The sequence below is a fragment of the Pseudomonas sp. DCA-1 genome (genome assembly GCF_046523955.1).
GTDB classification, from domain to species: domain Bacteria; phylum Pseudomonadota; class Gammaproteobacteria; order Pseudomonadales; family Pseudomonadaceae; genus Aquipseudomonas; species Aquipseudomonas putida_Y.
The window spans coordinates 1,183,109-1,239,861 of sequence record NZ_CP169881.1 but is presented as its reverse complement, the minus strand read 5'-3'; the positions used below and the strand labels follow the sequence as shown (position 1 = coordinate 1,239,861).

Below are 56,753 nucleotides of genomic sequence, written 5' to 3'. Positions count from 1 at the left end.
GAGATCGAAACGCTCGCCGGCCAGGCTGTCGAACCAGTGGCTTAGCCGTACCCGAGCGTTGGCCAGACCCAACCGCTGACGGTTGCGCTCGGCGAGGGCAGCAGCCTCCTCCACACGGTCAACCGCTGTCACCTGCCAGGCCGGGCGCTCGCTGGCCAGCGCCAGGGCGATGGCACCCGTTCCCGTACCCAGGTCAAGAACCTTGGCTGGCGAAGCGGGTTGCAGCTCAAGGGCCGTCTCGACCAGTAGCTCGGTATCCGGCCGCGGGATCAGGGTATGCGGCGCAACCTCCAGGTCGATCTTCCAGAAGCCCTGCAGCCCAAGGATATAGGCCACTGGCTCGCCGCCACGGCGGCGCTGCAGGTAGCTGGCATAGGTCTCGGCATCTTCGCTGCTGACGATACGCTCAGGCCAGGTGTGCAGGTAGCTGCGCGACTTACCGATGGCCGCAGCCAGCAGCAACTCGGCATCCAGGCGCTCAGTGGGCGATTCGGGCAACTGCGCGTTGCGCAACAGGCTGGCGATGACAGTCATCAGTCCCCCAAGGCGGCCAGTTGATCGGCCTGGTATTCGGCCAGCAGCGGTTCGATCACCGCGTCTACGCCACCGCTGAGGATGTCGTCCAGCGAATACAAGGTCAGGTTGATGCGGTGATCGGTCACCCGGCCCTGTGGGTAATTGTAGGTGCGGATGCGCTCGGAGCGGTCACCGGAGCCCACCAGCAACTTGCGCTCACTGGCAATGGCGTTCTGCGCGGCGCTGGTCTGCATGTCGTTCAGCTTGGCCGACAGCCAGGACATGGCACGGGCGCGGTTCTTGTGCTGCGAGCGCTCCTCCTGGCATTCGACCACGATACCGGTGGGCAAGTGGGTGATGCGGATCGCCGAGTCGGTCTTGTTGACGTGCTGGCCGCCGGCACCGGAGGCACGGTAGGTATCCACGCGCAGGTCGGCCGGGTTGATTTCGATGGCAGCCTGCTCGTCCGGCTCGGGTAGCACCGCCACCGTGCACGCGGAAGTGTGGACACGGCCTTGGGACTCGGTCTCGGGCACACGCTGAACCCGATGTGCACCGGACTCGAACTTGAGCTTGCCGTAGACGTTCTCGCCCTCGACGCGGGCAATGATTTCCTTGTAGCCGCCGTGCTCGCCTTCGTTCTCGGACAAGATCTCCAGGCGCCAGCCGCGCTTTTCGGCGTAGCGCGAGTACATGCGGAACAGGTCACCAGAGAAAATGGCTGCCTCGTCGCCCCCCGTACCGGCGCGGATTTCGAGAAACACGTTGCGGCCGTCGTTGGGGTCTTTGGGCAGCAGCATGCGCTGCAGCTGCGCCTCCAGCGTCAGCAGTTGCTCCTTGGCTTCACGCACCTCTTCCACGGCCATTTCACGCAGGTCCGGGTCACTGTCCTTGAGCAGCGCCTGGGCGCCTTCGAGGTCGTCCTGGACTTTACGCCACTCTTTATAGGCAGCGTAAACCGGCTCGACCTCGGCATACTCACGGGAGTAGGCGCGAAAACGCGTCTGGTCGGAAATAACCTCGGCGTCACCGAGCAGGGCGGTGAGTTCTTCAAAACGGTCCTGGAGGATTTCCAGTTTGTTCAGCAGCGACGCTTTCATTGCGGGGATTTGTCCGTGGAGCCCTCGTTGAGGGCAAAGAGTTCCTGGGCCATGGCCAGCGCATCGAGGCGGCCCTCGGCCGAGAGCTTTTTCAACTGCACGCTGGGCGCATGCAGGAGTTTGTTGGTCAGGCCCCGGGCCAGTTGGGCCAGCACGTCTTCGGGGTTGCCGCCATTGGCCAGCAGGCGCAAGGCCTTTTGCAGTTCTTCGTCGCGAAGGCGCTCACTTTGCTGGCGATAGGCCCTGAGCACGTCCACCGCAGCCAGTTCGCGCAGGCGCAGCATGAAGTCTTCGGCGCCCACGGATACCAGCTCTTCGGCCGCCTGGGCCGCGCCCTGGCGGCTCTTGAGGTTTTCCGCCACTACATCGTGCAGGTCGTCGACGGTGTACAGGTAGACGTCGTCCAGCTCGCCGACTTCGGTTTCGATATCGCGAGGGACAGCGATGTCGACCATGAAGATCGGCTTGTGTCGGCGCTGTTTCAGTGCGCTCTCGACCGCGCCCTTGCCCAGGATCGGCAACTGACTGGCGGTGGAGCTGATCACGATGTCGCTGTTGGCCAGTTCCTGTGGGATGTCTGCCAGCAGCACGGCATGCGCACCGAACTGCTCAGCCAGGATGCTGGCGCGTTCCAGAGTACGGTTGGCCACCACGATACGGCGTACGCCCTGCTCGTGCAGGTGGCGGGCGACCAGCGTGATGGTTTCGCCGGCACCGATCAGCAGGGCCTGGCTACGGCCCAGGTCGGCAAAAATCTGCTTGGCCAGGCTGACTGCGGCGAACGCAACCGAAACCGGGTTTTCACCGATGGCGGTGTCGGTACGCACCTGCTTGGCGGCGCTGAAGGTGGCCTGGAACAGGCGCCCGAGCAACGGCCCGACGGTACCGGCTTCGCGGGCCACGGCGTAGGCGGACTTCATCTGGCCCAGGATCTGAGGCTCGCCGAGAACCAGCGAGTCCAGGCCCGAGGCCACGCGCATCATATGCTTCACGGCCTCGTGCTCTTCATGCACGTAGGCGCTGGCGCGCAGCTCGTCGAGGCTGAGGCGGTGATAGTCGGCCAGCCACTGCAGCACGGCGTCGGCGGACAGGTGGTCCTGCTCTATATAGAGCTCACTGCGGTTGCAGGTCGACAGGATCGCCGCCTCGCGGCTGGACGTCAGTCGGCAGAGCTGCTGCAGGGCGTCTACCAGCTGCTCTGGGGTAAACGCCACGCGCTCGCGTACGTCTACCGAGGCAGTCTTATGGTTGATACCAAGTGCAAGAAAGGCCATGCAAGGTCGCTGGTTGTGACGGGAAGCCGATAATTGTCCTCTTTCGCAGGTTTTAGAACAACCACCGTTCGCTATTGTGCTGATAGCGCTGCGGCTATCGCCGCTCGCGGGCCAGCATCAGCGTTGATTTCAGGTTTCACTCCCGCTTTTGATCTTCGCGACTTCAGGAGGCCGGAGAGAGGGGCCCCCGGAGCGCAGCGCAGGGGGCGGATGATGGGAGCGCAGCGTTTTTTGGTGGGCTTGCCCCGGAGGGTGTCAGAAATTTTGTGTTCGGGCATAACATGAGTCAGCGTCGCCATCGCAAATGACGGTTCGCCGAGTCAAAACAGACCACTTCGCTTCTTGCTTCTTGCTTCTTGCTTCTTGGATGTGAGCATCCACATCAAGTAGGTATTCATTCGCGAAGGTGGCGCGTAGTCACCTTTCCGCCCTTCCGGCGGGTTACTTTGGTCGTGGCCAAAGTAACCAAAACCGTCGGCTCCCATCATCCGGCCCCTACGCTGCGCTCCGGGGTCCCCTCGCTCCGGACTTGCTCCCGGGAGGACCGCGCTGCAGGCCCCATCCTGGGGCCCAGCGCTTGACGGGCATCCATGCCCGTCACCTCCCTCCGCAAGCCCTGCGCTCGGCCTCCTGAAGTCGCAATCTGCGTCGCCTGAACTGCCGCGCGCTCAGAAGCAAAAGCCAAGAGCAAGAGCAACGGCGTTCTTCCAGGTATACCAGGCCGAGGGCAGCCTTGCCGGCGATATCCTTATCCAGATGACCGGGCAGAATCTCACCGAATGCATCGGCGGTGCCGGCCGATCACAGAGCTCGCTTTTCGCTTTTGATCTGGCTTCTAAGCGCGCGGTAGTCCAAGCGACGCAGATTGCGACTTCAGGAGGCCGAGTGCAGGGCTTGCGGAGGGAGATGACGGGCATGGATGCCCGTCAAGCGCTGAGGCCCCATGGATGGGGCCTGCAGCGCGTGCTCCCGGGAGCAAGGCCGGAGCGAGGGGACCCCGGAGCGCAGCGTAGGGGCCGGATGATGGGAGCCAACGGTTTTTGGTTCCTTTTTGCCACGACAAAAAGGGACCCGCCGTAAGGGCGGAAAGGTGAATTGGCGTCGCCATCGCAAACGGACTGTACGCCTGATCAAAACCGCCGCTTAAGCTTTTGGGCTTTTGGGTTGTGCTTTCACATCGAGTAGACATTCATTCACGATATAGGCACCAAGTCACCTTTCCGCCCTTCCGGCGGGTTACTTTGGTCGTGGCCAAAGTAACCAAAACCGTCGGCTCCCATCATCCGGCCCCTACGCTGCGCTCCGGGGTCCCCTCGCTCCAGGCTTGCTCCCGGGAGGACCGCGCTGCAGGCCCCATCCTGGGGCCCAGCGCTTGACGGGCATCCATGCCCGTCACCTCCCTCCGCAATCCCTGCGCTCGGCCTCCTGAAGTCGCAATCTGCGTCGCCTGAACTATCGCGCGCTTAGAAGCAAAAGCAAGAGCAAAGTGGAAAAACCGTAATGCATGGTTCATTCAAGAAAGGCACGCTCGATAGCCTGCTGGTCGCGAAATTGGCCGGCCAGTTTGAATATCGCCCAGGCCAACTAAGCCGACCAAAGCGAGAAAACTCCTAAATATTTCCAGAGGACTTATCCACAAGCTTGTAGCCCATTTCCCAAATATATGCCCAGCTGTTGCCCTCCCCCCTTTCCGCGCCTAGCCTTGCCAATCACTGACGGGGCAAGTCCCGTCGTCACATCAATATTCCGTACCCACATCCTTGCCAAGGAGCGGTAAACATGGCTTTTGACGCGTATTTGCAAATCAGCGATATCCCAGGCGAAGCCTTGGACGAAAAGTACAGCAAGTGGATTGAAGTGACCGGTTATGACTTCGGTGTAAGCCAAAGCACCTCCGCCACCGCAAGCTCCGCCGGCGGCGCCAGCTCTGGCCGCACCGCAGCCAGCAACTTCACCTTCACCAAGTTTCTCGACAGCGCCAGTTGCAAACTGATGGAGGCCAGTTGTGCAGGCCAGCATTTCAAGGAAGTGAAACTCGCGCTGTGCCGCGCGGGCGGTGACAAGCTCAAGTATTACGAAATCATTCTCGAAGAAGTGATCATCGCCGACTACACCCAGAGCGCCGCCGATGGCGTGCCGATCGAGGTGGTTCAGCTCGACTACGGCCGAATCAAGACCACCTATACCCAGCAAAAACGCACCGACGGCTCCGGCGGCGGCAACATTGCTGGCGGGTGGGACCGGATCGGTAACAAGAAGTACGCATGAGGGGTCGCCATGTCTGAAGCCCGTGCGTTCATCAACCCCAGGATGCAAAACTACCACACGCTCAAGGCCAGTCTCGCGCTGACCCGGCACTCGGCCAGCAAGTTTGACATCCTCAATTCGCACATTTTCAACAGCGTGGTCAGAGGCGGCGAACTGGTGATCGTCGGTGACTGGTCCACGCCTTCCTGCACCAGTCAGGAGGCGTATCTGATGTCGAAAGCTGCCGTGACCCATATGGGGCTGATGCGCAGCGGGCAAGGTGCCGATGAGTTTTTTCTGGAGAATTTCGAACTGTTGAAGAGCTTGCTCGCCCACGCGTCAATGGGTGCAGGCGTGGTTAGCGATGGCTTGAGCAAGCATCTGAAAGCAATTGAGGGCACATTGCTGGAAATCGAGAAATTGCACAGGGAGCATCTGGGCTCAGGGACGCTCAATGCCCGCGACCAGTTTTATGCCAAGCGTGCGGCACTGTTCTCGAAACTTGACGAACAGTTGGGCCAGCTGGCGGGGTTCGGCGCTGGATTGCGCAACAAGGGATCGATCAAGAGGACACTGGCCATTTCTACGAAAAGCTATTTGCACACGGGTGAAATTGCGGGGTATGCGGATAAGGTTGCCGGGGTGGGCAAGGCTGCCAACCTGATCAAAAAAGGAACCTATATTGGCATAGCGCTTGACGTAGCAGCGACGGGGCTAGAGATTCGCCAGGCTTGTATTCTGGGCAGAGAAAGCGAATGCCAGCGAGCTGCATATGTAAACTCTGCATCATTAGCTGGAGGTCTGGCTGGTAGCGCTGTAGGCGGTTACCTAGGAGGGAGTATTGTTGCACCCGCAGTATGTGCGGCACTAGGAGTAGGGACTGCCGGACTAGGGGCACTCACCTGCGCGGTCATCGGTGGCGCTGCCGGGGCGAAGTTAGCCGGTGATTTCGCAGGAGAAAAAGGCGAGGTATTAGGTGACTTCTTGTATCACGAGCTCTCAAAATGACTAACATAGAGCCAGGACTGATCGCACTGATCCTGATTACAGCAATGCTAATTGCCGCTAGCGCGCAAATTATTATTTCACACAAATACACCGAGCATTTTGAATCTTTCCTGCCCACCTCTCGCCTCGTATCTGACAACATCAAAAATTACCAGCACGCCGGACTCTTGGGCAAAACAATAAGAACCGGTCAGATTGCAACACTGTTGGCCCTACCCAAAATCTTTATTTACAGGGGTTACGCTGATATTGAGGAAATAAAAAATTTCCCCCTCCGCGAAAAGCGCATTTTGTTAACCCTATGGGTTATTCACATCACCTTGTTCATTGCACTGATGCTGTCGCATTATCTATGACTTCATGCCGATACGACTTGCCCCGAATCGAAACCTGACAGTCTCTAGGAGTGGTGTTCGCCATTCTTATCACCGCGATCTTCATATCCATGTCGATAACCCTATATTTACCCCATCGCCTGACTGAACACATTGAGTCAATGCTACCCAATTGCAAGTTAATCAGTGAGAGCAGAAAAACATATGCCGGACTTGGCTTTACCGGGAAAGTTTTTTGATTCGGAACAATATCTTTAATGCTAACCTTCCCGAAAGCCTATGCTCGCAAAGGCTTAATAGATACCAAAGAAGCAAACCAATTACCAAGCCACACGAAGAAATTACTCAGCAGACTCGTCATTGTGTGCCTAGCGCTTTTTCTCGCACTGTTACTCTTTAGGGAATCTCCGAACAAGCCTTCAGTTATGCGAGAATCCCCGCAACACCTGATCCGAGCCGCCCATGAGCCAGATGAGCTTTTCCGACTTTGAGTACGCCGGCAAGCGCAAGCAAACCCGCCGAGAGCGCTTCCTCGCCGAAATGGATCAGGTGGTGCCCTGGGCAGGCCTGCTGGAGCTGATCGAACCGTTCTACCCCAAGGCCGGCGGCGGTAGAAAACCCTATCCTCTGGAAACCATGCTGCGCATCCATCTGTTGCAGAACTGGTTCTCCCTGAGCGACCCGGCCATGGAGGAAGCGCTCTACGAAATCACGCCCATGCGCCAGTTCGCACGCCTGACGCTGAGCGCGCCAATCCCCGAAGACACCACGATCATGAACTTCCGGCACTTGCTGGAGAAGCATCAGCTCGCACCGGCAATCCTTGCGGTCATCAATGGTTATCTGCAGGAAAAAGGCCTGTCGCTGCGCCAAGGCACCATCGTCGATGCCACCATTATTCATGCCCCCAGCTCGACCAAAAATAAAGAAGGCAAGCGTGATCCCGAGATGCACCAGACCAAGAAAGGCGGTCAGTATTTCTTCGGGATGAAGGCGCACATCGGTGCCGATGTCGAGTCCGGCCTGGTGCATCACGTCCATGGCACCGCTGCCAATGTGGCCGATGTCACGCAGGTGGCTGAACTGCTGCATGGCGAAGAAAACGCCGTGTATGCAGATGCCGGTTACACCGGTGTCGAAAGGCGCGAAGAGCATGAAAATCGGGGGGTGATCTGGCAGATTGCAGCGCGTCGCAGCACCTATTCCAAGCTGAACCAGCGCAGCGTACTGTACAAAGCCAAGCGCAAGATCGAGTTCTGCAAGGCTCAGACACGGGCCAAGGTCGAGCATCCGTTTCGCGTGATCAAGCGGCAGTTTGGTTACGTGAAAATACGTTTTCGTGGGCTGATGAAAAACACGGCTCAGTTGACCACGCTGTTCGCCCTGGCAAACCTGTGGAGGGTTCGAAAACAGCTCATGGGTATGGGTGAGGTTCGCGTTTAACACGGAGAACCGGTCGAAAAAGCTCTCCGTACATGATTTTTCGGTCACTTTTCGTCCAATGACGCTGTAGGTGCCTGGAAAATTGCAACTTGCCGCGGCTGCACGACAAGTTGATCGGAGCATCCTTAGGGCATTCCTATATGTTGCCGATCATTACCAAACCCTTTGAAAGCAGCGCCAAACCTCAAGCACAAGCCCCAGCGAACCTCTCCCCCACCCCGCTGTCCCACTCTGCACCACCCAGCCTGTAAACCACGACCTTCGCAGGTGGGTTTGCCTCCGCGCTTGTGTCATCATGCTCCGACCGCCGGTGAGTCCTCCTATAAGCCTTTCTATGAACAAACCATACGCATTGCTGCTTGCCTTCGCCCTGCTACAGGGCTGCCAAAGCCTGGCCCCGCAAAAGGCCGAGCCTCCCGTCGCCGAAGCTGGCAAGGGCGAGGCGGAAAAGCCCGTGGTGTATGGTTCGTTCAAGCAGGACACACTCTATAGCCTGTTGGTGGCAGAGCTGGCCGGCCAGCGCAACCGTTTCGACATCGCCCTGGCCAACTACACCGATCAGGCGGCAAAAACCCAGGATCCTGGGGTTTCCGAGCGTGCCTACCGCATTGCCGAGTACCTCGGCGCCGACGAGCCGTCACTGGAGAACGCGCTGGTCTGGGCGCGCAACGACCCGCAGAACCTCGACGCACAGCGCGCCGCCGCCATCCAGCTGGCCCGCGCCGGTCGCTATGACGAGTCCATGACCTACATGGAAAAGGTACTGCAGGGCAAGGGCGACACCCACTTCGACTTCCTCGCCCTGTCTGCAGCCGAAACCGACCAGAGCACCCGCGACGGCCTGCTACATAGTTTCGAACGCTTGCTGGTGAAATACCCCGACAACGGCCAGCTGATATTCGGCAAGGCCTTGTTGCTGAACCAGGACGGCAAGACAGAAGAAGCCCTGAAACTGCTCGAGTCGCACCCAGCACAAAACGGCGAGGTCGCTCCGATCCTGCTGCGTGCCCGGCTGCTGCAGGCCCTGGACCGTGGTCCGGAAGCCCTGCCACTGCTGCGTGGGGCAATTCGCGACAACCCGGACGACAAACGCCTGCGCCTGACCTACGCTCGCACCCTGGTCGAACAGGACCGTATCGCCGAAGCCAAAGGCGAATTCATCAGCCTGGTCCAGCAATACCCCGATGATGACGAACTGCGCTACTCGCTGGCGCTGGTGTGCCTTGAGAACAAAGACTGGGATGAAGCCGAAGGCTACTTGCAGGAGTTGGTCGAGCGAGACAGCAACGTCGACGCTGCGCACCTGAACCTGGGCCGCATCCAAGAGGAGCGCCACGACCCTGCTGGCGCTCTGCGTGAATACGCCCTGGTCGGCCCAGGCCCAGACTACCTGCCGGCACAGCTGCGCCAGGCCGACATCCTGATCGCCAACGGCCGCAGCAGTGATGCCTCGCGCCTGCTCGCCGAAGCACGCGAAGCCCAGCCAGACTACGCCATCCAGCTATTCCTGATCGAATCGGAAAGCTATAGCAACAACAACAAGGACGCCCAGGCCAACCAGGTGCTGCAGCAAGCCATCCAGCGCTACCCGGACGACCTCAACCTGCTTTACACCCGCGCCATGCTGGCCGAGAAGCGCAACGATCTGACGCAGATGGAAAAAGACCTGCGCGCCATCATCGCCCGCGAGCCAGAAAACGCCATGGCCCTAAACGCCCTGGGCTACACCCTGGCCGACCGTACCACCCGCTATGCCGAAGCCAAGGCGCTGATCGACAAGGCCCACCAACTGACCCCCGATGACCCGGCAGTGCTCGACAGCCTGGGTTGGGTCAACTATCGCCTGGGCAACCTCGACGTAGCTGAAACCTACCTGCGCCAGGCCTTTGCCAACTTCCCCGACCACGAAGTGGCCGCCCACCTGGGCGAAGTGCTGTGGGCCAACGGCAAGCGCCGCGAAGCTCGTCATGTATGGGCCAAGGGCTTCGAAGCCCAGGCCGACAGCCCTATCCTGCGCAAGACCCTTTTACGCCTGACCGGATCCGAGACTCTTTAACGCCATGTTCCTGCGCCATTGCATCACCTTTACCTTGATCGCCCTGCTGGCCGGCTGTGCCGGCTTCGGTAGCCGAGAGGCCCTGCAGGGCCACGGCGACCCGCAACAGTGGCGCGTCCATAAAGAGCAACTGAGCAACCTTGATGGCTGGCAGATCAGCGGCAAGGTCGGCATCCGTGCCCCGCGCGACTCTGGCAGCGGCACGCTGTTCTGGCTGCAACGCCAGGACTACTATGATATTCGCCTGGCCGGCCCACTGGGCCGTGGCGCCGCACGCCTGACCGGCCGCCCGGGTGGCGTCGTGCTGGAGGTGGCCAACCAGGGCCGCTACGAAGCTGCCAGCCCTGAAGCGCTGCTGGAAGAGCAACTGGGCTGGCAACTGCCGGTGTCGCACCTTGTCTGGTGGGTTCGCGGCCTGCCCGCTCCCGACAGCAAGAGCAAGCTGACCCTGGACGGCGACAGCCGCCTGGCCAGCCTGGACCAGGATGGCTGGCAGGTGCAGTACCTGAGCTACACCGAACAGAACGGCTACTGGTTGCCCGAGCGCCTGAAGCTGCACGGCAAGGACCTGGACGTAACCCTGGTGGTCAAGGACTGGCAGCCACGCCAGCTGGGGCACTGATCCCATGCACAAGCTCACCCTGCCCGCCCCGGCCAAGCTCAACCTGTGGCTGCACATCATCGGCCGCCGCGCGGACGGTTACCACGAGCTGGAAACGGTGTTCCAGTTTCTCGACCACGGCGACGAACTGAGCTTCGCCCTGCGTGACGATGGCGTGATCCACTTGCACACCGAGATCGAGGCAGTCCCCCACGACAGCAACCTGATCGTGCGGGCCGCGCGTATGTTGCAGGCACAATCGGGCACCCCCCTCGGCGCCGACATCTGGCTGACCAAGGTGCTGCCCATGGGTGGTGGCATCGGCGGCGGCAGCTCGGACGCCGCGACCACCCTGCTGGCGCTCGCCCACCTGTGGCAACTGGACTGGGACGAAGACCGCCTGGCCGCACTGGGTCTGCGCCTGGGCGCCGATGTGCCGGTGTTCGTACGCGGCCATGCGGCGTTCGCGCAAGGTGTAGGGGAGCAACTGACTCCGGTCGACCCGATCGAACCTTGGTATGTCGTGCTGGTGCCGCAAGTGTCTGTCAGCACAGTAGAAATTTTTTCACATCCGCAGTTGACACGTGATTCACTCCCCCTTAAGATGCGCCCCGTTCCCGAGGGAAACAGTCGAAATGACTGCCAACCGGTGGTAGAGCAGAATTACCCTGAAGTTCGCAATGCGTTGAATTTACTGGGAAAGTTCACTGAGGCTCGACTAACCGGCACTGGAAGTTGTGTGTTTGGGGCCTTCCCAAGCAAAGCCGAAGCTGATAAAGTTCTGGCCCTTCTTTCAGCGACCCAAACAGGGTTTGTGGCGAAAGGAAGCAATATTTCGATGTTGCATCGCAAGCTGCAAAGTCTGGTCAAGAAGTCGAGCGCATGAGCGTTCGCAGCAACAGATACAGGGGCGTCGCCAAGCGGTAAGGCAGCAGGTTTTGATCCTGCCATGCGTTGGTTCGAATCCAGCCGCCCCTGCCATTTTCCTTATACTCATCCAGGTATACCCTCAGCCTTCAGGTACTGCGCGTGTCCAAGATGATGGTCTTTACGGGGAACGCTAACCCCGATCTGGCTCGGCGTGTCGTACGTCAGCTGCATATCCCTCTCGGTGACGTCTCTGTCGGTAAATTCTCCGACGGCGAGATCAGTACTGAGATCAATGAAAATGTTCGCGGTAAAGACGTTTTCATTATTCAGCCGACCTGCGCTCCGACCAACGATAACCTGATGGAACTGGTAGTGATGGCCGACGCCTTCCGCCGCTCCTCAGCATCCCGAATCACCGCCGTGATTCCTTACTTCGGATATGCCCGCCAGGACCGCCGTCCGCGTTCGGCACGTGTAGCCATCAGCGCCAAAGTTGTTGCTGACATGCTCACTGTCGTAGGTATCGACCGTGTACTCACCGTCGACCTGCACGCTGACCAGATCCAAGGCTTCTTCGATATCCCCGTCGACAACATCTACGGCTCGCCCGTACTGGTTGACGACATCGAAGACCAGCGTTTCGAGAACCTGATGATCGTCTCCCCGGACATCGGTGGTGTCGTGCGCGCACGCGCTGTCGCCAAGTCCCTGGGCGTCGATCTGGGTATCATCGACAAACGCCGCGAAAAGGCTAACCACTCCGAGGTTATGCACATCATCGGCGACGTCGAAGGGCGCACCTGCATCCTGGTAGACGACATGGTCGACACCGCCGGCACCCTGTGCCACGCGGCCAAAGCCCTGAAAGAGCACGGCGCTGCCAAGGTTTACGCCTACTGCACGCACCCTGTTTTGTCGGGCCGCGCGATCGAGAACATCGAGAAGTCGGTACTGGACGAGCTGGTGGTGACCAACACCGTTCCGCTGTCCGCCGCTGCTCAAGCCTGTGACCGTATCCGTCAGCTGGATATCGCACCGGTTGTCGCTGAAGCGGTACGCCGCATCAGCAACGAAGAATCGATCAGCGCGATGTTCCGCTAAGCGGGACACGTGTTGATATGAAGCGCCCCGCCCCAACCTGTGTTGGGGCGGGGCTTTTTTGCCATCCCCGTTGGCGCTGGTCGCAAACGCCCTCGGGGGGCTATTTTGGAGAAACAAAATGACTGATTTTATTCTGAACGCCCAAGCGCGTACTGACCTGGGGAAAGGTGCGAGCCGCCGCCTGCGTCACTCGCTGAGCATCCCAGCCGTTGTTTACGGTGGTGGTAAAGAAGCTCAATCCCTGACCATCCTGGCCAAGGAAATCACCAAGCTGTTCGAAAACGAAGCTGCCTTCAGCCACGTTATCGAGCTGAACGTTGACGGTGTTAAGCAGAACGTCATCATCAAGGCCATGCAGCGCCACCCAGCCAAGCAGTTCATCATGCACGCTGACTTCGTCCGCGTCGTTGCTGGCCAGAAACTGACCGCCAAGGTTCCGGTTCACTTCATCAACGAAGAAGCCCCGGCCAAGAAAGGCGGCGAGATCTCCCACGTTGAGTCCGAGATCGAAGTTTCCTGCGAAGCCAAAGACCTGCCTGAGTTCATCGAAGTTGACCTGGCCAACGCCGAAATCGGCACCATCATCCACCTGTCGGACCTGAAAGCTCCGAAAGGCGTAGAGTTCGTCGCTCTGGCCCACGGTGATGACAAAGCTGTTGCCAACGTTCACGCTCCACGCGTTGCTCCAGAAGCAGAAGGCGCTGCCGAGTAATCCACTCGCACGCCGGCGTTGATCGGGTTACAGTGCCGCGCGCACTGTAACCCACCAACTCCAAGGAAGAGCCCCTGACGTGACCGCCATCCAGTTGATCGTCGGCCTGGGTAACCCCGGCCCCGAATACGAACAGACCCGGCATAACGCAGGGGCTCTTTTCGTTGAACGCCTTGCCAGCGCCCAGCGTGTTTCGCTGACCGCTGACAAAAAGTATTTCGGCCTGACGGCTAAATTCAGCCATCAGGGCAACGACGTTCGTTTGTTGATCCCCACCACCTACATGAACCGCAGCGGCCAGTCCGTAGCGGCCTTGGCCAATTTCTTCCGCATCAAGCCGGAAGCGATACTGGTGGCACACGACGAACTCGATCTGCCCCCGGGCGTTGCCAAGCTCAAGCGCGGCGGCGGCCATGGTGGGCACAACGGCCTGCGCGACATCATCGCGCAGCTCGGCAACCAGAACGACTTCCACCGCCTGCGGCTTGGCATCGGCCACCCGGGTGACGCCAAACTGGTATCCAACTTCGTCCTGGGCCGCGCGCCGCGCGCCGAGCAGGAGAAGCTCGACGCCAGCATCGATTTTGCCCTCGGCGTGCTGCCGGACGTGCTTGCCGGCGATTTCGCCAAGGCGATGCGTGAGCTGCACAGCCAGAAGGCCTGATTTCCTTTAGAGAGGGGAATACCCATGGGTTTCAATTGCGGCATCGTCGGCCTGCCCAACGTCGGCAAGTCCACCCTGTTCAACGCCCTGACCAAGTCTGGCATCGCGGCGGAGAATTTCCCTTTCTGCACCATCGAGCCGAACAGCGGCATCGTGCCTATGCCCGACGCTCGCCTGGCTGCGCTGGCTGAAATCGTCAAGCCAAACCGCATCCTGCCGACCACCATGGAATTCGTCGACATCGCCGGCCTGGTTGCCGGTGCCTCGAAAGGCGAAGGCCTGGGCAACAAGTTCCTCGCCAACATCCGCGAGACCGATGCCATTGCCCACGTGGTGCGCTGCTTCGAAGACGAGAACGTGATCCACGTTTCCAACAGCGTCGACCCCAAGCGTGACATCGAGATCATCGACCTCGAACTGATCTTCGCCGACCTCGACAGCTGCGAAAAGCAACTGCAGAAGGTAGCCCGCAACGCCAAGGGCGGCGACAAGGATGCCTTGGCGCAAAAGGCCATTCTGGAAAAGCTGATCCCGCACTTTACCGAAGGCAAGCCTGCACGCAGCCTGATGAAGCACATGGCTGACGACGAAAAGGCCGTCATCCGTGGCTTCCACTTGCTGACCAGCAAACCGGTGATGTACATCGCCAACGTGGCCGAAGACGGCTTCGACAACAACCCGCACCTGGACGTGGTCAAGGCCATTGCCGAGGAAGAAGGCGCGGTAGTGGTGCCGGTGTGCAACAAGATCGAAGCAGAAATCGCCGAGCTGGAAGACGGTGAAGAGAAGGACATGTTCCTCGAGGCCCTGGGCCTGGAAGAGCCTGGCCTGAACCGCGTGATCCGCGCCGGTTACGAACTGCTGAACCTGCAGACCTACTTCACTGCCGGCGTGCAGGAAGTACGTGCCTGGACCGTACGCGTCGGTGCCACTGCCCCGCAGGCAGCCGGCGTCATCCACACCGACTTCGAAAAAGGCTTCATCCGCGCTGAAGTGGTGGCCTATGACGACTTCATCCAGTTCAAGGGTGAAGCCGGTGCCAAGGAAGCCGGTAAGTGGCGTCTGGAAGGCAAGGATTACATCGTCAAAGACGGCGACGTGATGCACTTCCGCTTCAACGTCTAAACAGCAATTTGTATTTCACCGGACCTTACCGGACACAGAACCCCTTGAGAAATGAAGCCTCAAGGGGTTTTTCTTTTCCGAAAAGGTCCGACAAGAATCTATACGATCCGCATATTTACCGGGTACGCTACCGGGTATCGAAAAATTCACCTACCCATATAACCGGGTATAACAGGATTGAGCAGCCATGCCGCTTACCGATACCGAGTGCCGTACCGCCAAGCCCAAGGAAAAGCCCTACAAGCTCACAGATGGCAATGGCCTTTACCTTGAGGTGAAGCCTAACGGGGTTAAGGCATGGCGCTATCGGTTCGAGCTGAACGACGGAACCGGCAGGAAGGAAAGCGTGTTCGCGATTGGGGACTATGTAATCGCGCCCAAAGGGGAATCACCCGAGCACGCCGAAGAGCGCCGCAAAGGGCGCCGCTTCACTCTTGCGGAGGCACGCGATGAGCGCGTGAAAGCCCGCGCCCTAGTCATACAGGGCATCAATCCCGCGCACCACCGGCAACAGGAGCGGGTGAAGCGCGACCACGAGAAGGCCATTACGTTTGAAGCCGTCGCCAAAGAGTGGCTTTCACTGAAGGACTGGGAGGAGATCACCAAGTCCAGACGACTCAACATGCTTGAACGCGTCGTTTTTCCCAAAATAGGCGATCTGCCGATTAAGGCCATCACCCCCGTGCACATTCTGGAAGTGCTCAGAGCAGCTACTCAAGACAATGGCCCATCTGTTGCCCAGGAAGCCAAGCGGAGCATGTCCGGAGTTTTCGAGCTGGCAATTTCCACGCTGCGAGCCAGCACCGACCCGGTACACCCCGTTCGAAAAGCCCTGCCAGCTAACAAGACTCAGCACAAACGCCCTCTCTCCACCGAAGAAATTGGCCAACTGTTACGCGATGTCGAATCTCACGGCGGGCGCCATGAGACCCTCTGCGCTTTCCAGCTCATGTGGCTGACTCTTTGCCGCCCCAATGAAGCTGTAGAGGCTCAATGGGCAGAGTTTGACCTGGAGAAGGCGCTTTGGCGCATTCCCGCCGAACGGATGAAAAAGCGCAAAGATCACACAGTGCCACTGCCGCGACAGGCAGTCGAAATACTGCGAGGCCTGCATTCCATAACAGGAAAATACACCCACGTATTTCCTCACCGCGACGTACGCACCCGCCCAATGGTTGCGGCCTCATTCCGCCAGATGCTCAACACACTTGGCTGGGGAGGTAAATACAGCCCGCATGCCACGAGGACAACGGGCAGCACCAGACTCAATGAGATGGGCTATTCAGCAGACTGGATCGAAAGACAGCTCGCCCATACCGAGCAAAACGCTGTCCGCCGCACCTACAACCATGCCGAGTATTTGAGTGATCGAGCCATGATGATGCAGAGATGGGCGGACATGCTGGACAGCTGGAAAAAGGAAAAGCCCTTAGGCTGACTTGAAAGACACGTCCCTGACCACTTTTACACCTTTGGGCTTTTTAACCATATCAGAATCATTAACATCGCCCCCCTCATTGCCTAGGGTAAAGGACACTACCCAAACAAACTGACCGAACTCCGACTCAGCTGTGAAGGTTACTGACCACTCCTCCGAGTCATCTTTATTTTTCAGACCTGATTGCTTTTCCAGATCCCCTTGGGACAGCTGGCTGGCAGAAACTTGATGTTCAACGCCGTTCATCTCGAAAACGAGTTGACCTACTGGCTTAACTTGCATAGCTCCTCCCATGTCAAAGCAGAGGACTATAAACGAGCCGCTTAGCTGGCACTACTGAGTTAAGCGCAGACGTCCGATGATGGCTTGGTGGAGCGAACACATCCAGCAAGCAGCTACCGGCAACCTTTCAATGTCGGCCATCAAGGAAAATCGGGACAGAAAGGTCGTATCGATACGCTAACCCCTGTCGAACAAACAGAGTGGAGGACTTGGCCAAGGTGATACACACCCGTCGCATGAATGGACGCATGGTCCCGCAACACCCGATATGAACAGGCCACCCGTAGAGGTGGCCTATTCACTTTTAACTCTCGAAGGGCTTTGGATCCCGAACAACGTGCTTTTCCAATCGCCCGTTGATCAAGGCAAACAGCGCCTCGAATTGCCCAAGGCTTTGCTCTGGCAGCACATTTTCCGGTTCCGTCGCCATTTTCTTGAGAAACAGTCGTGTTGGTCGAGTCTTATGGAAAGGGATTTCAAGATCTGCAAGGCCCGCTTCAATGCGCTTGGCGATGCGCGGGATATTGGCATTTAACTTCAACTCCTTCCCGTTCAGCTCTTTGTTATAGCTCTCTCGCACAAGAGCCTCGTAGACCGCCGGATCGAGCAAGTCCTCGATATCTGCTTCGTTCGGTTGGGGCGAGAACGCTTCCGATACGAATACGACGTTCTGGTCACGGATAAGCTTCGCCTTGAGGAGCTCGTCCTTGGTCACCTTAGAGTCACGCTCGGTGTCGAGAAGAACCAAAACGTTGAGTGCTTCCGAAGTCAGCAACGCAACCATGTAAGAGACCTTCTGCGCGCCTCCTGCTGGAGTCATTGTGAGAGCGGTACTCAGTGCAGTTCTTCCCTTCTCGGACGCATAGCCGCTGACGGCGCTCAGGATCCAGAAGTCTGTAACTCCCTCGACAACAAGATTGTTGGGGCCGACAAAGAGGCTCTGAGCTAGGTCATAGCCTAGCGCCGCCTGGAGCGGAAACAACGTCCTAGCATCTCCCGTAGGGTCGTTCGTGACTGTGGTGCCGACTTCCTCCGCAATGTTAACGGTACGGACTGAGTCCAGCGCATGCGTCGGCACCATGAAGGGCGAATGCGTGGAGTAAAGAATCTGATTGGTGAAATCCACTTCCAGATGATGGAGGAGATCTGATTGGGACTTGGCATGCAGGTACAGGCCGGGCTCATCTAGCAGGAGTACCGCGTTCTCCGCATGGCCTCCGTCTGTATCAGCCGAAAACGTGATGTAGAAAGCGAAGAACCATTGAAAGCCTCGGCTCCTGTCGTTGAGATTTACTTCAACGTCGTATGTGCTCGTTGGATCAGAGATGATTGTGTCGATGTGTTGGCCATCAAGGTTGAAACGAATCTTAAGCGCGCGATCTTTCCACAGTCGTTTAATCTCGCCGGTGACAACAGCACTAGCACGGTTCGCGAGTTGATTCCGGGTTTCGTGATCGTTTTGCCCATGAAGCTTCTGAAGCTCTTCGGGATTGAGACCTGCAACCTTGCACAGTTTCTCAAAGTTCTGGTCCGAGTCCTCAAGCCGCCCCTGAGACTTCCGCTGGATGTAGGCGGAGATGTCTTGATGGCCATCAAGTTCTGGGTACTCATCGACATAGATGAATTTTGGAATTGCGCCAACAGCCCAGTCACGAGCCTTCTGCTGGGCAGCCTTATCGCCCACGATGCTCTCAGCCAGCTCCTCAAGCTCGGAGAGCACCTCCTCCTGCTTGTCAGTCAAATCAGCATCAGCACCAGCCAACGCAGTCCGTAAAGCCTTCGCCGCCGCCACAGTCTGGCTGGCCCATATATCACGCTGCCTCGTGGCAGATGCAGCAGTCTCGAAGGCATCGGCTGCCGCATCCAATGCACCAGGCGTTTCCTGCTTCTGCGCCGCAGCGCGCACTGCCGCAGCTACCTTTCTGACCTTGCCTTTGATGTCCGTTTCGTCGAAGGGAATCGCCTTGAGCTCGGGAAATCTCACCGTCCTAGACTTGCCATAGCTGCGCCCGATGACGACCTGGGACACCTCCGTGGCTCGCGGAAGAAGCTCAAGCAGAGCCTCTTTGTCCTCATCGTCTAACATCCATGTCGTTGACAGAACGGGCGTATCGTCTGTGCACTCCTCTAGGCGCCTGTGCCGGGGAAAATCCTTGATGGGTCTCAAAGCTTCAAACCCTGCAATCGGGTTTAGACTGTGCAACGCACGAAGCAGATTCGACTTGCCGCTCTCGTTCCGCCCCAGAAGGGCTGTAATCCGAGAGACGGCGATCTCACCACTGTCATTGATAGAGCGATAGTTACGAACTCGGAATGACTCTAGCCTCATGGCTGCCCCCAGTCTTGTTGGCCCAACTCTGTATAGGTGCGGACATTCTAGACAGAAAGCAAGTGGAATAAGGATGGCCGGACGCCGCTATCGCGAAGAGTGGGTGCATCGGGTCGCTTTCGGCCCACTCCGACAGTTAAGTACCCAGCCAAACGACAATCCGATTCCAAAAAATCTCAGTCACACATTACCGCAATGACATCAGCACCAAGGAGGTTCGTCCCATGTCATTGCAGTGCCCCCGCTGTCACTCCCCAAAAGTCGCTTCTTTCCATCACGCCATGAAAGCTGGCGCGGCCATCGGCGCAGTCGGTGGCCTCGCACGTGGCGTCAGCGCTGCCTTGGCTGGCGGCAAGGCCGGCGCAGCGCTCGGCGTAATCGCCGGCCCGGTCGGCATCACCCTCGGCTCGGTATCGGGTGCCATTCTCGGCGGCCTGGCCGGCAGCGTCGGTGGCTGTGCGATCGGTGCCCAGCTCGGTGAATCGCTCGACCGTCATGTCCTGGCTCACAACCTCTGCCTGCTCTGCGGTCACCGTTTCAATCTGCCGGCCTGATCCGGTCACAGCTCTCCTCTTCCTTATCTCTCATTGATTGCCGGTGCTGCGCTCTGCGCGGCGCTTTGTGCCGGCCTGCACCCAAAGGAAATTCGTCATGGCTCATCAAATCGAACAAATGGCCTACGTTGGCGCTACTCCGTGGCACGGCTTGGGCAACAACCTGCCGCAGAAACAGCCCATCGAAGTCTGGCAACGCGAAGCCGGTATGGACTGGCAGATCATGGAAAGCCCAGTGCACTTCAAGTCGGACGCCATCGGCCATCTGGGCGCGATCCACTCCTTCCCCGAGCAGAAGGTGCTCTACCGTTCGGACACCAAGGCACCGCTGTCAGTGGTCTCGCAGCGCTATCACACCGTGCAGCCTCGGGAAGTGCTCGAATTTTATCGTGACCTGACCGAGGTCTCCGGCTACGAGCTGGAAACCGCTGGCGTGCTCAAGGGCGGTCGCAAGTTCTGGGCGCTGGCGCGTACTGGGCAGGGCGCTGCACTCAAGGGCAACGATCAGGTAAATGGCTATTTGCTGCTAGCGACCTCCTGCGACGGCACCCTGGCTACCACTGCAACGCCCACCACCATCCGCGTAGTCTGCAACAACACCCTGACCATCGCCCTGGACGGCACCAGTCGTGCGATCAAGGTTCCGCACAGCACCCGCTTCGACGGCGACCTGGTGAAGAAACAGCTCGGAATCGCCGTCTCGCAATGGGACGACTTTATGTACCGCATGCGCCACTTGGCTGAGCGCAAGGTGCAATGGCACGAGGCGCTAGGCTTTTTCATGAACGTGATGTGCGAGACCAGCCCGACCGGCGCCCTGCCGGAGCAACTACCCAACGAGCGCGCTCTGCGCAAAGTGCAGGAGCTGTACGAAGGTCGAGGTCGCGGCAGCCAGCTGGACTCAGCACGCGGCACTGCCTGGGGCCTGCTCAATGCCGTCACCGAGTACGTCGATCACGAGCGCCGGGCACGCAGCACGGAGTATCGCCTCGACTCCGCCTGGTTCGGCCAGGGTGCCCAGATCAAGCAACGCGCCTTGGATACAGCCCTGCAATTGGTCGCCTGACCTTTTACCAACCCCAACCCATAACGCCCGACCCGCTTAGTTGCAGGTCGGGCGTTTCTATTTCTGCAAGGTGAACGCTATGAAAGCCACTTCATTGAATCGCAGCACCAGCAAATCCCGTCCGGCTCTGCGCCTGGTTAGCACCAAGGAACTGCCACGCGAGGACTGGCTGCAGATCCGCAAGCAAGGCATCGGCAGTTCGGACGCTGCGGCTGCTGTAGGCCTCAACCCCTATAAATCGCAGTTGGAGCTGTGGATGGAAAAGACCAGTCGTGATGCTGGCATGCCCAAGGCCGATCCTCAGGATGAGGAAAGCCCTATGTACTGGGGCAACGTGCTGGAGCCCATCGTGGCCTGGCACTACAGCAAGCGGACTAAGAACAAGGTTCGACGTATCAACGCCGTTCTGCAGCACCCGGATCCAGAGCTGCCCTGGATGCTGGCCAATATCGACCGCGAGGTGATCGGGGCTGACGATGTGCAGATCCTGGAATGCAAGACAGCCGGCATAAACGGGGCACGCCTCTGGAAAGAGGGCGTGCCGGAGTATGTGCAGCTGCAGGTGATGCACCAGCTCGCCGTCACCGGCAAGCAGGCGGCGGATGTAGCAGTACTGCTGGGTGGTCAGACGCTGGAGATCCACCGCATCGAGCGGGATGAGCAGATGATCGCTCGCCTGATCGAGTTGGAGCGCCAGTTCTGGCACTACGTGGAAACCGACACCCCACCGCCGGCCGATGGCACCGCCTCCGCTGAGTCGGCCCTGCGCTGCCTCTACCCGGAGGACAACGGCCAGGTCGTCGACTTCAGCCAGCATGCTGGTCTGTCAGCGGCTTACATCGAGCTGAAGGCTGTTCGTCAGTCGATTGCTGAGCGGGAAAAACGAGAGGCTGAACTGAAGCAGATGCTGCAGCAGGCCATGGGCGATGCCAGCCGTGCGGAGTTCTCCAGCGGCTACGTCAGCTGGCGCAAGGCCAAGGACAGTATCGGTCTCGATGTCGCTCAGTTGCTCAAGGACAAGCCCTACCTGCAGGCCAAGTACCCACTGCTGAAACCGGGTGCACGACGCTTCCTGGTCGGCTGAAACCCAGCTGTTCCAACCCTTCCCTCCCCCTTGGCCAGCTGATGCAGTTCGCGCTGCGTGGCTGGCCTTTTTTCATTTCCAGGAGACTCACCATGCTCAAAGGTCTGGCTATCACTCCGCCGGTACTCGGGCGGATTTCCATCGGTAAGGTCATCGAGAAGAATGGCAAGCGACTGCCGGAGAAGGATGACCAATTCACCATCACGTCCCAGGTGCAGGGCAAGGACGGCTGGCTTCTGCACCCGCTCAATGACGAGCTGCGTCAGGGCAAGGACGACAAGCTGCGCAGCATTCCGGTACGCCTGCTGTTCAACGAACCGGAGCTGAATTTCCGGGCTGACTACACGCTGTTCGACCGGCAATCGGGGCGCCCGGTTTGCGTCGGCAATGGCGAAACCTGCAAGCGGGTCACGCAGGACGGCATGCAGTCGATGCCATGCCCGTCACCGGATGCCTGTCCGCTCGCCAAGGGCGGTGCCTGCAAGCCCTATGGCCGACTGAATGTGGTCATTGGTGATGAGGATCCGCTAGGCAGCTTCGTGTTCCGCACCACGGGCTTCAACAGCATCCGCACCCTGGCAGCTCGCCTGCATTACTTCCAGGCCATCTCGGGCAACCGCCTGGCCTGCCTACCGCTGGAGCTGCGTTTACGCGGGAAATCCACCCGACAAAGCCATGGCACGCCGATCTTCTACGCCGACCTCACGGTGCGCAGCGGCATGGATATGGCCGAAGCGCTGGTGACCGCCAATGAGCTCGATTCACGGCGACAGGCAGCAGGATTCAATCAGGATGCCTTGGATGAGGCGGCACGGCGTGGCTTTGGCAACGGCGCATTCGAGGACAGCGAGGAGGATGCCAGCGCCATCGTTGAAGAGTTCTACCCAGAAGGTGAAGTGCCCGCCTCAACAATCAGACCACAAGCCACCTCCAGCAAGCCCAGCCTGGCTGAGAAGCTGGAAGCGCAAGCCCAGCGCCATACCCCACCGACCGATAACCCTCAAGGAGCCCACCATGCGCTTGCACAAGCTGAAGGCCAGTGAATCGACCGGCACCTACCTGGTCGAGTCGCCGGTCACCGAAACCGAAATCCTGCTGATGGCCCGACAGTTGGCGAATCTGCGTCTGCGCCGGGGGCGAGCACTGACTTCACCAAAGGAAGTGTTCGGCCACCTGCAGGCGCTGCTGGGCGACTACGAGCATGAGGTATTCGCCCTGCTTCTGCTCGACAGCCGGCACCGGGTGATCGTCTTTCACGAACTGTTCCGGGGCACTCTGGACAGTGCCAGCGTCTATCCCCGGGAAGTCGTCAAGACTGCTCTGGAGCACAACGCCGCGGCAACCGTGCTGGTTCACAACCACCCTTCCGGTGAGGCACTGGGTCTCAGGCAGATCCTTCTGCTACAAAGCGAAGTCCGCGTGGTAACGCTTGGCTGCATCAGTCGATGCGCTGCCAATGAAGCTTCTGCTGCTTCATTAGCAACCATCGAAACAGCGTTGTATAGATTATCCACAACCGAAAGTAGACGACCGGTCTATTTTTTTGATACGGTAAACCTATGACTCCCGATGCCCTATCATCAGTGCCTAGCAACAACCCTCGACATCGCGCGGAGCTTACGCTGCTTGGCGGCAACGCCTTTGGCTCGGGACCAGGAATGCAGACGAATGCCACACCAACTTGGTTGCCTTTAGAAGCAAGCTTCTAACCAATCTTCAGCTATTTGGTGCGCAATGCGCGCCGACGAGCTTCTGCAATAAAAATTTCACCAAAAAAATATACGACTGGTCTACTTTTAAGGAATAGAGAAATCTATGCTCAATTTTGACTTCCACAACCCCACGCGAATTATCTTCGGTAACCAAACCATTGCCCGGCTGGATGAGCTGATTCCGACTGAAGCCCGCATTCTGCTGCTCTATGGTGGCCAAAGCGCTCGTGCGAGCGGGACGCTCCACGAAGTCCGAGAGGCATTAGGTTTCCGGGAGGTGCAGGAGTTCGGGGGTATAGAGCCGAACCCCAGCTACGAAACGCTAATCAGGGCCGTTGATACGGTTCGCATCCATCGCTTGGACTTTCTACTAGCCGTTGGTGGAGGCTCGGTCATTGATGGCACTAAGTTCGTTTCCGCCGCTGTTGGCTACGACGGTGATGCTTGGGACATCCTTGAAACGCGGGGCGCAAGTATTCGGCAAGCCTTGCCATTCGGTACCGTACTAACTCTGCCCGCAACTGGCTCAGAAATGAACAACGGCGGTGTGGTAACTCGCCGAGCGACACAAGACAAGTTGCCGTTTCGCAGCCCTCACGTGTTCCCGCAATTCTCGATTCTTGATCCTACTAAGACCCAGACCCTCCCTACCCGCCAACTCGCAAACGGCGTAGTAGATGCGTTCGTGCATGTCATGGAGCAGTACCTTACCTACCCAATCGATGCCCGCGTGCAAGACCGCTTCGCCGAAGGGCTGCTGCAAACACTGATCGAAATCGGTCCGCTGATGCTGGAGGAGTCTGCGGACTACAGCACCCGCGCCAACCTCATGTGGACGGCCACTCTGGCGCTTAATGGCTTGATCGGTGCGGGTGTGCCACAGGACTGGTCTACGCACATGATTGGTCATGAGCTGACCGCACAGCACGGCATCGATCACGCACGGACGCTGGCTATCGTGTTACCCGCAAATCTCGAAGTTCGCCGTGAAGCCAAGCGCGCCAAGTTGCTGCAATACGCCGAGCGGGTTTGGCATATAAGCCAAGGGGACGAAGAACAGCGCATTGATGCCGCCATACAACAGACCCGGACACTCTTCGAGAGTCTGGGCCTACCGACGCGCCTATCGGCCTACCAGCTTGGCGCTGACGTCATCGATGCGCTGATCAACCAGCTCGCCGCTCACCGCCTAACCGCACTCGGCGAACATGCCGACGTCAGCTTAGACGTCAGCCGCAGGGTGCTTGAAGCCAGCCTCTAAGCCGTGCCGCTAGCGTCGCACACCCACGCTAGCGGCGCATAACCAAACAGCCATAACTACTTTTATCCGCAAGGTAAATCACATGAAGATCCTCCTCGTTCTGACTTCCCACGAGCAACTTGGCAACACTGGTGAAAAGACCGGTTTCTGGCTCGAAGAGCTGGCCGCGCCCTACTACGCCTTTATCGACGCAGGCGCGCAACTGACCCTGGCATCGCCCAATGGCGGCCAGCCACCGCTCGACCCAAAGAGCAATGAGCCTGACTTCCAGACCGACGCCACCCGCCGCTTCGAGATTGATTCAGTCGCCACGCACGCGCTGGCCAACACGCTAAAACTCAGCGACTTAAACGGCGCCGAATTTGATGCTGTGTTCTACCCCGGCGGCCATGGCCCGCTGTGGGACTTGGCCGAAGATGCCGCGTCCATCGCCTTGATTGAGCGCGCCATCGCCGCCGGCAAGCCTGTTGCGGCGGTTTGCCATGCGCCCGCGGTGCTGCGTCACGTCAAGGGCAGCGACGGCCAGCCATTGGTCGCCGGCAAGGCGGTCACCGGCTTCAGCAACAGCGAAGAGGAGGCTGTAGGCCTGACCCAGGTGGTGCCGTTCCTGGTCGAGGACATGCTCAAGGCTCAGGGCGGCCACTACAGCAAGACCGCCGACTGGCAGGTACATGTCATCACCGACGGGCTGCTGATCACGGGCCAGAACCCGGCCTCCTCCGAAGCCACCGCCCACGCGCTGCTCAACGTGCTGAGCTAAGGAGGCCCGATGTCCGCCTACGTGGTTTTCACCCGCGAGCACACCACCGACGCTGCTGAACTGCAACGTTACGCGCAGGAGGCGCCTGCCGCACGAGAAGGGCACGACGTCACACGTCTGGCTTTCTACGGTCAACTGGAGGTGTTGGAAGGTCCATCGATCGAGGGAGCGGTCATTCTACGTTTCGAAGATATGACAGCCGCTCGAGCCTGGTATGCCAGCCCGGCTTACCAGGCGGCGCTAAAGCATCGTCTCTCCGGTGCGGAGTACCGAGTTTTTCTAATCGAAGGCACCGACACATCACCTAACTGACACGCGTGCACAAGTCGTTATGAGCGTATATCTCGGCTTGTGCATGTCATTGCACTGGAACAATCCATCATGAGCCTTCAAGACGAAGCACTCAAAGCCTGGCAAGCCCGTTATGGCGAGCCAGCTAACTTACCTGCTGCCGACACCGTGATCGCGCAGATGTTGCAGCATCGATCAGTACGTGCCTACAGCGATCTTCCTGTGGATGAGCAGATGCTGAGCTGGGCGATCGCGGCGGCCCAGTCAGCCTCGACTTCCTCGAACCTGCAAGCTTGGAGCGTGCTCGCCGTGCGGGATCGCGAGCGTCTCGCGAGGCTTGCCCGACTGTCCGGTAACCAGCGCCATGTCGAGCAGGCACCGCTGTTCCTGGTCTGGCTCGTGGACTGGTCACGCCTACGCCGACTAGCCAGAACCCTTCAGGCACCGACTGCAGGTATCGACTATTTAGAAAGCTACACCGTCGGTGTTGTAGATGCAGCTCTGGCCGCTCAGAACGCCGCACTAGCTTTCGAGGCCCAAGGACTGGGAATCGTTTACATCGGCGGAATGCGCAACCACCCGGAAGCGGTGTCCGAGGAGCTTGGCCTGCCAAACGACACTTTCGCTGTATTTGGCATGTGCGTCGGTCATCCCGATCCGGCACAGCCCGCCGAGATCAAGCCACGCCTGGCGCAATCAGTGGTGCTTCACCGTGAGCGCTATGAGGCCACCGAGGCAGAGGCGGTTTCAGTTGCTGCCTATGACCGAAGGATGAGCGACTTCCAACATCGTCAACAACGCGAAAACCGTTCCTGGTCCAGCCAGGCCGTGGAACGTGTAAAAGGAGCGGATTCACTGAGCGGAAGACACCGCTTGCGAGATGCATTAAACACCCTAGGTTTCGGCCTGCGCTGAGATAGTGAGATATCCCATGCCTATTCCCGCCGCCCTGAACCGGAGCACTAATACCTGGCAACTTTGCTTTGCTGCGCTCTCGCCGTTCCTTGTTGAAACGGTAGTGATCCATTGGTCGACATTCACCCGACACTCAAGGTTCCAGTGGCCGGATAGCCGCGCACTGCAAGACTTCGGGCTTTATTCACAACCAACCAACTACACCGACAGACACCTTTCCAGAACGGCAAGGTCAAGCGAGTTAAACCGTAAATGATCTAAGGACTTTAGTTGGACGAGCCTACCTCTTGGTTTCCGGAGCCTCATTGCACGGTTCTATCCGAGCGATGTGGGTGAGTTCCTCCATAATTCAATCGGAGAACCATCGTGTCAGCGCTATTCGAACCGTTCGAACTAAAAAGTCATTGCTTACGTAACCGCATTGCCGTGCCGCCTATGTGCCAGTACATGGCCAACGAGGGGCTGGTCAACGAGTGGCACCACATCCATTACGCGAGTATCGCGCGTGGCGGAGCAGGACTAGTGATAGTTGAAGCGACCGCAGTCTCACCTGAGGGGCGAATCACACCCAGTTGTGCTGGGTTATGGAGCGACAAGCAAGGCGAAGCCTTCATCCCCATTGCCCAGGCAATTAAGGCAGCTGGTTCCGTAGCGGGTATTCAGCTCGCTCATGCAGGTCGCAAAGCAAGCGCGAATCGGCCTTGGGAGGGCAATGGTCATATAGCCGAAGACGACCACCGTGGCTGGCAAACAATCGCACCGTCTGCCATCGCTTTCGGAGCCCATTTATCAAAGGTCCCCAGGGCAATGTCCTTGAGCGATATCGCGCAGGTGCGTGAAGAATTCGTCATGGCTGCACGACGAGCCTTGTCAGCCGGTTTCGAATGGCTGGAACTACACTTCGCGCACGGCTATCTAGGCCAGAGTTTTCTCTCTGCGCATTCCAACCGACGCAGCGATGGCTACGGTGGCAACGTGGAAAACCGCAGGCGTTTTCTCATCGAAACCATGTCTGCAGTGCGCGAAGTATGGCCTGAGCACCTTCCGCTGACTGTACGCCTCGGCGTAATCGAGTACGACAACCAGGATGAGCAGACACTGCTCGAAGCCATTGCGCTGATACGGCAACTCAAGAACGCAGGTGCCGACCTAGTCAACGTTAGCACGGGCTTCAACATCCCGAACACTGACACTCCCTGGGCACCGGCATTCCTTGCACCAATCGCCGAACGCATACGCCATGAGGCGGGCATTCCCGTTGCTGCGGCCTGGGGTATCGAGTCGCCAGCCCTGGCCGACCGCTTGGTGCGCGATGGCCAGGCTGATCTGGTAATGGTCGGCCGGGCCCACCTCGCTGATCCACATTGGCCATACGCGGCAGCTCGCACCCTTGGCGTCGAGCGCCCCGCATGGGTACTGCCCCCCCCTTACGCCCACTGGCTCGAACGGTATACGCCGGTGGAGTAATCCGAGTTTCAGCCCCTGTCACCACGTACGGAAAGACCGGAGCTTTTCATGCCACCATGCCACCATGCCACGAGTAGGAGAATCACATGGCTTACGCCACTATCAACCCCTATAACGGGGAATTGCTCAAGACCTTCCCAGAAACCACCGACGACCAGGTCAATCAGGCGCTGGACGACGCACATAGCGCGTTCCTCGACTGGAAAGAACGCAGCTTTACCGAACGCAGTGCCATTCTCCAGCGGGCAGCTGAGCTGCTACGCGCCCAGGCCAGCGACTATGCCCACCTGCTAACCTTAGAGATGGGCAAGATCACCGCTGAAGCTTTGGGCGAAGTCGAGATTTCAGCGCGAATTTTAGAGTATTACGCTAAGCATGCGGAGGGGCTGCTAGCTCCAGAGAAACTCCCTGTTGCAGAACCGTCCGAGGGAGAGGCAACTTTAACTCACGAGCCGCTGGGAATCATTCTAGCCATCGAACCATGGAACTTCCCCTACTACCAAGTAGCACGCATCCTCGCTCCGCAATTAGCAGCCGGCAACACCCTACTGCTCAAACATGCGTCAAACGTACCGCAGTGTGCTGCAGCCTTCGAACAGTTGATGCTAGATGCGGGCTTACCCTCGGGAGCTTTCCGCAATCTCTACGCAACGCGTCAACAGATCGAAAGCATTATCAGCGATGATCGTGTTCATGGTGTCGCTCTGACTGGCTCTGAAGGAGCAGGCGCCATCATTGCTGCGCAGGCCGGCAAGGCGTTGAAGAAGTCGACCCTGGAACTAGGTGGTGCAGATGCCTTCGTGGTACTGCGCGATGCCGAGCTGGATAAGACTGTGAAGTGGGCCGTAATCGGGCGTCACTGGAACGCTGGACAGGTGTGTATTTCCTCCAAACGCATGATTGTGGTGGACGAGGTCTATGAGGAGTTTCTGAGTCGCTACACAGAAGGAGTGGCGCAGCTTAAGGCTGGTGATCCCTTTGCCCAGGAAACCACGCTGGCCCCTTTGTCATCGCAGGCCGCCGCCGACGAGATTCGTCAGAAGATCCAGGTGGCAGTCGCTCACGGCGCGAGAGCCACCGAAGTCGGCCCCAGAGTCCCTAGACTGGGGGCCTTCGTGCAACCAACTATCCTGACTGACGTAGAGCCCGATAATCCCGCCTATTACTGGGAGTTCTTCGGCCCAGTGTCGATGATCTTCCGTGCCAGGGACGAGCAGGACGCGGTGCGTATTGCCAACGATTCGCCGTTCGGTCTGGGCGGCTCGGTATTCACCGCCGATACTAAGCATGGCGCCGAGGTGGCCAAACGCATCTCCACTGGTATGGTGTTCGTCAACCATCCCAGCACCTCGAGGGCCAACCTACCCTTCGGTGGTATCAAACGCTCCGGCTACGGGCGCGAGCTAATCGGCTTGGGCATCAAGGAATTCGTCAATCACAAGCTGATTAGCGTCATCGATATTGACGCGCCGTTCTAACTTCATCTGCACATCAACGCAAACATCAATACCTGATGCAGCCAGCCTCCTTGATGAATAGATCAAGGGGGGCTGGACTACATAGGCAACCCTGGCGCGAAGCACGGCGCGTTCCCGGCTGATCCAGAAGTGAGCTGCAAGGGTGCGGAGATATGCATAAGTGCCGGAATACAAAGCTACATATTGACATATCTGAATATTACGAATAGCCTGAATTCGTAAACCACCCTAGGCACCTCATGAGGTACCCCATGAAAGATTCCAGCGATACCCATCCGAATCACCTTCCCGACAGCTGTTACGGCCTGTTTATCGACAACCAGTGGGTTACGGCCGAATACGGTGAAACCCTCGACATTATCAACCCCGCCAACGGAAAAATTCTCACCAACATTCCAAACGCCACAGCTGCCGACGTCGACCGCGCGGTGCAGGCCGCACAGCGCGCCTTCGTGACCTGGCGTACCACCTCACCAGCGGAACGCGCCAATGCGCTGTTGAAGATCGCCGACCTACTGGAAGCCGATGCCGATCGGTTCGCGGTTCTGGAAACCCTTGATGTAGGCAAACCCATTCGTGAAAGTCGCTCCGTCGACATCCCACTGGCGATTGATCACTTCCGCTACTTCGCTGGCGTAATCCGCAGCCAATCGGATGAGGCGGTCATGCTGGATGAGCAAACACTCAGCATCGCTCTCAGTGAACCCCTCGGCGTCGTGGGCCAAGTGATTCCGTGGAACTTCCCGCTTCTTATGGCCGCCTGGAAGATCGCTCCAGCCATCGCGGCGGGTAACACCGTAGTTATCAAACCTTCTGAGCTGACCCCGGTAACCATCCTTGAACTAGCGAAGATCTTCGCCAAGGTACTTCCGGCCGGCGTGGTCAACATCGTCACAGGCTTAGGCACCACAGTTGGACAGGCGTTACTGGATCATCCGGACCTACGCAAGCTTGCCTTCACCGGCTCGACGCGTGTCGGCGAACTCGTCGCCAATGCGGCAGCGAAGAAAATAATTCCCGCCACCCTTGAACTGGGCGGCAAGTCGGCCAACATCGTTTTCCCCGATGCGAACTGGGACAAGGCCGTGGAAGGCGCAGTCCTCGCCATCCTGTGGAACCAAGGCCAAGTCTGCGAATCCGGCGCTCGGCTGTTCGTTCACGAATCCATCTACGAGCGATTCCTGGCTGAGCTCAAGCATAAGTTCGAAGCTGTGCGTGTGGGTGACCCATTGAACCCGGACACCATGATGGGCGCACAGGTCAGCAAGACCCAGATGGAACGGATCCTCGGCTACGTCGATATCGCCAAAGAGGAAGGTGCCGAGGTACTGATCGGCGGCGGTCGTCTTACAGGTGCCGATTACGATGCCGGCTTCTTCATCCAGCCAACGATTCTGGTCGGTGTTCGCAACGATATGCGCGTCGCCTACGAGGAAATTTTCGGCCCAGTTCTGTGCGTCATTCCTTTCAAGGATGAAGCGGAGGTCATCGCCATGGCCAACGACTCCGAGTACGGCCTAGCGGGTGCAGTCTGGACCCAAGACATCAACCGGGCGTTGCGTGTGGCACGCGCGGTGGAAACCGGACGTATGTGGGTAAATACCTACCATGAGATCCCTGCCCACGCCCCCTTTGGTGGCTATAAGAAATCTGGCCTGGGACGGGAAACTCACAAGTCAATGCTGGAAGCCTACAGCCAGAAGAAGAACATCTACGTCAGCCTCAACGAAGCACCGCTCGGGCTCTTCTGACCTCGTTGATCCATGTTTTTTAGCTTACAACATCCAATATTTTAGATATGCAGGTAAATGAAATGACACAATCAGAACTTTTCAAAACCACTCAGCTGGGCCCATACACCCTCAAGAACCGTATCGTACTGCCGCCACTGACGCGTTCGCGCAGCTCCCAACCCGGCAACATTGCGAACGACCTCATGGCCACCTATTACCGTCAGCGCAGCGGTGCTGGCTTCATGGTGACCGAGGGCACCCAGATCGAACCCCGGGGACAGGGTTACGCCTGGACACCCGGCATTCATAGCCCAGAACAGATACAAGGCTGGCGTAAGGTCACCGACGCTGTTCACGCCGAAGGGGGGGTGATCTTTGCTCAACTTTGGCATGTAGGCCGCGTGTCGCACACATCGCTGCAGCCCGGTGGTGAAGCGCCCGTCGCGCCATCAGCCATCCGCGCGGACAACGTCAAGGTGTTCATCGAAACTGGCCCCGGCACGGGTGCACTGGCCGACCCATCGACCCCACGTGCCCTGTCCACCAAGGAGGTAAAGGAACTGGTTAAGCTCTACGCCCAAGCAGCCCGAAATGCCTTGGACGCAGGTTTTGACGGGGTGGAGCTTCACTGCGCGAACGGGTACCTGGTAAACCAGTTCATTTCGGCCCATACCAACCAGCGTGATGATGAATATGGCGGCTCGCTGCAGAACCGTCTTCGCTTCCTGCGCGAAATCACCCTGGCCGTTGCTGGTGTCGTCGGCAAGGAGCGCATGGGCGTTCGCTTCGCCCCGCTGTTCGCGACCACAGACGAAGACCGCGTATACCTAGGTCTGGTCGAAGAAGATCCGCACCAAACCTACATCGAGGCCGTGAAGATCCTCGAGGAAGTGGGCATTGCCTACCTGTCGCTCGCCGAAGCCGATTGGGAAAACGCCCCCGAGCTGCCTGAGACGTTCCGGGAAGATGTTCGTAAGTCCTTCAGCGGCAAGATTCTCTATGCCGGCAAGTACACCGCTGAACGAGGAAATCGCGTGATAAAAGCTGGCTGGGGCGACCTGATCGCTTTTGGTCGCCCCTTCATTGCGAACCCCGACCTGCCCGCTCGTATCGCCAACAACTGGCCGCTTAACCCAGTTGATCCAAGCAGCATGTACGGCGGTACCGATAAGGGCTACACCGACTACCCGACTTACAAATCCTAAACGCTCAATGCCACGCCCCATAACTCAGGGGCGTGGCTCAGCGTTTGCTGACCGAGGAAGTTAAGCATGTACCAACCGAGCACGATCCCCTACCAAGAGCATAGGGGATTCAAACGAACCTTCAGGCAGGGTCATCTAAGCCTTGGGCTGTTCTTTCCCCTAGAGGCTTTCGAAGGTGATACACCGAGCATGCTAGATCAGGTAGCGCTGGCCAAACGTGCAGAGGCGCTTGGTTTTTCGGCGCTCTGGTTTCGCGACGTCCCACTCAGGGACCCAAGCTTCGGCGATGTCGGCCAGGTTTTCGACCCTTGGGTGTACATGGGATATATGGCCGCCCATACAACAAAAATCGCATTAGGCACGGCCTCCATCGCCCTTACACTGCGTAATCCCCTGCACACGGCAAAGGCCGCAGCAAGCATTGATCAGTTGAGCGGAGGTCGCTTGCTCCTGGGAGTAGCCTCTGGCGATCGTCCCGTGGAGTTTCCCGCATTCAGCATCGATCCCGAAAAGCGTGGCGAGGCCTTTCAAGAAAACTGCGAGGTGATACGTCAAGCTCATCGAACACACTTCGAGCCCATTCGCTGGAGTGGAGGCGAGTTGTTGGGGGCCGATCTCATTCCCAAACCCACGACCCGTGAAATACCGCTATTCGTAACCGGACACAGCCGCCAGTCGCTCGATTGGATCGCGCGCGAAAGCCATGGATGGATCAACTATCCACGCCCACCGAAAATACAGCGACTGATCGTGGAGGATTGGCGACAGGAAATATTGAAACAGTGTGGTCCCACCTACAAGCCGTTCTTGCAGTCGCTTTATATCGACCTTGACGAACACCCGTCCACGCCGCCCTCGCATATCCATCTTGGATTCCGCCTGGGACGTGACCACCTTCGGGCCTTACTGGATACGCTTGAGGAAATCGGTGTGGACCACGTCATCCTGAACCTCAAGTACGGTAAACGCCCCGCAGCAGAGGTTATCGAGGAACTTGGCAAGCACATCATCCCGCACTTCGACACACAGACGTCCGATAGCCCGGCCTGATAGGGCAATAGGATTTCAGTCCAGAGCAGCCAGTCTTTTTGACAGGCGGGCGCGCAGAGGTCACGGAGACGCCTTCCAATTTTCTACGCGAACTAGGAAAATATCTAAATATCGCAAAAAACAGGTATAGAAAAATCTATGACCATTGATGTCAACGAAGCCCTTAAAGCATTGGCGAACCCGATGCGCCTAGCCATCCTTAATTGGCTCAAGGATCCCAGGACAAACTTTCCCGAGCAGGAGGTAGATCCAGAGACGGTAGGTGTGTGCGTCAGTATCATCCAGGAACGCACGGGCCTCTCGCAGTCAACGACATCGCTTTATCTCGCAGCTCTACAGCGCGCGCAATTGGTGACATCGCAGCGGATCGGCCCCTGGACCTACTACAAGCGCCACGATGAGAATATCGATGCCTTCTTCAAGGCGCTGCAAGAAAGAATCTAGGGCTGCACACCCTTGTATTTCTGACTGATTTCAGTCTTTACCGATGTCAAAAACAGCAATCTGACCAAATAACGATCAGATCATCCGAAGCTTCGAGTGATCGAACAGCATTACCAGTGATGCGGTGCGCGGAAAAAACGCTCCTATAGCAAAACTGCCACTTGACAACGCTGAAACCAGGGGCTGTACACGCAAAAGACAGCACACTCCAGAGAGGGACGCGAAGCCCTTCAAGTGCTCTTCTACGGCCAACCTTCTTTAGGGGGCAACATAGATTTTCAACATGACAGAACCGCGCCGCAACCCTGAGTGTATTGGCCTGGTACTCGCCGCCGGCACCGGGCAGCGCTTCGGCAGCGACAAACGCTGCGCCAAGCTGGCCGACGGCAACAGCCTGCTACGCGCAACAGTGCTGCGCACGCAAGAAGCCTTCAGCGATGTTCGAGTCGTGCTAAAAGCCGAGGACGATGCCCAGGCCCTGGCTATACCGCCTGGCGTTCAGCTGGTACGTGCGGCCCACGCCAAACAGGGCATGGGCTCAAGCCTGGCTGCCGGCATCCAGAGCCTGGCACACTCGCAGGCCACTGCGGTGGCGGTGCTGCTTGGAGATATGCCGTGGATTTCTGCCGCCACCCTGCGGCAACTGCGAGCGCAGGCCGACGCTGAACATATCGTCGTGGCTTACTGCGAGGGTCAGCGCGGCCACCCGGTGTTGTTCGGCCGGCGCTTCTGGCCGGAGCTGATGCAACTGCAAGGCGAGAATGGGGCCAGGGGCTTGATCGCCAGCCATGCGCAACAGGTGATTGCCGTGACGCTCGATGACCACGGCATTCTGCGGGACGTCGACAGGCCGGACGACCTCAGCCACCCACCGATTTCATAATCAGCGCGCTGCCGGTAAACGTAGCGTCCTGCTTGTCCGCCAGCGCACGGCCGAGCAACGCGGTGAGCTGCGGCTGTGCCTGCTCAGTCGGCAGATCCAACAGCGTGCCCATAAAGTGCCCGCGATTGGATGACAGACATCCGTATAAACTGCCGGTAGACGACAGGCGCAGACGGCTGCAGCTCCGGCAAAAGGGCGCGCTTTCGTTGGCAATGATGCCGAACGCCCCGCGCTCGCCAACGCTATAACGCAGCGCGGTGGAGTCTACCGGCGCCTCAGCCTGGGTGAAGGCATAACGCTCGCCGATAAGCTCCAGCAGCTCGCGCTGGCCGACGAACTGGGTACGAAAAGCCTCTGCATTCTGGGCCAGATGGCCCATGCGCATAAGTTCGATAAAACGCAATTCGTAGCCCTGCTGAAGGCAGAACACCAACATGGGCAAAACTTGATCGAGGTTGCTACCACGCATCGGCACCATGTTGATCTTGATGCTCATGCCGGCTCGGCGCGCCTGCTCAATGCCGTTGAGCACCGTCTGCAGGTCGCCGCCCTTGGCGATCGTGCGGAAGGCACTCGGGTCGAGCGTATCGAGGGACACATTGAGCCGCTGGATGCCGGCGCTGCGCAATAACGGCAGTTTGCCGGCCAGCAACTGGCCATTGGTGGTCAGGCTAATGTGCTGCAACGCCAGCTTACCTACGCCCTGCAGAAAGGGCTCCAGCCGGTCACTCAGCAGCGGCTCGCCGCCGGTAATGCGCAGTTCCTCAACCCCGGCAACATCCCTGAGCAACTCGACGGCACGCAGCATCGACGCGGACGTCAGCTCATCGCGTGCGGCCACCAAGCGACGGCCATCGGCCACACAGTAGGTGCAGGCGTAATTGCATGCGGCAGTCAGACTCAGACGAAGTTTGCGAAAACGCCGACCATGTCGATCAACTATCACTCGACAACGCCCGTACGGGGATCAATGGCGGGTTCGATGTCCTCCGCCAGCGCTTCAAGCACATAAACCTGACGATCGCTTAGCAGCTCGCCCAAGGCATTGGCCATGGTCGTGTAATGTGGCATCTGCCGATGGCGCGCTATCGCCTCATGGCTGGCCCAGCGCTCGACGAAGACAAAACGCCCGGCCTGTTCAATACAGCGATTCAGGACGTAAGACAGGCAGCCGTCTTCGGCGCGCGATGGTTGCACACAGGCGCGCAGAATCTGCTCGACCTGCGACTCTTTGCCAGCCTTGGCTATCAGTATCGCTACAACGCGTATGGCTTGACTCATGCTGATGGGTTCCTCGGTTGATAAATTGTTAACGCTGCACGGCCACCAGCCGACAACCTTCTGCCGCAACATCCGTTTGATCCCGGCCAGCCATTAGCACAGGGTCGCTGTCATGGATGCTCGCAGATCTGAAGCGCAGGCTGCCGCCATTGCGGCCGTTGAGCACTGCCTGAATTTCCGCCAGCACCGCCATGGCCACGCATTCCGGGGTGTCGCCACCCAGGTCCAGGCCGATCGGATAATGCAAACATTCCAGCCCCGGCAGCTCGTCCTGTGGTTTAGCCAATTGTTCGTGGATGCCGGCCAACAAGCGCTCGGTGCGCTCACGCGGCCCCAACTGACCGACATAGCAGGGTTCACTGTGCAGCACACCCTTTAGCCAATGCGCGTCTTGCACCAGGCTGTGGGTCATCACCGCCACCGCAGCCCCGCGCACCAGCTCGTGGTAATCGAAAGGCTGCTCTACATCGCCGACCAGCACCTGGTCAGCCTCGGCAAAACGCTCGGCCCGGGCAAAGTGCGCCCGGCCGTCGATCACCGTCACATGCCAACCCAACAGCTTGGCCATGCGCACCAGCGGCTGGGCATCATGGCCCGCGCCGAAGATCACCAGACGCCGCGCCGGCGGCAAGTACTCCAGAAGCACTTCCACTTCGCCGAGACCATTCGGGTAGAGACCACGGGATGACTTGCCGCGCAGCAAGGTCTGCTGCAGGTCGGCGCTGATTTGCTCAACCAGCACCGAGCGCAGCAACTCGCCCGCGGCCTCCTGCCCAGGCATCAAGCACAAACGCTCGCCTAAGCGTGGCGCAGCCGCGCCCGAGCTGACGATTACCGTGGCGATGGCCGCAGGCTGCTGGCGGTCGCGCACGCTGAGCAAAGCATCGACCAAGGCGCAAGGGCCGGCCGGCAGGCGCTCGAACAGCACGTGAACCTTGCCGTTACAGCCCAGGCCGAAGCTCAGCGCTTCCTCGCTGGCGTCATCCGCCTCTGCGGTGCTGTAGCTGCGCAGCGCCGGCCCGGCTTCGGTCAGCCACCAAGCCTTTTTCGCCACTTCCGCCTCCAGGCAGCCGCCACTGATGGTGCCCTCGGGCCGGCCGAAGCGCGACACCAGCATGCGCGCACCGGGCCGCCGATACGCCGAACCTTCGACCTTGACTACAGTCGCAAGCACCGCTTCGCGGCCAGCCTCGCGCTCGGCCAGGAGCGCATCCAGCAATGTGTTCAGGCCCGACATGCAGAACCTCCGCTCAATGCAGGGACTCGGTCCGGCGCTTAGCCACAGCCGGCACCGAAACCTGCGCACCACTCTCGCCGAAACGCTGCAACATAAAGCTGCTCAACGCGGCCAACTCTTGATCGGTATAAATGTTGCCGAACGATGGCATACGCCGATTCACTGGGGCGTCGGCGGCGCCGTGGCCACTCAACAGAATGCCGAGCAAGTTGCTGGCGGCCGGATCGTTGACCGTCTTCAAGCCCAGCAGCATGGCCGTCTGGCTCTGGTTGCCCGTGCCGTCCCAGCGGTGGCAACTGGCGCAGGCTTCGGCGAACAGCTTGTTGCCGAGTGCACTGCCGCTGCCCGGTTCTGCAAGCGTGACCTGCTGCGGGCGAGGCACGCCTTCACTGCGCGGTGGCGAGTCCTTGAGGAACACTGCAATCGCCTGACGGTCAGCGTCAGTCAGGTGGCGCAAGCTGTTTTCCACCACCTCCGCCATGGGCCCTGAAGACAAACCCAGGCCTGGCGCTGCGCCATCCTTCAAATAGCCAGCTAGCACGTCCGTGGGCCAGGCACCAATGCCGTGCACGGGGTCGGCACTGATGTTGTAGGCGTTCCAACCCTGGATCAGATTACCGGCCAGCGAGCGCTCGCTGCTGACAGCCTGAAACAGGTTGCGCGGTGAATGGCATTCGCCGCAGTGACCCGGCCCTTCGACGAGGTATTTGCCGCGATTCCACTCAGCAGAGCGCTGGCTGTCCGCCTGAAATGGCTCATCGTTAAGGAACAGCAAATTCCAGAAAACCATGCCCCAGCGCTGATTGAACGGGAAGCCGATGTGGTTTTCGCGCGGTGCTTGCTCGACCGGTTCCAGGCTATCGAGATAACCCTTGATCGCGAGGATGTCATCGCGCGACATCTTGCTGTAGGAGGTATAGGGAAACGCCGGGTAGTAGTGCTTGCCGTCACGGCCAATGCCGGTCTGCAGCGCACTGACGAACTCGTCATCGGTCCATGCACCGATGCCGGTTTGCGTGTCCGGGGTAATGTTGGGCGAAAACAGCGAGCCGAACGGCAGCTTGAACTCAACACCACCGGCGAAGGGTTGACCGCCAGACACGGTATGGCAAGCCACACAGTTGGCAGCGCGCGTCAGGTATTCGCCCTTAGCCAGCAAGTCCTCTTGCGCATAGGCCGCTTGCGCCAGCAGAGCCGCGCTGGCGAGCGTCAGTAGGTTGCTTATTAATTTCATCAAGTGCTCCTTAAACCGGGTAGTAGCCGAAGCGGCTCAGCGGCAGGCGACGGATGCGCTGACCCGAGGCGGCGAACAGGGCGTTGACCAGGGCCGGACCGATCAACGCAGTACCGGCCTCGCCGACGCCACCCGGCGCCTCCAAGCTAGGCAGCAGGTGCACCTCCACCTCCGGCGCTTCGCTGATGCGCAGCTGCCGGTAGTTGTGGAAGTTGGTCTGCTGCACCTGGCCGTTTTCGATGAGGATTTCGTTGAATAGCGAGGCGGACAGTCCGAACAGCGTGCCGCCCTCGATCTGCGCCTTAACCGAGGTCGGGTTAGTCGCAAAGCCGCAATCCACCACACTGACCAGCCGCTTGATGCGTATGCCCAAGTCGCCCTGCATCTCCAGTTCAACCAGGGTCGCCACATAGCTGCCGAACACCGCACTGACCGCCACACCACGGCCTTGCCCTGCGGGCAACGGCTTATTCCAGTCAGTCTTTTCGGCCAGCAAACGCAGCACCGCCTGGGCACGCGGCTGCTCCGCCATCAGTTCCAGGCGGTAGGCAACCGGGTCGGCCTTGGCGTTGTGCGCCAGCTCATCAATAAAACACTCCAGGGCATAGGTGCCGCGCAGCGGGCCCACGCCGCGCCACCAGGACACGGGCACAACGCTCGGCTCCTGGCGGATATAACGAACCTGCAAATGCGCCAGGCTGTAGATGGGGTCTACCGCCACTTCCACGGCATCACTATCCACGCCATTGGGCGGCAAGCTGCCGACATAACGGGCGAGAATCGAGGCGCCGGCGATGCGGTGCTCCCAACCCAGCGGCCGTCCCTGCTCGTCGAGGGCGGCCTGCATACGGTCGGCATACAGCGGCCGGTAGAGGTCGTGGGTCATGTCTTCCTCACGGCTCCAGATCAGCTTGATCGGGTAATCGACCTGGCATGCGATGGCCACCGCTTGGGTGATGAAATCAAACTCCAGACGCCGGCCGAATGCGCCACCGATCAATTGGTTGTGCACCTGGATTTTTTCCACGGGCAACCCGGTGACTTGGGCGGCCGTCTGCTGGGCAAACACCGGTACTTGGGTGCCGACCCACAGCTCGCAGGCATCTTTGCGCACATGGGCCACACAACTCATGGGTTCAAGCGGCGAATGGGACAACAGCGCCTGCTCGTAAACCGCTTCGAACTGGCTGGCCGATTGCTGCTTGGCTTGCTCAATGTCGCCGCTGCGCTTGGCGACCACGCCATCACGGCTACTGGCGGCGAGCAACTCCTGGTCCAACTGCGCTGAACCAATCGCGGCATGTGGGCCGAGGTCCCACTCGATCTTCAGCGCCCTGATGGCCTGCTGACAGGCCCAGAAGTTGCTCGCAGTGACGGCCACGGCATTGTCCAGGCGCACGATGTCGCGCACCCCAGGCACTCGTCGCGCCTGACTGTCATCAACGTTGAGCAGCCGCCCGCCATACACCGGACAGGTGATACTGGAGGCCACCAGCATGCCGGGGATTTGCAGGTCGATGGTAAAGTGCGCCTTGCCGTTGACCTTCGCAGGCGTATCCAGACGCTGCGCGGGGGTGCCCAGCAACTTGAACTGCTCGGGGGTTTTCAGCGGCACTGCGTCGGGCAATGGCAGCGTCGCAGCCGCTTCGACCAAGTCGCCATAGGCCGCCTGCAGGCCATTGGGGCCAAGCACCTGGCCGTTCTGCGCATGGCACAGGCTCGGCGCGACGCGCCATTGCAGAGCAGCCGCCTGGATCAACAGGATGCGCGCCGTAGCGCCCGCCCGACGCAGCGGCTCCCAGGTAACACGAGTAGAAGTCGAACCACCGGTGGCCTGAAACTGCATCAGGCTGTCGGTATACAGCGCCGAGTTCGGTGGCGCTTCCTGGATCACTACCTGATCCAGGGGCACTTCCAGCTCCTCGGCGACCATCATGGCAATACCGGTTTGCGCACCCTGGCCCATTTCAATTTTCGGCGAGATCACCGTGACCACGCCATCGGGGCCAACGCGGACAAAGGCACCGTAACCCTCCGCGGAGTGATCACCAAGCCGACCTGCCGCAGCCGCCTCGGCGGCTGCGCTTTTGGCCACCAGCGGCGGTAGCCAGGTACTCAACACCAAGCCACCGAGGGCGATACCGCTGCCCTGCAAGAGGCGGCGACGGGACATATCAACAGTCACTTCGTTAGGCTTTTTCATCTCACGCCTCCTCAACCTGGCCAACACTGTGAATGGCCGTGCGAATCCGGGTGTAGGTGGCGCAGCGGCACAGATTGCCCGCCATGGCGGCATCAATTGCCTGATCATCGGGCTTCGGCTGGCTCTGCAGCAGCGCCGTGGCGGCCATGATCTGCCCTGATTGGCAGTAACCGCATTGCACCACCTCATGCGCCAGCCATGCCTGCTGCACGGCTTGGCCCACGACCGTCTCACCGATGGCCTCAATGGTGGTGATCGCGCGGCCCGCCACGGCGGAAATCGGCGTCACGCACGAACGAATCGGCTGGCCATCGAGGTGCACGGTGCACACGCCGCACTGGGCAATGCCGCAGCCATACTTGGTTCCGGTTAGGCCCAGCACATCGCGCAGGACCCATAGCAGAGGCATATCGGGGGCAACGTCAACCTGCTGCGACTGTCCGTTGATGATTAACGTTTGCATGGTATTTCCTCTGCTTAAAGTGTTGATGCCGACAACCTTGGTTATCGCTTTGATCATGTGGGTGCGCGACGTGAGGCAGACTTAAACAGCGTCATGCCCTCACGAATCTATTCGCCTTAAACGGGCAACCAGCCACCCGGCCAATGGAAAGGAAATAAGCTGGGTGACAGGCACCAATACCAGCACTTCCACCAGCACCATTACCGGGAAACTCAGATCACGGGTCAGCGGGGCTAATACACTCAGCACCAACAAGAGTGTTGGGTAAAGCCCCAGACAACCAACCACTACACGCCAGAACATGGCGTTTATTTTATGCGAGCGCTTACTGGGTTTATGCATACCCCCCCCTGCAGGCATTGCCTGTAACTTAGCAATCTGGATTTTTTAAATAAAAAAGCCCTACCAGCAAGGAGCTTGAGCTGGCAGAGCAATAACCTGTGTTATTCCAACAAGCGGCAATCAGTCCTCACTGACGCGAACCACTAACTTGCCAAAATTGCGCCCCTCGAGCAGGCCGATAAAGGCCTTAGGCGCCTCCTCCAGACCACTCACTAATTCTTCACGGTATTTAATCCGGCCCTGCGCAAACCAGCTCGACATATCGTTAAAGAACTCGTCGTAGCGGTGGCTGTAATCATCAAAAATGATGAACCCCTGCACATGAATACGCTTGCGCAGAATGCTGCCCATCAAAGCAGGCAAACGATCTGGCCCGTTGGGTAAAGCGGTATCGTTGTAGTGCGCAATAATGCCGCAGACGGGCACTCGGGCCTTGGTATTGAGCAGCGGCAGCACCGCATCGAAGACCTTGCCGCCGACATTCTCGAAGTAGATGTCGATACCTGCCGGGCAGGCCTTGGCCAGTTGCTCGGCGAAGTCCGGCGCACGGTGATCTAGACAGGCATCAAAACCCAGCACCTCGACCGCATGCCGGCATTTTTCCGCGCCACCGGCGACACCGACCACATGGCAGCCCTTGATCTTGCCGATCTGCCCCACAGTCGCGCCGACCGGCCCGGTGGCCGCCGCCACCACCAGGGTTTCACCCGCCTGCGGCCGGCCAATATCGAGCAAGCCCATATAAGCGGTGAAGCCCGGCATGCCAAAGATGCCCAAGGCATAAGAAGGATGCGCCGGCGACTCACCCAACGCGGTCAGATCGCTTCCATCGGACAGCGTGTAGTCCTGCCAGCCAGCAAAGGACAGCACCCAGTCACCGACCTTGTAGGCCGGGTTTTTCGAAGCCTCCACACGGCATACAGTGCCACCCACAATCACTCCACCGACTTCCACCGGCGCAGCATAGGACGGTGCATCACTCATGCGACCACGCATGTAAGGGTCAAGTGAGAGGTAAACGGTACGCAACAGAACCTGCCCTTCTGCTGGCTCAGGAATGGGGCTTTGCTCAATGCGAAAATTCGCTTCGAGAGGCGCACCGTGGGGACGTGAGGCCAGAACGACGCGCCGATTGATTAGCTTTGATTGGGGCATGTGCAAACTCCTGGGGTTGCTGAAGTTGGGCTTGTCTCGATCACCCGAATTAGACCAGTCGACTAGTTGGTCAGTGAAAAAAATGCCCACCAACAGGTGGGCAACCGCGCCATCAGATGTTGTCAGAGGTCAGAATGGTCTGAGTTGTGGCCATGGCGTTTTCCAGCGGCCGACTATTACGGTGTAGCTTGCTCAGCAGACTCGCACCGAGCCACAACTGGTAAAGGGCCGTCGCAGTGTGGAAAGCATCGCCCATTGCCAGAGAACCGTCTCGCTGCCCCTGCTCAATACATTCAGAAATCCGCGCAATGATTTGATCTGCACCATCGCGCAGCGTGAGGCGCATGGGCTCCGAAAGATCAGCTACCTCTGCGCTCAGCTTCACCACCAGGCACTTCTGGTCGTCGCAGGGCTCGCAGTAGCTGTCTAGCCACTTCTGCCAATACCCCATCAGGCGCTCGCGAGCCGTGTTGCCCGTGACGGCAAAACGCTCATCCATGCTCGCCAAATAATTGCGAAAGTAATCCTCAAGCAACGACTGGCCGTACTGCTCTTTGGACTTAAAATAATGGTAAAACGAGCCTTTCGGCACGTTAGCGGCCTGCAAAATCTCGTTAAGGCCCACACCAGTGAAGCCCTTAACCACCATCATGCGGTGGCCGGTATCGAGTAGATGCTGACGCGTATCGTCGTAACGTAGTTTCATCGGATTAATGTATCAATAAATAGACCAGTCGTCTATAGTGAATTTCTGAGAGAATTGTTAGCCATTCTTGATGACACTCAGACAGTATACAGACCAACCCACACACAGCGAGCTCATGGCGGCGCAGTACGGCGAAGCACCTACCTGAAGCTAACGGGGAACCTTCAAACCGCCCTTCGCTCGTGCCCAGAAGGAAAGCCGCTGGATAGAGACCTCAGTGGATCCGGAGGGAACCTAAAGGGCATCGCCGCACTCAGCTTGCCATGCCAGTAGACTGGTCGCTTAGTGACAGATAAAATTTTGATCGCCGGTTGCTGGCCCCCCCCCCTGCCGAGATCCCTCATACAAAGCACACCTCCCCTCCCACGATAACTTACAAGGCGTAATAACGATGATAAAACTCCACCATCTAAATGATTCTAGGTCGTTTCGTATTCTGTGGCTACTGGAAGAAATAGGCCAACCATATGAAATCATTCGGTATCAGCGTGATAAAGAAACCCATCTGGCCCCCGAAACCCTGAAGGACATTCACCCGCTAGGCAAATCTCCGGTTATTGAGCTCGACGGCAAGATAATTGCGGAGTCAGGGTCGATTACAGAAGTTTTGATTAAAGAATTCGCCCCCCATCTAGCACCAAACGAAAAAAGTCCAGAATATATTGACTACCTACAATGGATACACTTCTCAGAGAGCTCAGCGATGCTCCCGCTCCTACTTAAAATATTCAATGAGTTCGAAACACGATCCGGAACCGACCTAAAATTCCTCAAGAACTATGCAGAAATTGAATTCAACAAAGTTTTTTCATACCTAAACAATCACTTGAATAATAAAAAATTTTTAGTCGAAGACAGACTCACAGGAGCAGACTTCATGCTGGGTTTTGTAGTGAAAGGCGCACTCAATCTGCTCAAGTCTAGCGGTGCATTTCCACATATCGAAAGCTATATTACTAATATTGAAAATCAGATAAGTTACAAGCGAGCACTGGATATAGATGCCAATTAAACCTGGCTTCGCAAAAAAAGCCTCCAAGAAACCAACGCCGGTCTGAGAGCAGCATTGCTCAATTCATACCCCAAAAGGACTCAACCGAGTGACTCAACCGAAAACCCGGGTTCGACCCGGGTTTTTGCTTTTTTACAGACGCACTTTCTCTATATCAGCCAGCAAATAGCCCAACTTCTAGCTCACGGACCACCGATCATGGGATATATCTGACCCACGAGGAGAAACTTTCGAACTAACCCCTGGGCATCCCTTCAATAACACCGACGAGCATTTCAACGATATTCTGCGTTGCCACTCAGACCGTAGAATCGACACTGTTGCCCTGAGGCTAGCAGCAATATTTCAAGAACCGAATGGAGAAGGCTGAATAAAATTCTTGCGTCCCAGTTCAACACCTTCGAGGGGTGATATATCAAGCGGAAGCGGCACTAGGGCTATTTTGATGGCACCACGCATAGGTGTCGAGGCCCGTAGCTTTCATACCAGCTCAGCAAGCAGCACCGAACCATCACCGACGAGAACGACTAAGAGTCCCCTTGCGCAGACAGCGAGCCCCCGCAGGCTTCAAGCGCAGGTGCTGATCGTCCTTGACCAGGTACCTCATTGCCTCGTGGGTATTAGGCCGCTTCGACTGATCCTCCCTATGGATCTGGCCGATGCCTAGCTTGTCGCCGTACTGTTCCTTATCATGGTTGCAGCTGTGGGCATAGCCCTGACGACGAGTGATCTCCTCCCACAGCTTGCCAATCCTAGTTGCCTTACAGACATCCCGGCACACTATGTTGCCATTGAAGAAGTAGGCTGCATGGATGTGGTAACCCCTGCCGTCATTTCGATCCCCCTGCTCAACGGCGTAGATGTATCCGATAAGATGCTCGAAGATCGGATGGCGGTGGTGCTTGGTAATCAGGGCATCCAAGTGATTGAACACTTGTTCGATACGTAGCCTGGCTTGTGCCTCAGACCAGTAGTACAGGTTCAACCTGATGATCGCGGTACGCGAGTATCGGCTCATCATCGCATCCGTGTACTCGGTGATTTCCCTATCCTGCTGCTTGGCCAACTGCTGCCGGTCCCACTTCCTACGCCGATACCACTGCTCTCGTGTCAGTTCACGGATCCGTGCGGTCAGGACGTTCATGCTCTGGTGATGACTGAGCCAGTACGTCTCCGTCTCGCTCATGCAGACAGGACCATTGGGTGAACGCTGAAGACCGATGTCGTCACAGGCTTCCCGGAACGCTAACAGGTGCTCGCTATAGTCGTACGGCACTCGATCATCGAACAGGTTGTACATCTGCTGGACGTTGGTGAAGTACCGGGAGAGTCTGGTCTGCTCGACCTGCTCATAGCCTGACCGTTTGTGCGTGATCCGGAATGCGGGTGTATCGCTGCGCTCGATAGCCTGGACGAGTGACTCGATCTGCAGGGCTATGTCGGACTGGGATAGGTGGGTGTTGAGCTTGCGGTTGTTCATGGCTGAGTACCTGGTTGGTTTTTGGTGCATACCAGGTACGTGATGTGTTTCTTTTTACTGGTCTTCTTTCCCTCCGGTGTAGTCAGTGGTGATGGGTAGTGATGGATAGTAAGAGTTGGTAGTTAATAGCTATTAGCTATATCAATAGATGCAGCCCCGCCCATAACCGACCGTCCCGATCAGGCCGGGCAATGGGGAGCAACATTGCCGAGCCTGTCGAGAGATTTGCCGCATTGCGCTTTGGGAGAGTTAGCTGAGAGCCCAAAGCTGTTCGAGTCGGCATAAGCGCCATGACCAGCCGAAGCCGATCATGGCGCAGGTGGCGGTTCTAGCTGGCCATGCTCAGATGGCCGATGGGACGCGTGGACGCTCCCTCAGCTTGGTCACGCTCCTCGATCCGGGCCAGGATCCAGTCGTGCACCTCGCTATCGACCCAGCCGACGCAGCGGTCGCCCAGCGATACCGGCTTCGGAAACGTGTTATCCGAGATGTATTTGTAGATCGTCGACCTAGATAGGCCGGTAGCGATTATCACATCTTGCAAGCGGAGAATTCGCATGAATAGGGCTCCTCTGTTTGTCCCAGAGGATTTGCGAGGGCCGTATAAAAAAACTGCCTGTTACCCAGCAGCCCGTGCCGGCGTGAGCAACCCTGACTTTTCGCGCAGCTCCAGCGGAATATCCACCTCCCTCAACACGCTTTTCACCACAGGATCATCGCACCCCTTGGTGACCATCCAATGCTTGGCCAGACCTTCGTCCGAGGCTCTTTCAGTCAACAGAGCGATGCAACGGTGGCCAGTCGACACATGCGCCGGGACCAAGCTGTAGCTAACCCTGGCCAGATCAATGCTGGATACCTGCGAAAAACGTTGGACCACCTCTCTGGCCAGCTCAAGGACTTGGTGGTGGAGGAAGTCGAAAATCTCCTCGTGGTCCAGAATCGCTTTGTCTTTGGGATCAAGCATCGGCAGTCGAAAGAATGCCGCCACTTGCTCCTTCACCGTCGAGTCCACACCGCGCACCTTTCCCCATCCGGCGGAATCAGCCTGAACCCAGTGGCGCGACAGAAAGCCCAATACGCAGTCACAAATAAAAAGCTCAAGCTGATCAAACGCATGATCTGGCGCTCGCCTGAAGAGACGAACCACGCTGCGAGGTGCCAAGTATTCCCCTCGCCTTAGGAAGGAGTTGCGATCAAGTCTGACGCCAGCCAAAAACTTGTAGTCGATGTCTTGATCGGCGGCCTTCTCATGCACCACGACGGAAACAACGTCGTCAGCAGGTGAAAGCTGAAGGTGGTTCAGATTAAGCCAATAAACGCTCCTGAGCTTCTCAGCGAAAATCGGACTCGCCAACCCAGGTATGTGTCTACGAATGAATCCCAGCTCCGTAAGCCTGCGCAAGCGCTGCTTAAGAGAGGCCGCATCCATTCCCGTCAGCAAGCAGAGCTCCTTGCTACTCAGCCCCCTGGCAACCCCAAACGGATCTGCATGGCTTAGCAATATCATGAGCAGCAAACGATTCGCCAAGCTGAGCTTCCCCTGTCGCACTGGAGCAACTCGCTTCTCGTCTCGCGAGCGTGTGTTGAGCTCCTTCGCAGTCGGCGCATCGTCCTTCCAGCCAGACCAGATGGCCCTGATGCGCTCGCCACCCAAGACATGCTTGACCAAACCGGGGTGGTTCAGCGTCCTTTCCTCAACATCCCGCAGAGCCGACTGGATAGCTTTGCTCATCTCGTAGGTACACCTTGGCCGCCCCTTCCCTTCGGGCTGAGTAACGACTCGCAGTACCCCCACATCAACCAGTTGGGCAACCGCTTTTGAAACGGCTTGCACCGGAAGCCGCAGGTCTTCAGCCAATTGCTTCTGCGAACGAGGCTTAGGCGTCACCGCGCCATAGTGCTCCCAGAATGCAATGAGCAAAAATTTAGCATCTGGATCACCTGCCCTTAGCTTCGCATCAAGAATCCTAGCAAGCATATAACCTCCAATTTTTAACTCGTAAATATACCCTATATCTACGATACCTTAGTTACAGTAACGACTCATATAACAACACGTAACGTTTTACTCACATATCAGTGTCAAAGCTGATAACGGTTGCGTAACGAAACAGTAACGGTATAAATCTTTCCCGAAGGATTGGCTTTGGCTCATAGCCCAAATGGCCCGCCTGGAGGATGAGATGTCAGAAAATGAGAAACCACTGAAGTGGCTGCGCAAGCAGGATGGTGAGTGGGAATGGGCAGCCGATTACCTCAGGCACCGGCTCGATGCCGAGTACATGAGGAGGCTCAAGGGCGATGCGTTTACCCGGTTTTCGACCTACGAGAACGTCGTTGCTGCTATCAGGCAGATCCAAGAGGACAGGCTGGACCTGGTCATAAGACTGCAGGGAGCTATACGGCAGCGTCGCTACCGCTCTGACAGCAATGGCCGAAAACCTCGAACATTCACCCTCAGCAAACAAACCCTTTCCAAGCTGGACTCAATCGCAAAGCGAAATAACACTGACGAGACAGCTGTAATCACAGCGCTCATAGAAAGAGAAGGACTGGCCGCCGAGGCCGAGAGGGATTACAAAAAGCAGCTCAAGGAATCAGTCGCGCGCGAGCAAAAGAACGCAGCCCAGGCAGTTGCGACCATGACCGCTCAACGGGACGAGGCGTTGAAATACGCCGAGCGGTATCTGAGGCTTTTAGTTCAATGGGAGCTAATGTGGCCTGACGAAACGCCACCCACCGCAAGCGATGAGGATGTGTCGAAGCTTGTGGAGTCCAAAATGAAAGACCTAAAGGACAAGCTAGCCTACATTGCCTTCAGAGACGCAGTGACAACTGACCGAGGGCATGACGAGCGCTAATCATCTCACCTCGCACTGAAGCAGGCACGAAGCACAAAACCGGGTACAAAACCGGGTACATAATTTTCAGATATTGAAACTCCCTCAGGACTGGTGGCCGCCTCAGGCCTGACTTAGTGGATAACGTCTAAGCGGTAACCTGCAGCACACACAAACCCCTTGAGGCTTGCGCTTCAAGGGGTTTTGTTTTGCCCGGACATGCGCCCTGTGCAGGGGCGGCCTTGTGTCGCAACGGGCCACAAAGCGGGCCCCGCCCCCAGCATCTAAGCTGAGGTTCAGCGCCCTTCTCGCCCAGAGCCGACACCATGCCCCACCCCACTCGTTTCGACTGGCAACGCTGGTTACCCGGCCTGGTCACCCTGCTCCACTACAAGGCAGCCTGGCTACCCAAGGACATCGCCGCCGGCCTGGTACTCACCACCATGCTGGTACCTGTGGGCATCGCCTACGCCGAGGCTTCCGGCGTCCCCGGCATCTATGGTCTGTACGCCACCATCATCCCCCTGCTGGCCTATGCCCTGTTCGGTCCCAGCCGCATCCTGGTGCTGGGCCCGGACTCGGCGCTGGCCGCGCCTATCCTGGCGGTGGTGGTGCAGTACGCCGCCAGCGACCCGCAGCGGGCGATCGCCATCGCCAGCATGATGGCACTGGTCGCCGGGGCGTTCTGTGTGATTGCCGGGCTGTTGCGCCTGGGCTTTATCACCGAGTTGCTGTCCAAGCCCATCCGCTATGGATACATGAACGGCATCGCCCTGACCGTATTGATCAGCCAGTTGCCCAAGCTGTTCGGCATCAAAGTCGACAGCGAAGGGCCCTTGCGCGACCTTTGGTACCTGGGCCAGGCGCTTTTCGCCGGCCAAGGGCACTGGCCAAGCTTCATCGTGGGTGCCGGTAGCCTGGGGCTGATTCTGCTGCTCAAACCGTTCAAGCGCCTGCCAGGCATCCTGATCGCCGTGGTACTGGCGACGCTGGCAGTGAGCCTGTTCAACCTTGATCAGGTGGGCGTCAAGGTACTCGGGCAATTGCCCCAGGGCCTGCCAAGCTTCGTGTTCCCCTGGGTAAGCGACATTGATCTGGTCGAGGTGCTACTGGGCGGGATTGCCGTGGCGCTGGTTTCGTTCGCCGACACCAGTGTGCTGTCGCGCTCCTATGCCGCGCGCCTCAAGATGCGGGTAAACCCCAACCAGGAAATGTTCGGCCTGGGCGTGGCCAACCTGGCCTCCGGGCTGTTCCAGGGCATCCCGATCAGCAGCAGTTCATCGCGCACTCCAGTGGCCGAAGCTGCCGGCTCGCAGACCCAACTCACCGGCATCATCGGCGCCCTGGCGGTGACCCTGTTGCTGCTGGTAGCGCCCAATCTGATGCAGCACCTGCCCAACAGCGCTTTGGCTGCGGTGGTGATTGCCGCTGCACTGGGGCTGTTCGAATTTGCCGACCTCAAGCGTATCTTCCGCATGCAGCAGTGGGAGTTCTGGCTGTCGTTCACCTGCTTTGTCGGCGTAGCGGTGTTTGGCGCCATTCCCGGTATTGGCATTGCTGTGGCGGTGTCGGTGATCGAGTTCCTGTGGGACGGCTGGCGGCCGCACTACGCGGTGCTCGGCCGGGCCGATGGGCTGCGCGGATACCATGACATACAGCGTTATCCACAAGCCCGGCGTATTCCAGGGCTGGTGCTGCTGCGCTGGGACGCGCCGTTGTTCTTTGCCAACGCCGAGCAGTTCCAGAACACAGTGATGGCGGCGGTGGACGCGTCGCCAACGCCTGTGCAGCGGGTGGTGATTGCCGCTGAGCCCGTGACCAGCATCGATATCACTTCGGCGGACATGCTGGCCGAGCTGGACCGGGCACTGGAAGCGCGAGGGGTGGAGCTGCAGTTTGCCGAAATGAAGGACCCGGTGAAGGACAAGATGCGGCAGTTCGAGTTGTTCGAGCCTATAGGGGAGAAAGCCTTTCATCCGACGGTAGGCGCAGCGGTGGATGCCTATCTGGAAGAGAGTGGGGTTGATTGGCAACCCTGAATTCCCTGGGAGCCGGGCTTAACCGCTAAGAAGCCCGCGCCGACTCCGAAGTCGGTCAATCCAGATCAACATGCCGCTGGCATACACCGATACCGCCAGAAACAGCGCCATACGCACCGCAAACGCCTTGTACACATCCTGCCCGGCAGCACTGTCCTGCACCGACTGCCCCAGCAAGATCAGCATGGTCGTCAGGCAACTGACCCAGTACGCCGGGCCCTGCCGGCTCAGCACCGCCTGGTACAGGCGTCGAGCCTGCCAGAGGGCAAACAGCAATACCCACAAGAAGAACATCCACAGGTGAACGAACAGGCTCAGCGCCACCCACAGCACTATCGCCAACACCCCGGCAAGCAAGGTTGAACCGATCAGCTCGCGGCTGGCGCGCCGCGCGCGGGTTTCACCGGCTTGTTGCCCCACGCTCACGGCCTTCATGATCAACGGCATGTACTGGTCAGGGGCGATCAATGCCAGCAGAAAGGCCGGCATCACGATCAGCGTGGCACGCAGCGCCACCCAGCTGACATGCTCGCTGCCCAGCAGCGGCGGCACCGGCTGTGCTGGCGCATTGGCAGGTTCGGGGAACAACGTATGCGCCACCGACGTGCCCAGCACTGCCAGCAGCATGCCTTTGGCCAGCGCTTCGACCACCGACAGTGCCAGGGTGAAGTCACTGGTGCCAGCAGCGGCGATCATGGTCAGGCCGACCACCAGCAGGTTGGCCAGCAGGCCGTTGCCGCCCTTCAGGGCATAGCGCAAGGTCAGGAAAACCCCCACCCCGACCAGTAACACCCCGGCCAACGGAGCATGGCGCAACAACGGAATCAGCAGCAACCCGCTGCCGCAAGCGAGCAGCACCAGTAGCGCCAGGGCCGGCGCCGCGCGCAGGGGCAATGGCTGGCTGCGCATGGCCAGCAACAGCACCGCGAACACCGGCGCCAGGATCGGCACCGGCAAGCCGATACCAAAGCTCACCGCCAGGCACAGCGCCACGCCCCAGGCCAGGCGCAGTGCGCGCAGGCGGCGCAATTCAATAGGCATACGACAGCCAGCTCATCAGCCACATGAACAATCGGCCCAGCAGGTTCATTGGGTTACCTTCGCTGGGCAGGGCCATGACCTCGGCCTGACCACCGACCCGCAGCACGGTCTTGTCCTGAAGCTGGTCGCGCTCCAGCTCCACAATAACCGGGAAACGCTGCGCCGAACGCAGCCATTCGCGGCTGTTCTTCACGGTCGGCAGCGTACCCGGCGGCGTGCTCTGCCCCACGCTAACGCCGTAGCCAATGCTGCGTATGCGCCCCTTCAACACGGTGCCAGGTAGCGCATCGAGCACCACCAGCACCGGGGTTTCAGGGCGCAAGCGACCGAGGTTGTTCTCGGTCATGTCGGCACTTATCCACACGTCATGGATACTGATCAGGGTCATCATCGGGCTACCCGCCCCGACATAATGGCCAACGTCTGTGCGCAAGTCGGTGATCAGCCCGTTCGCGTCGGCACGCACCACGGTACGAGCAAGGTCCAGGCGAGCCTTTTCCACATTAGCCGCAGCACTGCGCAGCTGGGCGTTGTCTTCCTGTGCCCCGCCCTGCTGCTCACGGGCGCGCTCCACCTCAGCACGGGCTGCCGCCACTTGGCTGATGGCCTGGTCGCGGTTGGCCTGGGCGCCTTCCAGGCGGCGCACCGACACCGTACCGGGGTCTTCGTCAATCAACCGTTTAAGGCGCTCGGCATCCTGCCGCGCCTTGCGCTCATTGGCCTGGGCTGCCAACAACGCTGCCTGCGCCGAATCGATGCCGGCGGTACTGGCCCCGATCTGCCGGCGCACGGTATCGAGGTCGGCTTCGGCACGGGCCAAGGCAATGCGGTATTGCTCCTGATCGAGTTCGAACAGCACATCGCCCTGCCGCACCTCCTGGTTGTTGCCCACGGCCACACGCTTGATCTGCCCGGCCACTTCGGCGGCCACCGGGACCACGTAAGCCTGCAGGCGGGCTTGCTGGGTATATGGCGTAAAGCGGTCAGCCAGCAAGTACCAGAGCAGGCTGATGGCAATCAGCAGCAGCACCCAGCGCATGCCGCGATCCGGGGCTGACGGGGGCGGCGTTGGCGTGGCGTCGCTCATTCGGTTTCACCTTGTGCATGCGCGGTGGGGGCTGGCTCGTCGAGCAACTCGCCCCAGTCGGTGCGTTGTTGCATTTGTTGGCGGGTGGCTGGGTCGATCGGCGCGCGGCTGGCGTCCCAACCTCCACCCAGGGCCTTGTACAAGGTCACCAGGCTGCTGACTGCGTTGCCACGGCTGACCAGGTAACCGTCCTGTTGCTGCAACAGCAGTTGCTGAGCATCGAGCACCCGCTGAAAATCGGCGAAGCCTTCGCGGTACTGCGAGCTGGCCAGATTCAGCGAGCGTTGCGCAGCCTGAGAGGCCTGGTCGCGAATGGTTGCACTCTGCAGCGAGCGCACCAGCCCGCTGGCTGCATCGTCGGCCTCACGGGCGGCTTCGCGCACGCCCTGCTGGTACAACTCGATCAGTTGCTGCAAGCGGGCATCTTCCACGCGTACGGTGTTCTTGCGCCGCCCATAGTCGAACGGGTTCCAGATCAGGCTTGGGCCAGCAGCCAGGTCGAAGGTGTCGGGCAAATGATTGGCCGATAAAAAGGTCCAGCCGATACTGCCGAGCAAGTTCAGTTGTGGATAAAGATCGGCCTCGGCCACCCCGACCAGCGCCGACTGTGCCGCCACAGCCTGCTCGGCGGCGCGAATGTCCGGGCGGCGCTGCAGCAGGCTGGCAGGTACATCCTGCAACACTGCCCGCTCTGGCAAGGGCAGTTGGCCACGGCCGGCCTCCAGTTGCGGCAGCGGCCCGGGCGGGCGGCCGAGCAGCGAACACAGCACATTGCGCAGGGCGTTGAGCTGGTTCTCGAACTCGGGAATGGTGGCCAGAGTCGCCAGGTATTGAGTACGCGCCTGCTGCCAGTCGAGTTCGTCATTTTCGCCGTGGCGGAACAACCGCTCGGTGATCTCCAGGCTACGCGCCTGACGCTTGGCGTTCTCTTGTGCGATAGCCAGCCGCGCCTCGGCGGTACGCAGGGCAAAGTAGGTGTCGGCCACTTGCGCACGCAGCAGCAGCATGGCATCGGCGTAGTTGGCCTGGGAGGCGAAATAGACGGCATCGGCGCTTTCGATGGCGCGACTGAAACGGCCCCAGAAGTCAATTTCCCAGCCGATGTCGAAGCCCACGCTGGATTGCCAGAACACCGAATCACGGGCCGAAGGCGTACCAGACTGATTCTGCTTCAGGTACAGGCTTTGCGCACTCAGTTGCTGCAGCTGCGGATAACGCCCGGTCTGCACGATGGCCAACTGGGCACGGGCTTCAGCGATACGCAGGCCAGCCACGCGCAGGTTGGTGTTGTTGGCATCGGCCTCAGCTATCAGCGTATCCAGCGTCGGGTCGGCAAACACCGCCCACCACTGGCGCAGGTCGGGCGCCGCCGCGCTGCGCTCGGCCTGCTCCAGCATTGGCGTGCTCCAGCCGCCCAACCACGGCGTTTGGGGCTTTTCATAATCCGGGCCGACTTGGGTGCAACCGGCCAGCACCATCAGCAGCCCCAGGCCACAGCAGCGGTTGGGCATGGCTCAGGCGGCAGGTGGCGCTGGTTGCTCCGGCACCTGCAGCGCAACCCATTGCCAGAACAATACGTAGGCCACGCCAAGGATTACCGGGCCGATGAACAAGCCGATGATGCCTTTGACCACCATCCCGCCCAATGCACCGATCAGTACCACCGGCATTGGTACATCGACCCCGCGTCCCAGCAGCAGCGGCTTGAGCACGTTGTCGGCAAGGCCGGCGACAAAGGTGTAGACGGCAAAAATGATGGTCGCCACCGTGAAGCCTTCGGCGTTGAACACATAAATGATCACCGGCAAGGTCACCAGCGTCGCCGGGGCCTGTGCAATGCCCAGCATGAGGATGACGATGGCCAGCATCCCGGCACCGGGAACCCCTTTGACGACAAAGCCGACACCGATCAGCAACATCTGGATGAAGGCAATGCCAATCACCCCTTGCGCCACCGCGCGAATGGTGGCCGTGCACAGCGTGGCCAAGGGTTTACCGCGCTCTTCGCCTGATACCCGCATGGCGATACGCTGCGCAGCGATTTCACCGCGATCACCGAAGGCCATGATGACCCCGGAAATGATGATCGCGCCGATGAACAGCAGGAAGGCCCCGCCAGCGCTGGCCGCAGCGCCCAGCACCGTTAGCCCGGCCCCCTTGATCTGGGGCATCCACTGGTTCAGTACACTGGCCATGTTTTCGGAGGCCGCCAACCACAGCGCATGCACCTTCGGCCCGATCAGTGGCCAGGTCGCCACGGAATCAGGCGGGACCGGCACGCTCCAGGCGCCGCTTTTGAGCAGCGTCACCAGGCTGTCCACGGATTCGCCGATGGACATCACCACCAGGTAGATAGGCACCAGCAGCACTACCAGAACCAATAGCACCAACAGCGTCGCCGCATAACCTTGCCTGAACCCGGTGCGGCGCTGGATGCGGCAATGCAGTGGGTACAAGGTGACCGCCAGAATCACCGCCCACAGCATCAACTCCAGGAACGGCTGGAACACCTGAAAGGCGAAGGTCACCAAGACTGCCACCAGGCCTGCCTTGATGAGCACATCGAGCAGGCCCCGCGACAGGGCGCTGTCCAGCTTGATACCTGGCTGCATGTTTGACCTCCGAACATTCAATGCGCCAGCAAGGCGCAATTCACTGATCCGTCCCAGAGCTTGCCTGCGTAAGGCTGTCGTCTCGCAATTGCCGCGCCAAGGCCATCATTACCAGGGGCACCACCGCCATCGACAAGGTGATGGCCAGCACCAGCAGGTCGTGTACGGCTTGCGTGAGCACTTGGTGCTCCAGCGCCAGCTTGAACACCACGAAGGCGAACTCGCCCCCCGAAGCCAGCACCACGCCCAGGCAGAGCGCCTGGGCCTTGTTGAGCCCACCCATCGTGCGCCCCAGGCCATACAACAAGGGCAGCTTGATGGCGACCAGCAGCAACGTCAGACCCAACACCATCAGCGGCATGCCGAACAGGAGGCGCAGGTCGGCACTCATACCTACGCCAACGAAGAACAATCCAAGAAACAGGCCTTTGATCGGCTCGATCTGAGTTTCCAGTTCGTGGCGAAACGGCGACTCGGCCATCAGCACACCGGCCAGGAAGGCCCCCAGCGCCATCGACACACCCACATGCTCCATCAACCACGCGGTGCCCAGCACGACCAGCAATGCCGTGGCAGTCGACAGCTCAGGCAGGCCCGAACCCACCGTCCACTTGAATATCGGGGTCAGCAGATAACGGCCAAAAACAATCAGCACACCAATGCCGACAGCTACAGCCAACAAAGGCCAGGCACCTTCGTCAGCAGTGCTGACATCGCCACCGAGCAGCGGCACCACGGCAATCAAGGGAATGGCGGCAATGTCCTGGAACAGCAGGATGGCCACGGCCAGGCGGCCATGAGGTTTGCCCAGGTCCTTGCGCTCGGCCAGTACCTGCAAGCCAAAGGCGGTGGACGACAGCGCCAGGCCCAGCCCCAGCACGATGGCGGCGGGTTTCGATTGGTCGAACAGCCAGAATGCCAGTAGCCCAAGCAGCACGGCGGTCAGCCCCACTTGCAAACTGCCGACGCCAAATAGCGCCCGACGCATGGTCCACAGGCGCCTTGGGGACAACT

The 56,753-nt window shown here is 58.9% G+C and carries 53 protein-coding genes, 1 tRNA gene and 2 pseudogenes (2 of these 56 running past the window's edge); 34 read left to right on the top strand and 22 right to left on the bottom strand.

The genetic code is table 11. The features are described 5' to 3' along the window. The 3 genes in view from prmC to hemA are tightly spaced (each overlapping or abutting the next) and all read right to left on the bottom strand, a layout consistent with a single transcriptional unit that may run on beyond the window. Positions 1–534, bottom strand: partial view of a peptide chain release factor N(5)-glutamine methyltransferase gene (gene prmC / locus ACE4QZ_RS06060; protein WP_021783503.1) — the 5' portion only. Its footprint begins 297 nt before the window's first position; 534 of the gene's 831 nt are visible here — the first part of the coding sequence; it begins with the start codon at positions 532–534; the stop codon falls past the left edge of the window. Continuing rightward, a complete protein-coding gene (gene prfA, locus ACE4QZ_RS06055; protein WP_003247392.1) occupies positions 534–1,616 on the bottom strand; it encodes a peptide chain release factor 1 in 1,083 nt (360 codons plus the stop codon). Before prfA ends, prmC begins: the two co-directional genes overlap by 1 nt. Next, positions 1,613–2,890, bottom strand: coding sequence for a glutamyl-tRNA reductase (hemA, locus tag ACE4QZ_RS06050; RefSeq protein ID WP_003247394.1), 1,278 nt, complete (start codon positions 2,888–2,890; stop codon positions 1,613–1,615). Before hemA ends, prfA begins: the two co-directional genes overlap by 4 nt. A gap of 702 nt (positions 2,891–3,592) precedes the next feature. Here hemA and ACE4QZ_RS06045 point away from each other — a divergent pair. From ACE4QZ_RS06045 to ACE4QZ_RS05980, 14 genes and pseudogenes are all read left to right on the top strand, one after another. After that, a pseudogene (locus ACE4QZ_RS06045) lies at positions 3,593–3,699 on the top strand (3-deoxy-7-phosphoheptulonate synthase); the annotation flags it as partial. 970 nt (positions 3,700–4,669) lie between these two features. Next, positions 4,670–5,158 (top strand): Hcp family type VI secretion system effector, encoded by a 489-nt coding sequence (locus ACE4QZ_RS06040; protein ID WP_021784766.1) that lies wholly within the window; start codon positions 4,670–4,672, stop codon positions 5,156–5,158. A gap of 9 nt (positions 5,159–5,167) precedes the next feature. Beyond that, the gene (locus ACE4QZ_RS06035; protein WP_103470150.1) at positions 5,168–6,145 is read left to right on the top strand and encodes a hypothetical protein; all 978 of its coding nucleotides are present in this window, start codon (positions 5,168–5,170) and stop codon (positions 6,143–6,145) included. Then, positions 6,142–6,501, top strand: coding sequence for a hypothetical protein (locus ACE4QZ_RS06030; protein WP_103463252.1), 360 nt, complete (start codon positions 6,142–6,144; stop codon positions 6,499–6,501). The genes ACE4QZ_RS06035 and ACE4QZ_RS06030 overlap by 4 nt, the downstream gene beginning before the upstream one ends. 441 nt (positions 6,502–6,942) lie before the next feature. Then, positions 6,943–7,923: an IS5-like element ISPa41 family transposase gene (locus ACE4QZ_RS06025; RefSeq protein ID WP_003117291.1), complete on the top strand. Its 981-nt coding sequence runs from the start codon at positions 6,943–6,945 to the stop codon at positions 7,921–7,923. 334 nt (positions 7,924–8,257) lie between these two features. Continuing rightward, positions 8,258–9,979, top strand: coding sequence for a tetratricopeptide repeat protein (locus ACE4QZ_RS06020; RefSeq protein ID WP_103463253.1), 1,722 nt, complete (start codon positions 8,258–8,260; stop codon positions 9,977–9,979). A gap of 4 nt (positions 9,980–9,983) precedes the next feature. After that, positions 9,984–10,601: a lipoprotein insertase outer membrane protein LolB gene (lolB, locus tag ACE4QZ_RS06015; protein ID WP_103443480.1), complete on the top strand. Its 618-nt coding sequence runs from the start codon at positions 9,984–9,986 to the stop codon at positions 10,599–10,601. Positions 10,602–10,605: 4 nt separating this feature from the next. After that, positions 10,606–11,466, top strand: coding sequence for a 4-(cytidine 5'-diphospho)-2-C-methyl-D-erythritol kinase (gene ispE / locus ACE4QZ_RS06010; protein ID WP_103463254.1), 861 nt, complete (start codon positions 10,606–10,608; stop codon positions 11,464–11,466). A gap of 20 nt (positions 11,467–11,486) precedes the next feature. Beyond that, a tRNA-Gln gene (locus ACE4QZ_RS06005) sits at positions 11,487–11,561 on the top strand. Between the two features lie 48 nt (positions 11,562–11,609). Further along, complete coding sequence (locus ACE4QZ_RS06000) at positions 11,610–12,551, top strand: ribose-phosphate pyrophosphokinase (RefSeq protein WP_003247410.1); 942 nt, start codon at positions 11,610–11,612, stop codon at positions 12,549–12,551. Positions 12,552–12,669: 118 nt separating this feature from the next. Continuing rightward, entirely contained in the window at positions 12,670–13,263 is a 594-nt protein-coding gene (locus tag ACE4QZ_RS05995; protein WP_021784761.1) for a 50S ribosomal protein L25/general stress protein Ctc, read from the top strand. A 79-nt stretch (positions 13,264–13,342) separates the two neighbouring features. Next, on the top strand, positions 13,343–13,927 hold the full coding sequence (gene pth / locus ACE4QZ_RS05990; protein WP_003247413.1) for an aminoacyl-tRNA hydrolase: 585 nt from the start codon (positions 13,343–13,345) through the stop codon (positions 13,925–13,927). Between the two features lie 24 nt (positions 13,928–13,951). Continuing rightward, the gene (ychF, locus tag ACE4QZ_RS05985) at positions 13,952–15,052 is read left to right on the top strand and encodes a redox-regulated ATPase YchF (protein WP_003247414.1); all 1,101 of its coding nucleotides are present in this window, start codon (positions 13,952–13,954) and stop codon (positions 15,050–15,052) included. A 187-nt stretch (positions 15,053–15,239) separates the two neighbouring features. Further along, entirely contained in the window at positions 15,240–16,490 is a 1,251-nt protein-coding gene (locus ACE4QZ_RS05980) for a tyrosine-type recombinase/integrase (protein ID WP_103463255.1), read from the top strand. Here the strand turns inward: ACE4QZ_RS05980 and ACE4QZ_RS05975 are convergent. Beyond that, positions 16,482–16,772: a hypothetical protein gene (locus ACE4QZ_RS05975; RefSeq protein ID WP_103463256.1), complete on the bottom strand. Its 291-nt coding sequence runs from the start codon at positions 16,770–16,772 to the stop codon at positions 16,482–16,484. The genes ACE4QZ_RS05980 and ACE4QZ_RS05975 overlap by 9 nt on opposite strands. 58 nt (positions 16,773–16,830) lie before the next feature. On the opposite strand from ACE4QZ_RS05975, the pseudogene ACE4QZ_RS05970 reads away from it, so the two are divergent. Next, a pseudogene (locus tag ACE4QZ_RS05970) lies at positions 16,831–16,953 on the top strand (integrase); the annotation flags it as partial. Between the two features lie 123 nt (positions 16,954–17,076). Here ACE4QZ_RS05970 and ACE4QZ_RS05965 read toward each other — a convergent pair. Further along, entirely contained in the window at positions 17,077–19,101 is a 2,025-nt protein-coding gene (locus tag ACE4QZ_RS05965) for an ATP-dependent nuclease (RefSeq protein WP_103463257.1), read from the bottom strand. Between the two features lie 224 nt (positions 19,102–19,325). Here ACE4QZ_RS05965 and ACE4QZ_RS05960 point away from each other — a divergent pair, with 224 nt between their 5' ends. From ACE4QZ_RS05960 to ACE4QZ_RS05885, 16 genes are all read left to right on the top strand, one after another. Further along, positions 19,326–19,655 (top strand): hypothetical protein, encoded by a 330-nt coding sequence (locus ACE4QZ_RS05960; protein WP_023101967.1) that lies wholly within the window; start codon positions 19,326–19,328, stop codon positions 19,653–19,655. 97 nt (positions 19,656–19,752) lie between these two features. Further along, positions 19,753–20,721 carry a DUF932 domain-containing protein gene (locus tag ACE4QZ_RS05955; RefSeq protein ID WP_042855646.1) on the top strand — a complete coding sequence of 323 codons (969 nt, stop codon included), beginning with the start codon at positions 19,753–19,755 and terminating at the stop codon, positions 20,719–20,721. 79 nt (positions 20,722–20,800) lie between these two features. Beyond that, a complete protein-coding gene (locus tag ACE4QZ_RS05950) occupies positions 20,801–21,805 on the top strand; it encodes a YqaJ viral recombinase family protein (protein ID WP_103463258.1) in 1,005 nt (334 codons plus the stop codon). Positions 21,806–21,897: 92 nt separating this feature from the next. Then, the gene (locus ACE4QZ_RS05945; RefSeq protein ID WP_031299400.1) at positions 21,898–22,848 is read left to right on the top strand and encodes a hypothetical protein; all 951 of its coding nucleotides are present in this window, start codon (positions 21,898–21,900) and stop codon (positions 22,846–22,848) included. After that, complete coding sequence (locus ACE4QZ_RS05940; RefSeq protein WP_010487172.1) at positions 22,820–23,368, top strand: JAB domain-containing protein; 549 nt, start codon at positions 22,820–22,822, stop codon at positions 23,366–23,368. The genes ACE4QZ_RS05945 and ACE4QZ_RS05940 overlap by 29 nt, the downstream gene beginning before the upstream one ends. Positions 23,369–23,620: 252 nt before the next feature. Next, complete coding sequence (locus ACE4QZ_RS05935; protein WP_010953427.1) at positions 23,621–24,778, top strand: iron-containing alcohol dehydrogenase; 1,158 nt, start codon at positions 23,621–23,623, stop codon at positions 24,776–24,778. A gap of 82 nt (positions 24,779–24,860) precedes the next feature. Next, entirely contained in the window at positions 24,861–25,538 is a 678-nt protein-coding gene (locus tag ACE4QZ_RS05930) for a type 1 glutamine amidotransferase domain-containing protein (RefSeq protein ID WP_024765053.1), read from the top strand. Between the two features lie 9 nt (positions 25,539–25,547). Further along, the gene (locus ACE4QZ_RS05925; RefSeq protein WP_010487168.1) at positions 25,548–25,850 is read left to right on the top strand and encodes a DUF1330 domain-containing protein; all 303 of its coding nucleotides are present in this window, start codon (positions 25,548–25,550) and stop codon (positions 25,848–25,850) included. Positions 25,851–25,919: 69 nt separating this feature from the next. Next, positions 25,920–26,744 carry an NADPH-dependent oxidoreductase gene (locus ACE4QZ_RS05920; protein ID WP_010487167.1) on the top strand — a complete coding sequence of 275 codons (825 nt, stop codon included), beginning with the start codon at positions 25,920–25,922 and terminating at the stop codon, positions 26,742–26,744. A 366-nt stretch (positions 26,745–27,110) separates the two neighbouring features. Next, positions 27,111–28,211, top strand: a complete 1,101-nt coding sequence (locus ACE4QZ_RS05915) for an NADH:flavin oxidoreductase/NADH oxidase (RefSeq protein ID WP_010953424.1) — start codon at positions 27,111–27,113, stop codon at positions 28,209–28,211. An 86-nt stretch (positions 28,212–28,297) separates the two neighbouring features. Beyond that, on the top strand, positions 28,298–29,689 hold the full coding sequence (locus tag ACE4QZ_RS05910) for an NAD-dependent succinate-semialdehyde dehydrogenase (protein ID WP_010487163.1): 1,392 nt from the start codon (positions 28,298–28,300) through the stop codon (positions 29,687–29,689). 251 nt (positions 29,690–29,940) lie between these two features. After that, a complete protein-coding gene (locus ACE4QZ_RS05905) occupies positions 29,941–31,440 on the top strand; it encodes an aldehyde dehydrogenase family protein (protein WP_024765054.1) in 1,500 nt (499 codons plus the stop codon). Positions 31,441–31,502: 62 nt separating this feature from the next. Beyond that, on the top strand, positions 31,503–32,627 hold the full coding sequence (locus ACE4QZ_RS05900; protein WP_010953422.1) for an alkene reductase: 1,125 nt from the start codon (positions 31,503–31,505) through the stop codon (positions 32,625–32,627). Positions 32,628–32,693: 66 nt separating this feature from the next. Continuing rightward, complete coding sequence (locus ACE4QZ_RS05895; RefSeq protein WP_103463260.1) at positions 32,694–33,677, top strand: LLM class oxidoreductase; 984 nt, start codon at positions 32,694–32,696, stop codon at positions 33,675–33,677. A gap of 138 nt (positions 33,678–33,815) precedes the next feature. After that, positions 33,816–34,121, top strand: coding sequence for an ArsR/SmtB family transcription factor (locus ACE4QZ_RS05890; RefSeq protein ID WP_010487150.1), 306 nt, complete (start codon positions 33,816–33,818; stop codon positions 34,119–34,121). 283 nt (positions 34,122–34,404) lie between these two features. Continuing rightward, complete coding sequence (locus ACE4QZ_RS05885) at positions 34,405–35,004, top strand: NTP transferase domain-containing protein (RefSeq protein ID WP_024765057.1); 600 nt, start codon at positions 34,405–34,407, stop codon at positions 35,002–35,004. Here ACE4QZ_RS05885 and ACE4QZ_RS05880 read toward each other — a convergent pair. The 9 genes from ACE4QZ_RS05880 to ACE4QZ_RS05840 form a co-directional block, all read right to left on the bottom strand. Next, positions 34,982–35,950 carry a GTP 3',8-cyclase MoaA gene (locus ACE4QZ_RS05880; RefSeq protein WP_103463261.1) on the bottom strand — a complete coding sequence of 323 codons (969 nt, stop codon included), beginning with the start codon at positions 35,948–35,950 and terminating at the stop codon, positions 34,982–34,984. The genes ACE4QZ_RS05885 and ACE4QZ_RS05880 overlap by 23 nt on opposite strands. Beyond that, positions 35,947–36,285 carry a putative quinol monooxygenase gene (locus ACE4QZ_RS05875; RefSeq protein WP_037010846.1) on the bottom strand — a complete coding sequence of 113 codons (339 nt, stop codon included), beginning with the start codon at positions 36,283–36,285 and terminating at the stop codon, positions 35,947–35,949. The genes ACE4QZ_RS05880 and ACE4QZ_RS05875 overlap by 4 nt, the downstream gene beginning before the upstream one ends. 28 nt (positions 36,286–36,313) lie before the next feature. After that, positions 36,314–37,522, bottom strand: coding sequence for an XdhC family protein (locus tag ACE4QZ_RS05870; protein ID WP_103463262.1), 1,209 nt, complete (start codon positions 37,520–37,522; stop codon positions 36,314–36,316). A gap of 13 nt (positions 37,523–37,535) precedes the next feature. Then, positions 37,536–38,756, bottom strand: coding sequence for a cytochrome c (locus ACE4QZ_RS05865; RefSeq protein ID WP_010487144.1), 1,221 nt, complete (start codon positions 38,754–38,756; stop codon positions 37,536–37,538). A gap of 10 nt (positions 38,757–38,766) precedes the next feature. Beyond that, the gene (locus ACE4QZ_RS05860) at positions 38,767–40,959 is read right to left on the bottom strand and encodes a xanthine dehydrogenase family protein molybdopterin-binding subunit (protein WP_103463263.1); all 2,193 of its coding nucleotides are present in this window, start codon (positions 40,957–40,959) and stop codon (positions 38,767–38,769) included. Position 40,960: 1 nt separating this feature from the next. Next, positions 40,961–41,422 (bottom strand): (2Fe-2S)-binding protein, encoded by a 462-nt coding sequence (locus ACE4QZ_RS05855; RefSeq protein ID WP_010487142.1) that lies wholly within the window; start codon positions 41,420–41,422, stop codon positions 40,961–40,963. Positions 41,423–41,521: 99 nt separating this feature from the next. Beyond that, positions 41,522–41,764, bottom strand: a complete 243-nt coding sequence (locus ACE4QZ_RS05850; RefSeq protein ID WP_100857915.1) for a hypothetical protein — start codon at positions 41,762–41,764, stop codon at positions 41,522–41,524. A gap of 120 nt (positions 41,765–41,884) precedes the next feature. Next, complete coding sequence (locus ACE4QZ_RS05845; protein WP_010487136.1) at positions 41,885–42,919, bottom strand: NADP-dependent oxidoreductase; 1,035 nt, start codon at positions 42,917–42,919, stop codon at positions 41,885–41,887. Positions 42,920–43,031: 112 nt separating this feature from the next. Continuing rightward, positions 43,032–43,625, bottom strand: coding sequence for a TetR/AcrR family transcriptional regulator (locus tag ACE4QZ_RS05840; RefSeq protein WP_010953412.1), 594 nt, complete (start codon positions 43,623–43,625; stop codon positions 43,032–43,034). Between the two features lie 391 nt (positions 43,626–44,016). On the opposite strand from ACE4QZ_RS05840, the gene ACE4QZ_RS05835 reads away from it, so the two are divergent. After that, the gene (locus ACE4QZ_RS05835; protein WP_010487132.1) at positions 44,017–44,637 is read left to right on the top strand and encodes a glutathione S-transferase family protein; all 621 of its coding nucleotides are present in this window, start codon (positions 44,017–44,019) and stop codon (positions 44,635–44,637) included. A 511-nt stretch (positions 44,638–45,148) separates the two neighbouring features. Here ACE4QZ_RS05835 and ACE4QZ_RS05830 read toward each other — a convergent pair. The 3 genes from ACE4QZ_RS05830 to ACE4QZ_RS05820 all read right to left on the bottom strand — a co-directional run bounded on the left by ACE4QZ_RS05830 (position 45,149) and on the right by ACE4QZ_RS05820 (position 48,098). Beyond that, entirely contained in the window at positions 45,149–46,117 is a 969-nt protein-coding gene (locus tag ACE4QZ_RS05830) for an inovirus-type Gp2 protein (protein ID WP_103463264.1), read from the bottom strand. 328 nt (positions 46,118–46,445) lie between these two features. Further along, positions 46,446–46,676, bottom strand: a complete 231-nt coding sequence (locus ACE4QZ_RS05825) for a helix-turn-helix transcriptional regulator (protein WP_103463265.1) — start codon at positions 46,674–46,676, stop codon at positions 46,446–46,448. Positions 46,677–46,736: 60 nt separating this feature from the next. Next, entirely contained in the window at positions 46,737–48,098 is a 1,362-nt protein-coding gene (locus tag ACE4QZ_RS05820) for a hypothetical protein (RefSeq protein WP_103463266.1), read from the bottom strand. 205 nt (positions 48,099–48,303) lie between these two features. Between ACE4QZ_RS05820 and ACE4QZ_RS05815 the strand changes: the two genes are divergently transcribed. After that, complete coding sequence (locus ACE4QZ_RS05815; RefSeq protein WP_181005340.1) at positions 48,304–48,981, top strand: hypothetical protein; 678 nt, start codon at positions 48,304–48,306, stop codon at positions 48,979–48,981. Between the two features lie 305 nt (positions 48,982–49,286). Continuing rightward, positions 49,287–50,999, top strand: a complete 1,713-nt coding sequence (locus ACE4QZ_RS05810) for a SulP family inorganic anion transporter (RefSeq protein ID WP_103463268.1) — start codon at positions 49,287–49,289, stop codon at positions 50,997–50,999. Positions 51,000–51,017: 18 nt separating this feature from the next. Here ACE4QZ_RS05810 and ACE4QZ_RS05805 read toward each other — a convergent pair whose 3' ends face one another. The 5 genes in view from ACE4QZ_RS05805 to ACE4QZ_RS05785 are tightly spaced (at most 40 nt apart) and all read right to left on the bottom strand, a layout consistent with a single transcriptional unit that may run on beyond the window. Beyond that, complete coding sequence (locus tag ACE4QZ_RS05805) at positions 51,018–52,040, bottom strand: DUF2955 domain-containing protein (protein ID WP_103463269.1); 1,023 nt, start codon at positions 52,038–52,040, stop codon at positions 51,018–51,020. Beyond that, complete coding sequence (locus ACE4QZ_RS05800; RefSeq protein ID WP_021784757.1) at positions 52,030–53,127, bottom strand: HlyD family secretion protein; 1,098 nt, start codon at positions 53,125–53,127, stop codon at positions 52,030–52,032. Before ACE4QZ_RS05800 ends, ACE4QZ_RS05805 begins: the two co-directional genes overlap by 11 nt. Continuing rightward, a complete protein-coding gene (locus ACE4QZ_RS05795) occupies positions 53,124–54,638 on the bottom strand; it encodes an efflux transporter outer membrane subunit (RefSeq protein WP_103443478.1) in 1,515 nt (504 codons plus the stop codon). The genes ACE4QZ_RS05800 and ACE4QZ_RS05795 overlap by 4 nt, the downstream gene beginning before the upstream one ends. A gap of 3 nt (positions 54,639–54,641) precedes the next feature. Then, positions 54,642–55,739 (bottom strand): AI-2E family transporter, encoded by a 1,098-nt coding sequence (locus tag ACE4QZ_RS05790; RefSeq protein ID WP_021784755.1) that lies wholly within the window; start codon positions 55,737–55,739, stop codon positions 54,642–54,644. A gap of 40 nt (positions 55,740–55,779) precedes the next feature. Beyond that, positions 55,780–56,753, bottom strand: the 3' portion of a protein-coding gene (locus ACE4QZ_RS05785; RefSeq protein WP_103463270.1) for a monovalent cation:proton antiporter-2 (CPA2) family protein. The gene runs 223 nt beyond the window's last position; only the last 974 of its 1,197 coding nucleotides appear in the window; the start codon falls outside the window, past its right edge; the stop codon is at positions 55,780–55,782.

What these genes read in the sequence shown, in the direction of transcription:
- ACE4QZ_RS05925 (WP_010487168.1), top strand. Translation starts at nt 25,548, where the DNA reads ATGTCCGCCTACGTGGTTTTCACCCGCGAGCACACCACCGACGCTGCT.
- ACE4QZ_RS05840 (WP_010953412.1), bottom strand. Translation starts at nt 43,625, where the DNA reads ATGAAACTACGTTACGACGATACGCGTCAGCATCTACTCGATACCGGC.
- ACE4QZ_RS06020 (WP_103463253.1), top strand. Translation starts at nt 8,258, where the DNA reads ATGAACAAACCATACGCATTGCTGCTTGCCTTCGCCCTGCTACAGGGC.
- ACE4QZ_RS05980 (WP_103463255.1), top strand. Translation starts at nt 15,240, where the DNA reads ATGCCGCTTACCGATACCGAGTGCCGTACCGCCAAGCCCAAGGAAAAG.
- ACE4QZ_RS05955 (WP_042855646.1), top strand. Translation starts at nt 19,753, where the DNA reads ATGGCTCATCAAATCGAACAAATGGCCTACGTTGGCGCTACTCCGTGG.
- ACE4QZ_RS06030 (WP_103463252.1), top strand. Translation starts at nt 6,142, where the DNA reads ATGACTAACATAGAGCCAGGACTGATCGCACTGATCCTGATTACAGCA.
- ACE4QZ_RS05790 (WP_021784755.1), bottom strand. Translation starts at nt 55,739, where the DNA reads ATGCAGCCAGGTATCAAGCTGGACAGCGCCCTGTCGCGGGGCCTGCTC.
- ACE4QZ_RS05870 (WP_103463262.1), bottom strand. Translation starts at nt 37,522, where the DNA reads ATGTCGGGCCTGAACACATTGCTGGATGCGCTCCTGGCCGAGCGCGAG.
- ACE4QZ_RS05810 (WP_103463268.1), top strand. Translation starts at nt 49,287, where the DNA reads ATGCCCCACCCCACTCGTTTCGACTGGCAACGCTGGTTACCCGGCCTG.
- ACE4QZ_RS05865 (WP_010487144.1), bottom strand. Translation starts at nt 38,756, where the DNA reads ATGAAATTAATAAGCAACCTACTGACGCTCGCCAGCGCGGCTCTGCTG.
- ACE4QZ_RS05850 (WP_100857915.1), bottom strand. Translation starts at nt 41,764, where the DNA reads ATGCATAAACCCAGTAAGCGCTCGCATAAAATAAACGCCATGTTCTGG.
- ACE4QZ_RS05820 (WP_103463266.1), bottom strand. Translation starts at nt 48,098, where the DNA reads ATGCTTGCTAGGATTCTTGATGCGAAGCTAAGGGCAGGTGATCCAGAT.
- ACE4QZ_RS05800 (WP_021784757.1), bottom strand. Translation starts at nt 53,127, where the DNA reads ATGAGCGACGCCACGCCAACGCCGCCCCCGTCAGCCCCGGATCGCGGC.
- ispE (WP_103463254.1), top strand. Translation starts at nt 10,606, where the DNA reads ATGCACAAGCTCACCCTGCCCGCCCCGGCCAAGCTCAACCTGTGGCTG.
- ACE4QZ_RS05890 (WP_010487150.1), top strand. Translation starts at nt 33,816, where the DNA reads ATGACCATTGATGTCAACGAAGCCCTTAAAGCATTGGCGAACCCGATG.
- ACE4QZ_RS05845 (WP_010487136.1), bottom strand. Translation starts at nt 42,919, where the DNA reads ATGCCCCAATCAAAGCTAATCAATCGGCGCGTCGTTCTGGCCTCACGT.
- ACE4QZ_RS05875 (WP_037010846.1), bottom strand. Translation starts at nt 36,285, where the DNA reads ATGAGTCAAGCCATACGCGTTGTAGCGATACTGATAGCCAAGGCTGGC.
- ACE4QZ_RS06040 (WP_021784766.1), top strand. Translation starts at nt 4,670, where the DNA reads ATGGCTTTTGACGCGTATTTGCAAATCAGCGATATCCCAGGCGAAGCC.
- ACE4QZ_RS05950 (WP_103463258.1), top strand. Translation starts at nt 20,801, where the DNA reads ATGAAAGCCACTTCATTGAATCGCAGCACCAGCAAATCCCGTCCGGCT.
- ACE4QZ_RS05885 (WP_024765057.1), top strand. Translation starts at nt 34,405, where the DNA reads ATGACAGAACCGCGCCGCAACCCTGAGTGTATTGGCCTGGTACTCGCC.
- ACE4QZ_RS05920 (WP_010487167.1), top strand. Translation starts at nt 25,920, where the DNA reads ATGAGCCTTCAAGACGAAGCACTCAAAGCCTGGCAAGCCCGTTATGGC.
- lolB (WP_103443480.1), top strand. Translation starts at nt 9,984, where the DNA reads ATGTTCCTGCGCCATTGCATCACCTTTACCTTGATCGCCCTGCTGGCC.
- ACE4QZ_RS05805 (WP_103463269.1), bottom strand. Translation starts at nt 52,040, where the DNA reads ATGCCTATTGAATTGCGCCGCCTGCGCGCACTGCGCCTGGCCTGGGGC.
- ACE4QZ_RS05795 (WP_103443478.1), bottom strand. Translation starts at nt 54,638, where the DNA reads ATGCCCAACCGCTGCTGTGGCCTGGGGCTGCTGATGGTGCTGGCCGGT.
- ACE4QZ_RS05935 (WP_010953427.1), top strand. Translation starts at nt 23,621, where the DNA reads ATGCTCAATTTTGACTTCCACAACCCCACGCGAATTATCTTCGGTAAC.
- ACE4QZ_RS05900 (WP_010953422.1), top strand. Translation starts at nt 31,503, where the DNA reads ATGACACAATCAGAACTTTTCAAAACCACTCAGCTGGGCCCATACACC.
- ACE4QZ_RS05855 (WP_010487142.1), bottom strand. Translation starts at nt 41,422, where the DNA reads ATGCAAACGTTAATCATCAACGGACAGTCGCAGCAGGTTGACGTTGCC.
- ACE4QZ_RS05930 (WP_024765053.1), top strand. Translation starts at nt 24,861, where the DNA reads ATGAAGATCCTCCTCGTTCTGACTTCCCACGAGCAACTTGGCAACACT.
- prfA (WP_003247392.1), bottom strand. Translation starts at nt 1,616, where the DNA reads ATGAAAGCGTCGCTGCTGAACAAACTGGAAATCCTCCAGGACCGTTTT.
- hemA (WP_003247394.1), bottom strand. Translation starts at nt 2,890, where the DNA reads ATGGCCTTTCTTGCACTTGGTATCAACCATAAGACTGCCTCGGTAGAC.
- ACE4QZ_RS05975 (WP_103463256.1), bottom strand. Translation starts at nt 16,772, where the DNA reads ATGCAAGTTAAGCCAGTAGGTCAACTCGTTTTCGAGATGAACGGCGTT.
- ACE4QZ_RS05815 (WP_181005340.1), top strand. Translation starts at nt 48,304, where the DNA reads ATGTCAGAAAATGAGAAACCACTGAAGTGGCTGCGCAAGCAGGATGGT.
- ACE4QZ_RS05995 (WP_021784761.1), top strand. Translation starts at nt 12,670, where the DNA reads ATGACTGATTTTATTCTGAACGCCCAAGCGCGTACTGACCTGGGGAAA.
- ACE4QZ_RS05860 (WP_103463263.1), bottom strand. Translation starts at nt 40,959, where the DNA reads ATGAAAAAGCCTAACGAAGTGACTGTTGATATGTCCCGTCGCCGCCTC.
- ACE4QZ_RS05830 (WP_103463264.1), bottom strand. Translation starts at nt 46,117, where the DNA reads ATGAACAACCGCAAGCTCAACACCCACCTATCCCAGTCCGACATAGCC.
- ACE4QZ_RS05895 (WP_103463260.1), top strand. Translation starts at nt 32,694, where the DNA reads ATGTACCAACCGAGCACGATCCCCTACCAAGAGCATAGGGGATTCAAA.
- ACE4QZ_RS05905 (WP_024765054.1), top strand. Translation starts at nt 29,941, where the DNA reads ATGAAAGATTCCAGCGATACCCATCCGAATCACCTTCCCGACAGCTGT.
- ACE4QZ_RS05960 (WP_023101967.1), top strand. Translation starts at nt 19,326, where the DNA reads ATGTCATTGCAGTGCCCCCGCTGTCACTCCCCAAAAGTCGCTTCTTTC.
- ychF (WP_003247414.1), top strand. Translation starts at nt 13,952, where the DNA reads ATGGGTTTCAATTGCGGCATCGTCGGCCTGCCCAACGTCGGCAAGTCC.
- ACE4QZ_RS05940 (WP_010487172.1), top strand. Translation starts at nt 22,820, where the DNA reads ATGCGCTTGCACAAGCTGAAGGCCAGTGAATCGACCGGCACCTACCTG.
- ACE4QZ_RS05835 (WP_010487132.1), top strand. Translation starts at nt 44,017, where the DNA reads ATGATAAAACTCCACCATCTAAATGATTCTAGGTCGTTTCGTATTCTG.
- ACE4QZ_RS05910 (WP_010487163.1), top strand. Translation starts at nt 28,298, where the DNA reads ATGGCTTACGCCACTATCAACCCCTATAACGGGGAATTGCTCAAGACC.
- ACE4QZ_RS06025 (WP_003117291.1), top strand. Translation starts at nt 6,943, where the DNA reads ATGAGCCAGATGAGCTTTTCCGACTTTGAGTACGCCGGCAAGCGCAAG.
- ACE4QZ_RS05965 (WP_103463257.1), bottom strand. Translation starts at nt 19,101, where the DNA reads ATGAGGCTAGAGTCATTCCGAGTTCGTAACTATCGCTCTATCAATGAC.
- ACE4QZ_RS06035 (WP_103470150.1), top strand. Translation starts at nt 5,168, where the DNA reads ATGTCTGAAGCCCGTGCGTTCATCAACCCCAGGATGCAAAACTACCAC.
- ACE4QZ_RS05945 (WP_031299400.1), top strand. Translation starts at nt 21,898, where the DNA reads ATGCTCAAAGGTCTGGCTATCACTCCGCCGGTACTCGGGCGGATTTCC.
- ACE4QZ_RS05825 (WP_103463265.1), bottom strand. Translation starts at nt 46,676, where the DNA reads ATGCGAATTCTCCGCTTGCAAGATGTGATAATCGCTACCGGCCTATCT.